Annotated in this window: 50 protein-coding genes (2 of these 50 cut by a window edge); 13 read left to right on the top strand and 37 right to left on the bottom strand. The window is 71.1% G+C overall.

Annotated features, from left to right (window positions below):
• The 5 genes from OG959_RS33025 to OG959_RS33005 all read right to left on the bottom strand — a co-directional run.
• A protein-coding gene (locus tag OG959_RS33025) for a peptidase C14 (RefSeq protein ID WP_326664379.1) crosses the window boundary here: on the bottom strand, positions 1-1972 show its 5' portion. The gene continues 191 nt to the left of window position 1, outside the view; only the first 1972 of its 2163 coding nucleotides appear in the window; its start codon is at positions 1970-1972; its stop codon lies beyond the left edge, outside the window.
• Positions 1973-2036: 64 nt separating this feature from the next.
• The gene (locus OG959_RS33020) at positions 2037-2876 is read right to left on the bottom strand and encodes an SDR family NAD(P)-dependent oxidoreductase (protein WP_326664377.1); all 840 of its coding nucleotides are present in this window, start codon (positions 2874-2876) and stop codon (positions 2037-2039) included.
• A gap of 163 nt (positions 2877-3039) precedes the next feature.
• Positions 3040-3885 carry an amidohydrolase family protein gene (locus OG959_RS33015; protein WP_326664375.1) on the bottom strand — a complete coding sequence of 282 codons (846 nt, stop codon included), beginning with the start codon at positions 3883-3885 and terminating at the stop codon, positions 3040-3042.
• Entirely contained in the window at positions 3882-5069 is a 1188-nt protein-coding gene (locus tag OG959_RS33010; protein WP_326664373.1) for a mandelate racemase/muconate lactonizing enzyme family protein, read from the bottom strand. Before OG959_RS33010 ends, OG959_RS33015 begins: the two co-directional genes overlap by 4 nt.
• Complete coding sequence (locus OG959_RS33005; RefSeq protein ID WP_326664371.1) at positions 5069-6439, bottom strand: aspartate aminotransferase family protein; 1371 nt, start codon at positions 6437-6439, stop codon at positions 5069-5071. Before OG959_RS33005 ends, OG959_RS33010 begins: the two co-directional genes overlap by 1 nt.
• A gap of 289 nt (positions 6440-6728) precedes the next feature.
• Here OG959_RS33005 and OG959_RS33000 point away from each other — a divergent pair, with 289 nt between their 5' ends.
• The 10 genes from OG959_RS33000 (at position 6729) to OG959_RS32955 (ending at position 18506) form a co-directional block, all read left to right on the top strand.
• Positions 6729-7586 (top strand): IclR family transcriptional regulator, encoded by an 858-nt coding sequence (locus OG959_RS33000; RefSeq protein WP_326664369.1) that lies wholly within the window; start codon positions 6729-6731, stop codon positions 7584-7586.
• A gap of 208 nt (positions 7587-7794) precedes the next feature.
• A complete protein-coding gene (locus OG959_RS32995; protein ID WP_326664367.1) occupies positions 7795-9945 on the top strand; it encodes a peptidase C14 in 2151 nt (716 codons plus the stop codon).
• Positions 9946-9987: 42 nt separating this feature from the next.
• Complete coding sequence (locus OG959_RS32990; protein ID WP_326664365.1) at positions 9988-11244, top strand: Gfo/Idh/MocA family protein; 1257 nt, start codon at positions 9988-9990, stop codon at positions 11242-11244.
• A gap of 41 nt (positions 11245-11285) precedes the next feature.
• Positions 11286-12542 (top strand): ABC transporter substrate-binding protein, encoded by a 1257-nt coding sequence (locus OG959_RS32985; RefSeq protein ID WP_326664364.1) that lies wholly within the window; start codon positions 11286-11288, stop codon positions 12540-12542.
• A 95-nt stretch (positions 12543-12637) separates the two neighbouring features.
• Positions 12638-13543 (top strand): carbohydrate ABC transporter permease, encoded by a 906-nt coding sequence (locus OG959_RS32980; protein WP_219570758.1) that lies wholly within the window; start codon positions 12638-12640, stop codon positions 13541-13543.
• Between the two features lie 2 nt (positions 13544-13545).
• Positions 13546-14493, top strand: coding sequence for a carbohydrate ABC transporter permease (locus OG959_RS32975; RefSeq protein ID WP_442805678.1), 948 nt, complete (start codon positions 13546-13548; stop codon positions 14491-14493).
• A gap of 6 nt (positions 14494-14499) precedes the next feature.
• Positions 14500-15528: an NAD-dependent epimerase/dehydratase family protein gene (locus OG959_RS32970; protein WP_326664361.1), complete on the top strand. Its 1029-nt coding sequence runs from the start codon at positions 14500-14502 to the stop codon at positions 15526-15528.
• Positions 15529-15536: 8 nt separating this feature from the next.
• Positions 15537-16592, top strand: coding sequence for a dihydrodipicolinate synthase family protein (locus OG959_RS32965; RefSeq protein ID WP_326664360.1), 1056 nt, complete (start codon positions 15537-15539; stop codon positions 16590-16592).
• The gene (locus tag OG959_RS32960) at positions 16576-17601 is read left to right on the top strand and encodes a hydroxyacid dehydrogenase (protein WP_326664358.1); all 1026 of its coding nucleotides are present in this window, start codon (positions 16576-16578) and stop codon (positions 17599-17601) included. The genes OG959_RS32965 and OG959_RS32960 overlap by 17 nt, the downstream gene beginning before the upstream one ends.
• Positions 17602-17657: 56 nt before the next feature.
• The gene (locus OG959_RS32955; protein WP_326664356.1) at positions 17658-18506 is read left to right on the top strand and encodes a fumarylacetoacetate hydrolase family protein; all 849 of its coding nucleotides are present in this window, start codon (positions 17658-17660) and stop codon (positions 18504-18506) included.
• A gap of 19 nt (positions 18507-18525) precedes the next feature.
• Here the strand turns inward: OG959_RS32955 and OG959_RS32950 are convergent, their stop codons facing one another.
• The 5 genes from OG959_RS32950 to OG959_RS32930 form a co-directional block, all read right to left on the bottom strand.
• Positions 18526-20226: a flavin monoamine oxidase family protein gene (locus OG959_RS32950; protein ID WP_326664354.1), complete on the bottom strand. Its 1701-nt coding sequence runs from the start codon at positions 20224-20226 to the stop codon at positions 18526-18528.
• Between the two features lie 52 nt (positions 20227-20278).
• The gene (locus tag OG959_RS32945) at positions 20279-21076 is read right to left on the bottom strand and encodes a carbon-nitrogen hydrolase family protein (RefSeq protein ID WP_326664352.1); all 798 of its coding nucleotides are present in this window, start codon (positions 21074-21076) and stop codon (positions 20279-20281) included.
• Positions 21077-21328: 252 nt separating this feature from the next.
• On the bottom strand, positions 21329-21784 hold the full coding sequence (locus tag OG959_RS32940) for an Lrp/AsnC family transcriptional regulator (protein WP_018103925.1): 456 nt from the start codon (positions 21782-21784) through the stop codon (positions 21329-21331).
• Between the two features lie 161 nt (positions 21785-21945).
• Entirely contained in the window at positions 21946-23403 is a 1458-nt protein-coding gene (locus tag OG959_RS32935) for an aldehyde dehydrogenase family protein (RefSeq protein ID WP_326664350.1), read from the bottom strand.
• Between the two features lie 196 nt (positions 23404-23599).
• On the bottom strand, positions 23600-25066 hold the full coding sequence (locus tag OG959_RS32930) for a GuaB1 family IMP dehydrogenase-related protein (RefSeq protein WP_219570752.1): 1467 nt from the start codon (positions 25064-25066) through the stop codon (positions 23600-23602).
• Positions 25067-25373: 307 nt separating this feature from the next.
• On the opposite strand from OG959_RS32930, the gene OG959_RS32925 reads away from it, so the two are divergent.
• Entirely contained in the window at positions 25374-26396 is a 1023-nt protein-coding gene (locus OG959_RS32925) for a terpene synthase family protein (RefSeq protein ID WP_326664347.1), read from the top strand.
• Positions 26397-26469: 73 nt separating this feature from the next.
• Here the strand turns inward: OG959_RS32925 and OG959_RS32920 are convergent, their stop codons facing one another.
• The 4 genes from OG959_RS32920 to fmt all read right to left on the bottom strand — a co-directional run bounded on the left by OG959_RS32920 (position 26470) and on the right by fmt (position 30899).
• Entirely contained in the window at positions 26470-27486 is a 1017-nt protein-coding gene (locus tag OG959_RS32920) for a sugar-binding transcriptional regulator (protein ID WP_326666780.1), read from the bottom strand.
• Between the two features lie 164 nt (positions 27487-27650).
• Positions 27651-28334 (bottom strand): ribulose-phosphate 3-epimerase, encoded by a 684-nt coding sequence (gene rpe, locus OG959_RS32915; RefSeq protein WP_326664345.1) that lies wholly within the window; start codon positions 28332-28334, stop codon positions 27651-27653.
• Between the two features lie 121 nt (positions 28335-28455).
• On the bottom strand, positions 28456-29889 hold the full coding sequence (locus OG959_RS32910) for an RsmB/NOP family class I SAM-dependent RNA methyltransferase (RefSeq protein WP_326664343.1): 1434 nt from the start codon (positions 29887-29889) through the stop codon (positions 28456-28458).
• Positions 29890-29966: 77 nt separating this feature from the next.
• A complete protein-coding gene (gene fmt / locus OG959_RS32905) occupies positions 29967-30899 on the bottom strand; it encodes a methionyl-tRNA formyltransferase (protein ID WP_326664341.1) in 933 nt (310 codons plus the stop codon).
• 242 nt (positions 30900-31141) lie between these two features.
• Between fmt and OG959_RS32900 the strand changes: the two genes are divergently transcribed.
• Positions 31142-31687: a hypothetical protein gene (locus OG959_RS32900; protein ID WP_326664339.1), complete on the top strand. Its 546-nt coding sequence runs from the start codon at positions 31142-31144 to the stop codon at positions 31685-31687.
• A 557-nt stretch (positions 31688-32244) separates the two neighbouring features.
• On the opposite strand, the gene OG959_RS32895 is transcribed toward OG959_RS32900, so the two are convergent.
• From OG959_RS32895 to pyrR, 14 genes are all read right to left on the bottom strand, one after another.
• Entirely contained in the window at positions 32245-34398 is a 2154-nt protein-coding gene (locus OG959_RS32895) for a primosomal protein N' (protein WP_326664337.1), read from the bottom strand.
• A gap of 149 nt (positions 34399-34547) precedes the next feature.
• Positions 34548-35756, bottom strand: coding sequence for a methionine adenosyltransferase (gene metK / locus OG959_RS32890; RefSeq protein ID WP_148016323.1), 1209 nt, complete (start codon positions 35754-35756; stop codon positions 34548-34550).
• A gap of 241 nt (positions 35757-35997) precedes the next feature.
• On the bottom strand, positions 35998-37200 hold the full coding sequence (gene coaBC / locus OG959_RS32885; protein WP_326664335.1) for a bifunctional phosphopantothenoylcysteine decarboxylase/phosphopantothenate--cysteine ligase CoaBC: 1203 nt from the start codon (positions 37198-37200) through the stop codon (positions 35998-36000).
• A 146-nt stretch (positions 37201-37346) separates the two neighbouring features.
• Positions 37347-37619 carry a DNA-directed RNA polymerase subunit omega gene (rpoZ, locus tag OG959_RS32880; protein ID WP_003970369.1) on the bottom strand — a complete coding sequence of 91 codons (273 nt, stop codon included), beginning with the start codon at positions 37617-37619 and terminating at the stop codon, positions 37347-37349.
• Between the two features lie 92 nt (positions 37620-37711).
• Positions 37712-38329 (bottom strand): guanylate kinase, encoded by a 618-nt coding sequence (gene gmk, locus OG959_RS32875; protein ID WP_148016321.1) that lies wholly within the window; start codon positions 38327-38329, stop codon positions 37712-37714.
• Between the two features lie 38 nt (positions 38330-38367).
• On the bottom strand, positions 38368-38691 hold the full coding sequence (locus OG959_RS32870) for an integration host factor (RefSeq protein ID WP_018524251.1): 324 nt from the start codon (positions 38689-38691) through the stop codon (positions 38368-38370).
• Positions 38692-38936: 245 nt separating this feature from the next.
• Complete coding sequence (gene pyrF, locus OG959_RS32865; protein WP_326664332.1) at positions 38937-39776, bottom strand: orotidine-5'-phosphate decarboxylase; 840 nt, start codon at positions 39774-39776, stop codon at positions 38937-38939.
• A complete protein-coding gene (locus tag OG959_RS32860) occupies positions 39773-40882 on the bottom strand; it encodes a quinone-dependent dihydroorotate dehydrogenase (protein ID WP_326664330.1) in 1110 nt (369 codons plus the stop codon). Before OG959_RS32860 ends, pyrF begins: the two co-directional genes overlap by 4 nt.
• A 55-nt stretch (positions 40883-40937) precedes the next feature.
• Positions 40938-44246, bottom strand: a complete 3309-nt coding sequence (gene carB / locus OG959_RS32855) for a carbamoyl-phosphate synthase large subunit (protein WP_326664328.1) — start codon at positions 44244-44246, stop codon at positions 40938-40940.
• Positions 44239-45381 carry a glutamine-hydrolyzing carbamoyl-phosphate synthase small subunit gene (gene carA, locus OG959_RS32850; protein WP_326664326.1) on the bottom strand — a complete coding sequence of 381 codons (1143 nt, stop codon included), beginning with the start codon at positions 45379-45381 and terminating at the stop codon, positions 44239-44241. Before carA ends, carB begins: the two co-directional genes overlap by 8 nt.
• A complete protein-coding gene (locus OG959_RS32845; protein WP_326664324.1) occupies positions 45378-45980 on the bottom strand; it encodes a PH-like domain-containing protein in 603 nt (200 codons plus the stop codon). Before OG959_RS32845 ends, carA begins: the two co-directional genes overlap by 4 nt.
• Positions 45977-47263 (bottom strand): dihydroorotase, encoded by a 1287-nt coding sequence (locus OG959_RS32840; protein WP_326664322.1) that lies wholly within the window; start codon positions 47261-47263, stop codon positions 45977-45979. The genes OG959_RS32845 and OG959_RS32840 overlap by 4 nt, the downstream gene beginning before the upstream one ends.
• A gap of 2 nt (positions 47264-47265) precedes the next feature.
• Complete coding sequence (locus OG959_RS32835; RefSeq protein WP_326664320.1) at positions 47266-48246, bottom strand: aspartate carbamoyltransferase catalytic subunit; 981 nt, start codon at positions 48244-48246, stop codon at positions 47266-47268.
• An 87-nt stretch (positions 48247-48333) separates the two neighbouring features.
• A complete protein-coding gene (pyrR, locus tag OG959_RS32830; RefSeq protein ID WP_148016313.1) occupies positions 48334-48918 on the bottom strand; it encodes a bifunctional pyr operon transcriptional regulator/uracil phosphoribosyltransferase PyrR in 585 nt (194 codons plus the stop codon).
• Between the two features lie 221 nt (positions 48919-49139).
• Between pyrR and bldD the strand changes: the two genes are divergently transcribed.
• Complete coding sequence (gene bldD / locus OG959_RS32825; protein WP_018103903.1) at positions 49140-49640, top strand: transcriptional regulator BldD; 501 nt, start codon at positions 49140-49142, stop codon at positions 49638-49640.
• 167 nt (positions 49641-49807) lie between these two features.
• On the opposite strand, the gene nusB is transcribed toward bldD, so the two are convergent.
• The 9 genes from nusB to mltG form a co-directional block, all read right to left on the bottom strand.
• Positions 49808-50239 (bottom strand): transcription antitermination factor NusB, encoded by a 432-nt coding sequence (gene nusB / locus OG959_RS32820; RefSeq protein WP_024490948.1) that lies wholly within the window; start codon positions 50237-50239, stop codon positions 49808-49810.
• A 2-nt stretch (positions 50240-50241) separates the two neighbouring features.
• A complete protein-coding gene (efp, locus tag OG959_RS32815; protein ID WP_014157376.1) occupies positions 50242-50808 on the bottom strand; it encodes an elongation factor P in 567 nt (188 codons plus the stop codon).
• A 50-nt stretch (positions 50809-50858) separates the two neighbouring features.
• Positions 50859-51965 carry an aminopeptidase P family protein gene (locus tag OG959_RS32810; RefSeq protein WP_326664316.1) on the bottom strand — a complete coding sequence of 369 codons (1107 nt, stop codon included), beginning with the start codon at positions 51963-51965 and terminating at the stop codon, positions 50859-50861.
• Positions 51966-52088: 123 nt separating this feature from the next.
• The gene (locus tag OG959_RS32805; RefSeq protein WP_326664314.1) at positions 52089-52997 is read right to left on the bottom strand and encodes a Pro-rich N-terminal domain-containing protein; all 909 of its coding nucleotides are present in this window, start codon (positions 52995-52997) and stop codon (positions 52089-52091) included.
• Positions 52998-53134: 137 nt separating this feature from the next.
• Positions 53135-53575, bottom strand: a complete 441-nt coding sequence (gene aroQ, locus OG959_RS32800; RefSeq protein WP_136327435.1) for a type II 3-dehydroquinate dehydratase — start codon at positions 53573-53575, stop codon at positions 53135-53137.
• Positions 53572-55170 carry a 3-dehydroquinate synthase gene (gene aroB / locus OG959_RS32795; RefSeq protein ID WP_326666779.1) on the bottom strand — a complete coding sequence of 533 codons (1599 nt, stop codon included), beginning with the start codon at positions 55168-55170 and terminating at the stop codon, positions 53572-53574. Before aroB ends, aroQ begins: the two co-directional genes overlap by 4 nt.
• Before the next feature lie 53 nt (positions 55171-55223).
• A complete protein-coding gene (gene aroC, locus OG959_RS32790) occupies positions 55224-56408 on the bottom strand; it encodes a chorismate synthase (RefSeq protein WP_326664310.1) in 1185 nt (394 codons plus the stop codon).
• 146 nt (positions 56409-56554) lie between these two features.
• Entirely contained in the window at positions 56555-57391 is an 837-nt protein-coding gene (locus tag OG959_RS32785; protein ID WP_326664308.1) for a shikimate dehydrogenase, read from the bottom strand.
• On the bottom strand, positions 57378-57432 hold the 3' portion of the coding sequence (mltG, locus tag OG959_RS32780; protein ID WP_326664306.1) for an endolytic transglycosylase MltG. It continues 1676 nt past the right edge of the window; 55 of the gene's 1731 nt are visible here — the last part of the coding sequence; its start codon lies off the right edge, out of view; it ends in the stop codon at positions 57378-57380. Before mltG ends, OG959_RS32785 begins: the two co-directional genes overlap by 14 nt.

Genomic DNA, 57432 nt, shown 5'->3' with positions numbered 1-57432 from the left:
GGGCGGTGCCGGCCCCGGTGGCCCTGCTGCTGAGGCCGGTGATGTCCCAGGTCGTCCCACCGGGGCCGGCCGCGCGGCCGAGCAGCGCGTCCGCCTTGTTGCTGCCGGTGAACCTGGCCCCACCGGTCACGGTGATCCGCTGGTCGCGCACGCCGCTGAGTTCGATGCCGGTGTTCTCGTACGTACCGCCGTCGATGCGCAGGTCCGCGGAACCGACCGAGAGCGGGGCCGCGTCCTCGGCTCCGGTGAGGGTGCAGTCGGTGAAGTGGACGGGGCCCGCACCGCGCAGCACCGCTCCGTCGACGCCCTTGAACGTGCAGCGTACGAAGTGGACCGCCGCGGTGACGGGGGTCTGCACGAGGACGGCACCGGCGGGCGGTTCGAAGGTGCAGTCGCTGATGGTGGTCGGCCTGCCGGAGCGGGCGGAGCGCTGGGCGACCGCGAAGGTCTTCGCGGTGCAGCCGCGCACCTGGGCACCGTCGGCGTTCACGGTGAGGGTGCCGGCCTGGTCGAAGGTGGGGCGCGCGATCACCGTGACGTCCTCCAGGGTCAGATCGGTGATCTTCGTGTTGGCGGTGAACCAGGAGCACACGTGTCTGCGTACGGTGATCCGCTTGGCGGATATCCCCCACTGCGCGCCGGAGTTGGCGATGTCCATCAGTCCGGAGTTGCCGTCGAAGAGCAGGTCGTGCTCGTACTGGCCGTGGGTGGTGAAGGGGTTCCCGCCCGCGTCGTCGCCGTCGCCGTGGCAGTTCACGACGGTGCAGTAGGCGGAGGCGGTGAGGTCGTTGAGGTGGCGCACATTGCTGGTCGTGCAGTCGGCGACCCGCCCGTACAGGCAGTAGATCTGCTGGGTGAGGTAGCCCGCGCCGCCGTACTCGACGGTGGGCGGGTTCTTCAGGGAACAGTCCTCGGTACGGAAGCGGGTGCACCAGCGGCGCATGACGACCGGCCAGAAGGTACCGGTGGCATGGATGCCGGAGACGTCGCAGCCCACGGCGTACTCGAAGCTGACGGGGTGGGAGCCGGTGTACTCGTCGGGTCCCGCGCCCTCGAAGAGCATGTTGCGGATGTGGGTGTTGCGGACGGGCTCGACGCGGGTCCAGGTGAGGGTGCGGCCCTCGGCGAGTTCCCAGCCGTTGAGGTAGCCGATCCGGATGTGGCCCGCGTCGGTGATCTCGGTGATCTCGACCAGCTTCTGCAGTTCGCGCTCGTCACCGCCGCCGCCCGCGACCGGGTCGACCCGCACCGCCCACCACTGGCCGACGGCGAACGCCGTGGCGTCGGGGACCGGGAAGGTGTCGGTCAGTTCGATGACCTTGCCGGAGAGCGGGTGTGTGACGGTGGTGTCGGTGACGGTGCCGCGGAAGGAGAGGACGGCTCCGAAGGGGTTGTCGTGGGTGTTCTTCTCGATGTCTGTGGTGTGGAGGTGGTGGCCGCCGAAGTCGAGTTCGATGTTCGAGCGGTCGAAGAGGTGGCGTCGGGTGAACAGGAGGTCGGTGTGGGCTTCGATGCGGTGGACGCTGTGGTCGTTGACCATGGCGTCGAGGGTGTTGTCCGCGGGGGTTTTGGCGTCGAAGTGGCCGAAGGTGCGGAAGTCGAGTGTGCCGGTGTGGAGTTGGTGCCAGCGTCCGGTCTTCGCCGATGGGGTGGGGGCGATGACGGTGCCGCCGTTGTGTGGGGCGGTGGAGGTGCGGTCCCAGCGCAGGGCCATGGTTCCGCCGTCGCCGGGGGTGTGGTAGCCGGCGAGGATGACCTGGGTGCCGTCGGTGAGGGGTTTGGTGTTCAGGGCGCGCAGTGCGGTGACCGTGTCCAGGCGCAGGACATCGCCGGTGTGGGCGGGTGCGGCCTGTGCGGGGCCGGTGGCCACGGCCGAACCGGCCACGACCAGACCGGCCAGACCCGAAGCCCGCAGAAGACTCCGGCGGGACGACGCAGGGGATGAAGCAGCGGGCGAGGCATGGACGGACATGACGGAGGTGCTCCTCGCGTTGTCGATGCGTGCTCGGTGAGAACCGGTTGCGGGCCGGTCGCGGTCAGATCGTGTTGCGGTACGGCGGCATGAAGCGCATCCGCGGCATCTGGTCCGCCAGCACTCCCCCGTCGACGACCAGGCGCGCGCCCGTGAGATACGCGCCGGCGTCCGAGGCGAGCAGCAACAACGCGCCCACGCATTCGTCGGGCTGCGCGTACCTGCCGAGCGGGATGCGCTCGCGGTACGCGGACTCGAAGGCCTCCCGGTCGAAGGGGAACTCGCCGTCGATGGGGGTCTCGACCATGCCCGGGGCCAGGGTGTTGGCGGTGATGCCGTGCGGGGCGAGCTCGACGGCCAGTGTCTCCGTGAGCAGTTGGGCGGCGGCCTTGGAGGCGTTGTAGTGGGCCAGGCCGGCCTCTGCCACCAGGGCGTTCTTCGAGGTGATGGTGATGATGCGGCCGGGGACGGCGTCGGCCGTCATGTGCTCGGCGATCCGCTGGCTGAGGAAGAAGACGGCGTCCACGTTGACCCGCATGATGCGCGACCAGCCGGCCGGGGTGATCTCGTTGAAGCGTTCCAGGGCCGCCGTGCCCGCGTTGTTGACCAGGATGTGCAGCGGCCCGGCCTCGGCACGCACGGTGTCGGCGAAGCCGGCCAGCGCCTCGGTGTCCGCGAGGTCCTGCCCGTACACACGGCAGCGTCGGCCGAGCGCCTCGACCGCCGCGGCGGTCTCGGCGACGCCCTCGGCCCCGGGCAGGTCGACCAGCACCAGGTCCGCGCCCGCCTCGGCGAGGCCGACGGCGAAGGACCGGCCCAGGCCCCGGGCGGCCCCGGTGACGACAGCGGTGCGGCCGCTCAGGTCGAAGCGGTCGGTGCCACGGGGCGGGACGGCTGCGGTCATCGCGGGATTCCTTCGGGCGAGGGCGGACGGGGAGAAGCGAGGGGTGGGCCGCCGCGCGGGACACAACAGGGTGGGGAGCGCGGCGGCCCGTCTGCGGACCGGCACCGGGTACCGGGGGGGGTGGCCCCTGGCGCCGGCCCGCAGGCTTTGGTGAACGGCCAGGTCAGCCGTTCAGGCCCAGCAGATCGAGGGAGGGCCGGTGGATGATCTCCTCGATCGCGTCCGCGTCGAGCGGCGGCAGTCCGGGGATGCCGGGGATGCGGGCGATCTCCCGGAGCCCTTTCACGGAGTCGTCGACCGTCGTGAACGGGTAGTCGCTGCCGAACAGCACCTTGTGGAAGACCCCGTAGTCCTGGACCAGCCGGAGGCTGTGCCAGAGCTGGAAGGGCCGGTAGTGCAGGGCGCTCAGGTCGGCGTACACATGCGGGTGCTTGCGGATGACCGCGATGCACTCGCCCTCGAACGGGTGGCCGAGGTGGGCGAGGACCATCCGCAGTTCCGGGTGGCGGATGGCGACGGCGTCCAGGTGCCGGGGCATCGCCCACTCCAGCGGCGCGCTGGAGACGAACGTCGTGCCGGTGTGCACCAGGAGCGGCAGCCCGTGCCGTTCGGCGTACGTGTACAGCTCGTCGTACTCCTCGGCTGCCGGGTCGAAGCCCGCGTACATCGGCATCAGTTTGATGCCGCGCAGACCCAGCTCCTGGTGGCCGTAGCGCAGTTCCTCCTGCCAGCCGGGCTGGGTGGGGTCGAGCGCCAGGTAGCCGATCAGCCGGTCGGGGTGTTCTCCGACGTACGCGGCCACGGCGGCGTCGTCGACCCAGAGCCCGCTGCGGCGCGCCTTGCCGCCGACGACGATCGTCCGGGTGGACTCGGGTGCGGTGGCCGCGTACTCCTCCCACTTCACCGTGAGGTCGACCTCGCCCGCGTGGGCGCGGGCGGAGTCGGAGCTGAACGGGTCGGTGAAGTCGTGGCTGTGCCGGAAGAGATGGGAGTGGACGTCGGTGATCATGTGCGGTTCCGCTTCTCCCAGCCGTCCGCGAACATGTTCCAGAAGCGGTGGCTGGGCGGGTGTTCCTCGAAGACCTCGTCGACGAGTTCGACGCCGAGCCCCGGGGCGGTCGGCAGACCGATGCGGCCGTCCTCCATCGGGAGGGTGCCCTTGAGGGCGTCGAAGACGAACGGCTCCAGGAGCCCGTCGAAGGTTTCGAGGATCTTGAAGTTGGGGATTCCGAGCGCCGCGTGCACCGAGACGGTGGTGCAGAGCGGGGAGTTGGAGTTGTGCGGGGCCACGAGCATGCCGTGGGTGTCCGCGATCGCGGCCAGCTTCCGTACCTCGGTGAAGCCGCCGGCCATGGAGAGGTCGGGCTGGATGATGTCGACGGCGTTCGTGGCGAAGAGCTGCTTGTACTCGTAGCGGTTGTGGAAGTGCTCACCGCCGGAGATGGGGAAGGCGGCGCGCTGCCGCAGTTCCGCGTACCGCTCGATGTGGGTCCAGGGCATCGGCTCCTCGAACCAGCCGATGTCGAACGGCTCCAGTTCCCGTACGAGACGGGCGGCGGTCGGCATGGCGAAGCGGGCGTGGCCCTCGATGAAGAGGTCGGTGTCGGGGCCGATCGCCTCGCGGACCGCGGCGACGAGGTCGATGGAGCGGCGCAGTTCGGCGCGCTCCAGTTCGTGCAGGCCGGGGCCGAAGGGGTCGAACTTGAGGGCGGAGTAGCCCTTGGCCACGGTCTCCTTGGCCTTGGCGGCGAAGATCTCGGGCTCTCGTTCGCCGGTGTACCAGCCGTTGGCGTAGACCCGGACGTCGTCGCGGCAGGCGCCGCCGGTCAGCCGGTAGGCGGGGACGCCGAGCGCCTTGCCCATCAGGTCGTACATCGCCTGGTCGAGGCCGGACAGGGCGATGCCGCCCATGTCGCCGCCGCGCAGGAAGTCGCCCTGGTAGACGCGGAGCCAGAGCTCCTCGATGTCGAAGGGGTCGGCGCCGATCAGATGGCGCTGGGCAAGTGCCTCGGTGAGGGCGCAGACCTCGCTGACCCGGTACGGGTGGGTGATCTCGCCGATGCCGGTCAGGCCCTCGTCGGTGTGGACCCGGACGTAGCCGAAGTCGCGCCAGGAGGTGCCGAGCATCAGGGTCTCGACGCGGGTGATCCGTCCGGCGGGGCCGGCGGGGCGGGTGAGGTTGACGGTCAGCATCAGCGGGTCGCTCCGCCCATGGTCGAGGTGTTCTCCAGGTCGCGGGCACCGCCGTCGGCGAGGACGGCCTTGACCGCGGCCTCGGTGCCCTCGATCAGACGGTCCACGTCGGCGTCGGTGTGCGCGTAGCTGATGTGGCTGCGCTTGAGGTTGAGCGGGAGCTCGAACAGACCGTGGTCCAGGAGTTTGCGGCGGTAGCCCACGAACATCGACGCGTCGTTGTTCAGCAGGTCCGCGTACGTACGGGGGGTCTCGCCCGGCATGAAGTAGCTGACGAAGACGGAGCCGTAGCCGGTGACGACGGCGGGCACGCCCAGGCGCTCGTAGAGGCCGGTCAGTTCGGTGCGGACGCGGTCGCCGAGCCGGAAGACGTGGTCGTGGACCGGTTCCTCGCGGAGCTTGCGCAGCGTGGCGAGGGCGGCGGCGACGACGGACGGGTGACCGTTGTACGTGCCGGCGAAGAAGGCGGGGGCGCCGGGGCGCGTGGAGAAGAGATCCATCAGGTCGGCCCGGCCGCCGATCGCACCGACGGGGGCGCCGTTGGCGATGGCCTTGCCGAGGGTGGTGAGGTCGGGGGTGACGCCGGAGATCTGCTGCCAGCCGCCGATGCTGTGGCGGAAGCCGGTGATGACCTCGTCGAAGATCAGGACGCTGCCCGCCTTCGTGGTCTCCTCGCGCAGGGTGGTGAGGAACTCCTGGTACGGGAGCAGAGCGCCGACGTTGTGCGGGACGGGCTCGACGATGACGGCGGCGATGTCGGAGCCGTGCTCGGCGAAGGTGCGGCGGACGGCCTCGCTGTCGTTGAACGGCAGGACGAGCGTGGCTTCGAGTACCTCGGGCAGGATGCCGGTCGAGATCGGGTCGTGGCCGCCGACCTTCGAGGGCTCGGAGATGACGTTGAGGCTGACCGCGTCGTGCCAGCCGTGGTAGCAGCCCTGGAACTTGACGACGAGGCGGCGGCCGGTGGCGGCGCGGGAGACGCGCAGCGCGTGGAACGTGGCCTCACTGCCGGTGCTGGTGAGCAGGACCTTCTCGATCGACGGGATCAGCTCGGCGAGCTGTTCGGCGAGGAGGACCTCGCCCTCGGTGACGCCGACGCCCATGTGACCGAGCGTCGCGTCGGCCTCGGCGGTGGCGCGGGCGACGTCGGGGTCGTTGTGGCCGAGCAGCGGGGGGCCGAACGCCGAGTGGAAGTCGGTGTACTCGCGTCCGTCGGCGGTACGGAACCGTGCGCCGTGGGTGCCGGTGACCACCAGGTCCGTCAGTCCGGGAACGCTGCGCTGACCGCTGTTCACGCCGCCGGGCACGACCTGGCGGGCGCGCTCGGCGAGTCGGGCTCCGGATTCGTTGCCTGCCGGGCCTGAACTCATGGTGCTTGCTCCTTGCGTCGAGAGTCGTCGGTTGTCGCGGGCCCTGCCCGGCCCGTGAGTCCCTGGCGCCATCCGCCCGGCAGTCGCCGCAGGAAGAGGGTGATCCGTGGTGCTCGGTGGTGCGTCTCGCTTTTTCAGAACGCTGTTCTGTAGAGCAGAACAGTGCCTGGATATTACGTCCGCCCCGAAAACCGGTCAACCCCCTTCCGGCCCACGAAGGCCCGAAAGGAGCGGATTTCGTGAATCGGAGGTGCTCTCCGCACGCTCGGATCCACTACCCTGTTCTGCTATGACGAACAGTGCTGCCCCAGAAGAGCCGAAGTACTGGGTCAAGAGCGTGGCCAGGGCAGCGGACATCCTCGAAGCGCTCGCCGCTCCCTCGCAGGGGAACGGTCTGAGCGTCACCGAGGTCGGCCAGGCCTGCTCCATCTCCAAGAGCGCCGCCTTCGGCATGCTCCAGACCCTGCGCGCCTACGGACTCGTCTCGGACGACGGCGAGGGCATGAACCGCCGCTACCGGCTGGGCATGAGCCTGGCCCGGCTCGGCGACCGCGCCAGGTCCCAGGTCTCCCTGCGCGGCGTCGCCCACCCCGTTCTGCGCGATCTCACCCGGGCCACCGGCATGGCGTCCCGGCTCGCCGTGCCCGAGGACGGCCACGCGGTCGTGGTGGACCAGGTCGAGCTCGACCAGCGCGTCCGGCTCGATCTGCGGATGGGCCAGCGCGAACTGCCGCACTGCACGGGCCTGGGCAAGGCACTGCTCTCCGCGATGCCGCAGAGCGAGGCCGCCTCGGTCATCGAACGGTTCGGGCTGCCCCGGCGCACCTCCCGCACCATCACCGATCCGGCGACGTTCCTGTCCCACCTGCGCGACATCGCCCGGGTCGGCTACGCCCTCGACGACGAGGAGGACGCCGAGGGCATCATCTGCATCGGTGCGCCGGTCTTCGACGACCGGTCGGTGTGCGCCGGGGCCGTCTCCATCACCGGCCTCAAGCTGGGCCTGCCGGCCTGGCGCTACCAGGAACTGGGCGGCCAGGTCCGCGATGCGGCCCGCCGGATCAGTGTCTCGCTGGGCTGGGTCGAGGACCCGGAGCCCGACGCCCCGGACACCGACACGTCGCATTCCGACGGATTCGGGTCTTGACCGATCGGCTTCACCCGCCGTAGGTTCCCTGCCAACCGAGGTGACTTCCCACCGTCACCGACGTTTTACCCCTTCCGGTCCGCTTCCGGCGCCTGCCCACCGCGCCGTGAACACCCGAGGACCGAACCCTTTTCAGCCATCCGCCTCATGGCAGTCCACCGCAGGAACGCTCCCTCACTCGTCGCACTTCTCGGAAGGCGAAGTCCGCATGAGCGTTCCGCACCACAACACCCCTGCGTCCTCCCGCCGGAGTCTTCTGCGGGCTTCGGGTCTGGCCGGTCTGGTCGTGGCCGGGTCGGCCGTGACCACCGGCCCCGCACAGGCCGCACCCGCCCACACCGGCAACGTCCTGCGCCTGGACACGGTCGGCGCACTGCGCGCCCTGAACACCAAACCCCTCACCGACGGCACCCAGGTCATCGTCGCCGGATACCACACCCCCGGCGACGGCGGCACCATGGCCCTGCGCTGGAACCGCACCTCCACCGCCCCGCACAACGGCGGCACCGTCATCGCCCCCACCACGCCAACGAAGACCGGCCGCTGGCACCAGCTCCACACCGGAACCCTCGACTTCCGCACCTTCGGCCACCTCGACGCCAAGACCCCCGCGGACCACGCCCTCGACGCCATGGTCAACGACCACAGCATCCACCGCATCGAAGCCCACACCGACCTCCTGTTCACCCAACGCCACCTCTTCGACCGCTCGAACATCGAACTCGACTTCGGCGGCCACCACATCCGCACCGAAGGCATCGAGAAGAACACCCACGACAACCCCTTCGGCGCCGTCCTCTCCTTCCGCGGCACCCTCACCGACACCACCGTCAAGCACAGCCTGAGCGCGGCGATGCCGGACCTCTCGGACCTCTTCGAGGTCGGCGACGCGTCGGAGTTCGCCGTGGGCCAGTGGTGGGCCGTGGAGATCAACGCCCTGGCGGGGAAGTACGAGAAGGAGATCCAGCGCCTGGTCCAGGTCACCGATGTCGTCGATCCGGCGCACATCCGGGTCAACTACCAGATCGGCTGGGACCTGGCGGCCGGGCGCACGCTGACGTGGACCCGGGTCGAGCCCGTCGACCGTGCCCACGTCCGCAACATGGTCTTCGAGGGCTGGGGCGAGGACGAGATGACCGGCTCGCACCCGGTCGCGTACGAGTACGCGGTGCGCTGCGACGTCTCGGGCATCGAGGCCGTCGGCACGTTCTGGCCGGTGGTGATGCGCCGCTGGTGCACGTACTACCGCACCGAGCAGTGCTCGCTCACCAACCCGAAGTCCGTCACCTACGGCGGCGCGGGCTACCTCACCCAGCAGATCTACTGCCTGTACGGGCACGTGGAGGACTGTCACACCTCCAACGCCCGTCACCTCAACGACTTCACGGCCTCCGCCTACTGCTACGTCACCAACTGTCACGGCGACGGTGACGACGAGGGCCCGTTCGTGACGCACGGCCAGTTCGAGCACGACCTCGTCTACACCGGCAACTCCGGCCTGATGACGTTCGCCAACTCCGGCGCGGCGTGGGGCGGCAGGGCCAAGCGCATCACCGTACGCCGACATGCCTGCTCCTGGTTCGTCGCCCGCGTCAAGATCACCGATCTGACGCTGGAGGACGTCCTGGTCATCGGCAAGGAGTCCCTGGCCGGCTCCGGAATGCTCTGGGTCAACGCGGACGGTGTGCAGATGCGTGGCTGTACGGCCACGGGTCCGCTGATCGTCTCCCGGGCCTCGGACCTCTCCGCCCGTCCCAATGTGATCGCGGACTCCTCGTTCGCGTTCGCGGCGGGGGCGGAGGTCACCCAGGCCAATGTCACCGTCCCGCTCACCCTCCAGCGCTCCACGCTGAAGGGCGTGGACGGCGCGGTGTTCAACGGCACCGGGCCGCTCGTCCTCGACCAGTGCACCCTGACCGGATCGAAGGACACCGCCCCCGTCTCGCTCGCCCACGCCGACATCAGCGTGCTCGGCGGCGAACTGCGCGACACCGGGCTCAAGCTGACCTCGGCGAAGGACCAGCGCCTGCGCATCGACGGCACGCGGCTGTCCGGCACCAACAAGGACGGCGCCCTGCTGGCCCGTACCGGCTCCGGGCGCATCGTCGACTGGCAACTCAGCGGCCTCGACTCGACCGTGCCCCGGGGCACCGCCCATGTGCTGGTCACCGACGGCGTCAACCGCTACCGGGCCACCGGCTCCACCTTCACCGGCGGCCGGCTCGAACTGCGGCCCGCGGGATTCGGCGGAGACAGCCATCTGCTGCACACCGGCTGCGTCGAGGACGGCACCGAGCGCACCGCGCTGCCCGACGAGGGCGACCGCGTCGCCCACACCGCGGCCACGCTCCGCTTCTGACCACTTCTCCCATCGAGCACCACCGAGCACCAGGGATTCCCCGTGTCCACGCATACCCCGATCACCGGCCGGCCCGTACGGGTCGCCCTCGTCGGCGCCGGCAACCGCGGTCTGACGTACGCCGAGTGGATCAAGGCACACCCCGAGCGCGCCGAGCTCGTCGCCGTCGCCGATCCGCGCCCCGCCGCACGCGCCGCCGCCGGTGCGCCCGTCGGGTTCGACGACTGGCGGCCGCTCGTCGAGAACCGGATCGCGGACGCCGTGATCGTCGCCACCCAGGACCGCTTCCACGTGGAGCCGGTGCTGGCCCTGGCCGAGGCCGGTTACGCGATCCTCGCCGAGAAGCCCCTCGCCCCGACCGAGGAGGAGACCCGCCGGATCGTCGAGGGGGTCGAACGGGCCGGGGTGCTGTTCGCGGTGTGCCACGTCATGCGGTACACCCCGTACACCGACCTGGTGAAGGAGGCCGTGGACTCCGGTGTGCTCGGGCAACTGGTCTCGATCGACCATCTGGAGCCGGTCGGCTGGTGGCACTACGCCCACAGCTACGTGCGCGGTCCGTGGCGCAGCGAGAAGGACTCGTCCCCGATGCTGCTCGCCAAGTCCTGTCACGACCTGGACTGGATCACGTACGTCATGGGCGGCCGGATCGAGCAGGTCACCGGATTCGGCGGGCTGAAGCACTTCCGGCCCGAGAACGCCCCGGCCGGGTCCGCCGACCGCTGCCTGGACTGTGCGGTCGAGCACGACTGCCCGTACAGCGCGCTGAAGCTGTACATGCCCACGCTGCGCGAGAAGGGCGCGGTCTGGCCGGTCACCCATGTCACCGAGGCGACCGACGAGGCCGGGCTCGTCCAGGCGCTGCGCGAGGGCCCGTACGGGGTCTGCGCGTACCGGAGCGACAACGACGTGGTCGATCACCAGGTCCTCGCGATGCAGCTGACGGGCGGGGTGACCGCGACCTTCCAGATGGTGGCGTTCACCGAGCAGACGCACCGGCAGACGCGGATCTTCGGTTCGCACGGCTGGCTCATCGGTGACGGTGAGCGGGTCACCGTGCAGGACTTCCGGACCGGCGGGTCCACCGTCCACGAACTCGGCACGTCCGGTTCGAACGCCGCCGACGGGCACGGCGGCGGGGACGCCGCGCTCGTCGAGGCGTTCGTCACCGCCGTCGCCACCGGGGATGCCGGGGCCGTCCGCTCCGGCCCCGCCACCTCGCTCGGCAGTCATCTCGCGGCATTCGCCGCCGAACGTGCCCGGCACACCGGCACCGTCCAGACGGTCCCGGCGCAGTGACTCCTTCTCTTTCCGCCCTCACGTCCTCGGAGGACCCCCTCATGTCCCGTCTTCTCACCCGCCGTTCCAGAGTCCGCGCCCTGGCCGCCCCCGTGCTGGCGACCGCGCTCGCCGCCGGTGTGCTGGCCGGCTGTTCCGGCAGCGGCGACGACGGCAACACCGTCACCATGTGGACCTATCCGGTCATCTTCGACGAGGCCAAGAACAAGGCGTACTGGGACGGCCTGATCAAGGCCTTCGAGAAGGAGCACGCGGGCGTCACGGTGAAGGTCGAGACCTTCCCGTGGGCCAACCGCGACACCGCGCTGGCCACGGCCATCGCCTCGGGCAAGGGCCCGGACGCGGTCTATCTGATCCCGGACCAGCTCCCGAAGTACGCCAAGAGCATCGTGCCGGCCGACGACTACATGCCGGCCGACGCCAAGTCCGACTACACCGACTTCGCGCTGAAGTCCGTCACGGTCGGGGGCAAGGCGCTCGCCACCCCGATCCTGACCAGTGCCAACCCGCTGATCTGCGACAAGCGCGTTTTCGCCGCCATAGGCGAGAAGAGCTATCCGACGAGCTGGGCGGACCTGGAGGCGCTGGCCCCGAAGCTGAAGGAGAAGGGCTACTACGCCACGAGCTACAGCGGCGACACCCAGCAGACGCTGAACATGACGTTCTACCCGCTGCTGTGGCAGGCGGGCGGCGACGTCTTCTCCGAGGACGGCAAGAACGTCACCTTCAACGACGCGGCCGGCGTCAAGGCGCTCACGTATCTGAAGAAGCTGGTCGACGGCGGCTACACCGACAAGGACCTGGTCACGACCACGCCCAAGCTGGAGCAGACCCCGACCGCCAAGGGCAAGGTCGCCTGCACCTGGCAGAACACCACGGCGGACGTCGAGCCGTTCTGGGGCAAGGAGAACATCGTCGTCCAGCCGCCGCTGAAGGAGACCGCCTCGGTCGGCTACGGCACCGTGGGCGCGCTCTCGATGCTCAAGGGCGCCGACAGGAAGAACACCGGGGACTGGCTGAACTTCGTCGCCGAGTCGAAGAACGCGGCCGGTCTCCAGAAGGCCGCGGGCTACTTCCCGGCCCGTGAGTCCGGCGGTGATCTGTACCCCGGCGACGCGCTCCAGACCGCGGTCGGCGCCACGCTGCCGAGCATGGACGTGGGCCCGCTGCAGGACAAGGCCCGTGAGGTCCAGGGCGTGCTCGCGCCGGAGATCCAGGCGGCGCTGCTCGGCAAGAAGAGCCCGAAGGACGCGCTGGACGCCGCGCAGAAGGCCGCTCAGGCGATGCTCGGCCGCTGATCCACGGTCGCGGGGCCGGTCTCCGGCCCCGCGACCCCATGGGGGCACATCGCCCCCGACCCCCCGCAATTCCCCCGTACCGCAAGGAGATCCCCGTGGCAGTCGTCGCGGAACCCACCCGCCGGGGCCGTCGCAGCGGGCCGCAGGCGCGCCGCGAGGCCCGGATCGGCCTGCTCTTCGTCCTCCCGTGTTTCCTGCTGTTCCTGGCCTTCCGGTTCGGTCCGGGTGTCGCCGGTGTGCTGATGAGCTTCACCGACTACTCCCTCACCGGCGGCGGCAGCTTCATCGGGCTCGACAACTTCACCCGCCTGTGGGCGGACCCGCTGTTCTGGCAGGCGCTGAAGGTCACCGTCCTCTACACCGTGCTCGCCGTGCCGGGCACGCTCATCGCGTCGGTGTCCCTGGCGCTGATCACGCGGCGCGCGTTCCGCGGCGCGAAGTTCTTCCGCTCGGTGTTCTTCCTGCCGGTCGTCACCTCGCTGGTGCTGGCCGCGACCGTCTTCGTGTGGATCTTCTCGACCGGCGGCCCGTGGTCCACCCTGATGGGCTGGTTCGGGATGTCCGAGGGCTCCTGGCTCTCCGACGACGTGCTGGTGCTGCCCGCGCTCGCGATCGTCGGCGTCTGGTCCCGCTTCGGGTACGGGATGCTCATCCTGCTCGCCCGGATGCAGGACATCCCGCGGGAGCTGGAGGAGGCCGCCCTCACCGACGGGGCCGGTCCCTGGCAGCGGTTCCGGTACATCGTTCTTCCGCAGCTCAAGCCCGCCCTGTTCTTCCTCGCGGTGATCGAGACGACGGCCTCGTTCCAGGTCTTCGACGCCGTCTACACGATGACGGGCGGCGGCCCCGCCAACGCCAGCTACACGCTCGTCTTCCAGCTCTACGACGCGGGCTTCAAGTACTTCGACCTGGGTTACGCCTCCGCCATCGGGGTCGCGCTCTTCGTGCTGACCGTGGTGGTCGCGGTGATCCAGCGGCTCGTGATCGGGAAGGACCAGTGACCATGACAGCGGCACCCACCAAGACGAAGGCCCCGCCGGCGAGCCGGCCTCCGACACCGCCGGACCGGGCCGCGCGCCGGGCCGAACGCAGGCTGCGGAGGCTCTCCGAACAGGACACCGTCCCGTACGGCATGCGCCCCACCCGCACCGGCCGCATCGCACGCGGCGTGCTGCTGACCGTGGCCGCACTCGTCACGGTCTTCCCGTTCTACGCGATGGTCGTGCTCTCCCTGAAGCCCTCGGCGGCGGTCGACTTCCCCGGAAGTCTGCTGCCGTGGCCGCTGACCGGCGAGGCGTACGACACCGTCATGGGCGCCCAGGACGTGCCGCGCTGGCTGCTGAACACCCTGATCTACTCGGTCGTCTCGGTCGTCGGCGTGCTGCTGCTCGCCTCGCTGGCCGGATACGCCTTCGCCAAGAAGCGCTTCCCGGGCCGGGAGACGATGTTCTGGTCGTTCCTGTCGATGGTGATGGTCCCGTACCACGTCACGATGATTCCGACCTTCGCGATGATCGCGAAGCTGGGCGGCGTCGACACGTACTGGGGACTGATCGTGCCGACCCTGGCCAACGCGCAGGCGGTGTTCCTGATGCGGCAGTTCATCCAGGGGCTGCCGGACGAGCTCTTCGAGGCGGCCCGGCTCGACGGCTGCGGCGAATGGCAGATCTTCTACCGGATCGTGCTGCCGCTGCTGAAGCCGATCCTCGCCACGCTCGGTGTCTTCGTCTTCCTGTGGCACTGGAACGACTTCCTGTGGCCGCTGGTCATCGGCCAGTCCACCGACATGCGCACCCTCACGGTCGGCATCGCCTCGCTCCAGCAGCAGAACGTGCCGCTCAACGTGGTGCTCTCCGGCTCCGTCATCGCGTTCGTGCCCATCTTCGCCGCGTACATGGTGGGCCAGCGCTACTTCACCGAGGGCGTCACCGCGTCCGGAATCAAGGGATAGCCACACATGTTCACCGATGAGGCCGCACTCGAAGAGCGGCTCGCCACCCCCTCCCCCGCACTCGTCGCCGATCTCGGCCGGCTCGAAGGCGATCTGCTGGTGCTCGGCGCCGGCGGCAAGATGGGCCCCAGCCTGTGCCGGCTGGCCCGCCGGGCGCTGGACGCCGCGGGCCGCACGGACGTGGCCGTGTACGCGGTCTCCCGCTGGTCGGACAAGGCGGCGGCCGAGAAGCTGGAGGCGGCCGGGGTCCGTACCGTCGCCTTCGATCTGATGGACCCGGCCGCCGACCTGACCGCACTGCCCGACGCCGGGAACGTCGTCTTCATGGTCGGCGCCAAGTTCGGCTCCGCCGGGGCGCCTTCGCACGCCTGGGCGGTCAACGCCGCGATGCCGGACCGGGTGGCCCGGCGCTGGGCGGGTGCGCGGATCGCCGCGTTCTCCACCGGCAACGTCTATCCGCTGGTCCCCGTCTCCTCCGGCGGCTGCACCGAGACCGACCCGGTCGGCCCGGTCGGCGAGTACGCCATGTCGTGCCTGGGCCGGGAGCGCATCTTCGACCACGCGGCGCTGACCCGTGGCACCAAGGTCGCCAACATCCGCCTCAACTACGCGGTGGACCTGCGCTACGGCGTCCTCGCCGACATCGCGTACCGCGTCCGGGCAGGCGAGCCGATCGATGTGACGACCGGTCACGCCAACGTGGTCTGGCAGGGGTACGCCAACGAGGTGGCCCTGCGTTCGCTGCTGCACGCCACCGACGGCGAGGCGTTCACCCTCAACCTCACCGGCCCGGAGACCGCGTCGGTACGCCGGATCGCCCAGTGGTTCGGCGAGGAGTTCGACCGGGAGCCGGTCCTCGCCGGCCAGGAGGCACCCACCGCGCTGCTCTCCGACGCGAGCCGCTGCCACGCTCTGTTCGGCTACCCGGACGTCGCGCTGCGCACCCTCGTCGAATGGCAGGCCGACTGGCTGCGCCGCGGGCTGCCCCTGTCCGGCAAGCCCACCAAGTTCCAGGTACGTGACGGAAGGTTCTGATCCACTCCATGTCCACTCCCTCCCTCCTGTCCACGCCCGCGCTGGAGTTGCTCGCCCACGGCGCGGCGATCCCCGCTCATCCGCTCGCGCTGCACGAGGACGGCACGTTCGACGAGCGCCGGCAGCGCGCCCTGACGCGGTACTACCTCGCCTCCGGCGCGGGCGGAGCGGCCGTCGCCGTGCACACCACCCAGTTCGAGATCCGCGAGCGGGAGGTGGGCCTCTTCCGTCCCGTGCTGGAGCTCGCCGCCGAGACGATCGACGCCGAGGCCGGCCGGCCGTTCGTGAAGGTCGCCGGTGCCTGCGGGTACACCGCGCAGGCGGTGGCCGAGGCCGAGACGGCCGCCGAGCTCGGCTACGACGCGGTGCTGCTCAGTCCGGCCGTGCCCGGCGCCGACGAGAAGGGGCTGCTGGAGCGGGCGCGGGCGGTCGGCGAGGTGCTGCCGGTGATCGGCTTCTACCTCCAGGAGGCCGTCGGCGGGCGGTACCTGTCGCCCGCCTTCTGGTCCGCGTTCACCGATCTTCCGCACACGGCCGCGGTGAAGATCGCCCCGTTCGACCGCTACCGCACCGCCGATGTCGTCCGGGCGGTCGCCGCCGCTGACCGGGCCGACGAGGTCGCCCTGTACACAGGCAACGACGACGACATCATCGGCGATCTGCTCACCCCGTACGAGACGGCCGCCGGCACTCCGCGCTGGTTCGCGGGCGGACTGCTCGGCCAGTGGGCGGTGTGGACGGGCTCCGCGGTGACGCTGCTCGACGACGTCCGCCGGGCCCGCGCCGGGGACCACGAGGCGATGGTCCGCTGCCTGGCCCGCCGCTCCGAACTGACCGATGCCAACAGCGCGGTCTTCGATGTGCGGGGCGCCTTCCGCGGCTGCATCGCCGGGGTGCACGAAGTACTGCGCCGCCAGGGGCTGCTGGCGAACATCCGCTGCCTCGACCCGGCCGAGACGCTCTCCCCCGGACAGGCCGACGAGATCACCCGGGTGACCGCGGCCTACCCTTGGCTGACCGATGACGCCTTCGTTGCGGAGCACCTCGATGCCTGGCTCTCCTGAACCCGCCGACCGCTCCTCACGGGTCGTCGTCGCCGTACCGCCGGGCCTGCGCGCCCAGTTCTTCACCCCCGAGGTGTGGCAGGAACTGGAGCGGGCGGCCGAACTCGTCGTGATCGACGACCACTCCGACCGGGCGGCGGTCGCGGCCGCGCTGCCCGGCGCCCGTGCGCTGATCACCTCATGGCGGGCCCCCAAGGTGGACGCGGAACTTCTGGCGCACGCGGACCGGCTGGAGCTGGTGGCGCACACCGGTTCGGCGGTCGCGCCCTACGTCACCGAGGACGTCTTCCGGCGCTCCGTCCTGGTCACCCAGGCCGGCGACGAGATGGCACGCCCGGTCGCCGAAGTGGCGCTCGCCTTCACGCTGTCGCTGCTCCACCGGATCCAGCGCTTCGACCACGCGCTGCGCGGCGGGCTGGAGTGGGCGGCGGCGAGCGAGGCCCCGCCGCGCCACGAGATCCACGGCAGCGACATCGGCGTGATCGGCGCTTCCCGGACGGGGCGCGCGTACATCGGGCTGGTGCGGGCGATGGGGGCGCGGGTCGGCGTCACCGACCCGTACCTGTCGGAGGCGGACGCCCGGGAGCTCGGGGTGACGTCCGTTCCACTGGAGACGCTGCTGACCCGGAGCCGGATCGTGGCCGTGCACGCCCCGGTCACCGAGGAGACCCACCACATGATCGGCGCCGCGCAGCTGGCGCTGATGCCGGACGGGGCGGGCCTCGTGAACACCGCCCGGTCGTGGCTGGTCGACGAGGACGCGCTCCTCGCCGAACTGACCACGGGCCGGCTGGACGCGGCGATCGACGTCTTCGACTCCGAACCGCTGCCCGCCGGCCACCCCTTCCGCGCACTGCCGAACGTGCTGCTCACCCCGCACCAGGCGGCGGGCAGCGTCGAGTGCCGGCAGCGGCTGGGCACCAGCGCCGCCAACGAGGTGCTGCGGCTGCTCGCCGGGCGCCCCCCGGTCCACGCCGTCACCGCCGACGCCCTCGCCCGCCTGCACTGAGCCCCCTCCGTCCTTTCCGTCCCCCACCCCCGTACCCGTCAGGAGATCTCACCGCCATGCGACTGATGCGCATCGGCGAGCCGGGCCATGAGCGCCCGGTCGCCGTCTGCCCCGAGGGCCGCCACTACGACCTGTCCGGCATCACGGACGACATCGACGGGGCCTTCCTTGCCGCGCTGGCCGACGATCCGTACCTGATCCCCGCCGAGCCGAAGCTCCCCGAGACCGACATCACCGGGCAGCGCGTCGGCGCCCCGGTGGCCCGGCCGTCCGCGCTCCTGTGCATCGGGCAGAACTACGCGGCCCATGCCGCGGAGTCCGGTTCCGAGCCGCCGGAGCAGCCGATCCTGTTCTACAAGTCGCCGAACACGGTGGTGGGTCCGTACGACGACGTCCTCATCCCGCGCGGCTCGAAGAAGACCGACTGGGAGGTGGAGCTCGCTGTGGTGATCGGCCGCCGCGCCTCCTACCTGGACTCCCCCGCCGACGCCGCCGCCCACATCGCCGGTTACGCGGTGAGCAACGACGTCTCCGAGCGCGCCTTCCAGCTGGAGGAGTCGGGCGGCCAGTGGTCGAAGGGCAAGAGCTGCGCCACCTTCAATCCGCTGGGCCCGGTGCTGGTGACCCCGGACGAGGCGGGCGATCCGCAGCAGTTGCGGCTGCGCAGCTTCGTCAACGCCCAGCCCCGGCAGGACTCCTCCACCGCGGACATGATCTTCAGCGTGGCGCATCTGGTGCACCACCTGTCGCAGTACCTGGTGCTGGAGCCCGGTGACATCATCAACACCGGTACCCCGCAGGGCGTCGCCCTGTCCGGACGCTTCCCGTATCTGGCCGAGGGCGATGTGATGGAGGTCGAGATCTCGGGCCTGGGCCGCCAGCGCAGCCTCTGCCGCCCCGCCTGACCGGGGCCGTGACCGGCCCTCAGTCCTCCGGGAGTTCGACCGGGGCGATCTCGTCGAAGAGGTCGCCCGGGCCGGGGTTGGTGGCGTCGGTGGCACCGCCGAACTGGGTCATCACGCCCCAGACGGCGTTCAGCGCGGTCTGCACGGCGCCCTCCGCCCAGCCGGCCGTCCAGGAGATGTCGTCGCCCGCCAGGAACAGGCCCCGCTTGTCGGCGGGCAGCCGGTCCTGCATGAAGTGGGTGAACAGCCGCCGCTGATAGCGGTAGTGGCCGGGCAGGTTGGCCTTGAACGCGCCCATGAAGTACGGCTCGTTCTCCCAGGACACCGTGACCGGATTGCCGGTGATGTGCCCCCGGATGTCCACGTTCGGATAGATCTCGCCGAGCGACTTCAGCATGACGTCCATGCGCTCCGTCGCGGACAGCGGCAGCCACTTCAGGCTGTCGTCGCACCAGGTGTACGAGAGACAGATGCTGGCCGGCCGGTCCGGGCCGTCGTCGAGGAGGTACGTGCCCCGCGTCATCCGGTCGGTCAGCGTCATCGACATGGCGTCGCGCCCGGTGGTCTCGTCCTTGTCCAGCCAGAACGGCCGGTCGACGGGGACGAACAGCTTGGACGACTCCATGTAGTGGGTGCGCTCCATCGCCGTCCAGTGGTCGATCGGGAAGAGCGCGTCGTCGCAGGCGATCTTGGAGAGCAGCAGCCAGGACTGGCCGGTGAAGACGGCTGCCCGGAAGGTGCGGATGTCTCCGGAGGCGTCGGTGACGGTGATCCGGTTGCCGGCCGTGCGGTGCAGCCGGGTCACGGCGCCGCGCGGCTCGCCGCCGTGCAGCGAGGCGAGCGAGGTGCCGAGCGGCCAGTGGACGATCTTCTGCGGTTCACGTTCCCACAGGCGCAGCGGGAGCTGCTGGCTGCCGCCGACGATGGAGCGGTGGTGATCGTCCGCCTCGGTGTAGACGACGCGGAGGATCTCCAGGATGGAGTTGGGGAAGTCGGTGTCCCAGCCGCCGGTGCCGAAGCCGACCTGGCCGAAGATCTCGCGGTGGCGGAAGGACTTGAAGGCGTCGGAGTCGCAGAGGAAGCCGTAGAAGGTCTGGTTGTCGAGCTTCTCGACGAGTCGCGCCCAGATCTCCCGGATCCGCTCCACGTCGCGCTCGCGCATCGCCCGGTTCATGTCGGAGAAGTCGGCGCCCTCCTCAAGACAGGCGTTCCAGGCGTCCATCACGTCGCGGTAGACCTGCGGGAGGTCGTCGATGGTGGTGGCGTAGTGCGACTCGCCCTTCAGGTCGACGACGGTCGACGGGGTGACCGGGGAGAGCGGGTTGGGGAACGGTTTCGTCTCCAGGCCGACCAGGTCGATGTAGTGCTGGAGGGCCGTCGAGGACGGCGGGAAGCGCATCGCGCCCATCTCGGCGGTCAGCGGTTCGCCGTCCGTCGTGCAGCCGTCGAACTCGACGGTGCGCAGCCGGCCGCCGATGCGGTCCGCCTCGTAGACGATGGGCCTGAGCCCCATCTTCATCAGCTCGAAGGCGGTGACGATGCCGGAGAGCCCGCCGCCGATGACGGCGACCTCGCTGCCGTGCTCGGTCGCCGGTATCTGCCCGAGTCCCGCGGGATGGGCGAGGAAGTCGTCGTACGCGTAGGGGAAGTCCGGCCCGAACATGGTGATCGGCGGAGCTGCGTCGGTGTGCGGGACGGCCGGGGGCACCGTGGACGTCATGGGGTACGGACTCCTTGCGGGAAACAGGTGAGTGGGGGCGGGGCGGCGTGTCTCAGACGAGGGAGCCGTACAGACCGGGGCGGCGGTCGCGGAGATAGGGGTTGCCGGCCCGGGAGGTGGTCAGGAGGCCGGGGTCGACGTCGCCGATGACGAGTTCCTCGCCCCGTCCGGCGCGGGCGCGAACCGTGCCGTCGGGGCCGGCGAGGGCGCTCAGTCCGACGAACTCGAAGGGGCCTTCGGTGCCGGTCCGGTTGGCGTAGGCGATGTAGAGCTGGTTCTCGAAGGCGCGGACCGGGACGACGGAATCCGCGACGAAGGGGAAGGGGTGCATCAGCGCGGTCGGGACCAGCAGGAGATCGGTGCCGGCGAGCGCGTGGGCGCGTACGTTCTCCGGGAACTCCACGTCGTAGCAGATCAGGAGGCCGATACGGAGGCCGTCGAGCTCGGCCTGGACGACGGGCCGGTCACCGGGGGTGAACCACTCCTCCTCGAAGTCGCCGAAGAGGTGGGTCTTGCGGTAGTGGGCGAGCGCGGTCCCGTCGGGCCCGATGAGCTGCGTGGCGTTGTACAGGGTGTCGCCGTCGCGCTCCGGGTACCCGTAGTGGACGGCGATCCCCTGCCGTGCGGCGATCTCGGCGACGGCCCGGGCGGCGGGTCCGTCGGCGGCTTCGGCCAGGCGGGGCACGTCGTCCCCGATCGCGTACCCGGTCAGGAACATCTCGGGGCAGACGAGCAGTCGCGCACCGCCGGCGGCTGCACGGGTGGCGGCACTCTCCAGTACCTCGATGTTCCGGGCCACCGAGCCCGGGATCCCGGAGCTCTGGAGCAGGGCGGTGCGCAGCGGCGGCATGGCTGACCTCGGACGATACGGGCGGGGCGGGGACGTAATGACGGTACGTTCCGCGATTCACCCCGGACAAGGCGCGAGTGTTGCGCACCGACCGTCGATCTGTTGCGTCCGACCGGCCGGGCACAGCGATTCATTGCACCAGGCGGCAGATCCAGCCCGTCCGACGTCTGAGGACGGAGTCCTTGCCGGAGTACCCGGCCGCCCGTCCGTCACCGGTCGGCGCCAGGACCGGCTGCGCGGACAGCCGCACCGCTACCCCGGCGACCCCGACGAATACCGCCGCAGCAGCGGTGAAAGCACCAGGACGGACTTCGTCCGCTCGACGTACGGCTCGCCCGCGATCCGCTCCAGGACCTGCTCGAAGTGGCGCATGTCCGCGGCGAAGACCTGGACGAGCGCATCGGCGTCGCCCGTCACCGTGGACGCCGAGGCGACCTCGGGATAGCGGGCGAGCCCCTGCTTGATGGACTCGGGTGAGGTGTTGCGGCTGCAGTAGATCTCGATGTAACCCTCGGTCTCCCAGCCGAGCGCCGCCGGATCCACCCGGACCGTGAACCCCGTGATCGCCCCCTCGGCGCGCAGCCGGTCCACCCGGCGTTTCACGGCGGGTGCGGACAGCCCGATGATCGAGCCGATGTCGGCGTAGGAGCGGCGGGCATCTTCGGCGAGGGCGTGGACGATGCGTTCGTCGAGGTCGTTCAGTCGCACGTCGTACGGGTCACTTCTCTGCGAGGGCGAGGGCCCTGGTCGGGGTCGGGCACGGCTGCTGCCGGGGGCGGTCGTGCCGCCCCCGGCAGTAGACCATGGGCCCGCCCCGCGGGGCGCGCTCAGCGCAGATGGCGCCGGGTCGCAGAAGGATCAGTGAGGCATCAGAAGGGGAACTGCGAGCGGCCGTGCTGCACGGAGATCCACTTCTGCGTGGTGAAGGCCTCCAGCATCGAGTCGCCGTTCAGCCGCCCGAGCCCGGAGTTCTTCTCGCCGCCGAAGGGGACGATGGGCTCGTCGTGGACGGTGCCGTCGTTGATGTGGATCATGCCGGTACGGATGCGCTGCCCGACCCGGACCCCGCGCTCGATGTTGGCGGTGTGAACGGCGCCGCTCAACCCGTACGGGGTGTCGTTGGCGATCCGGACCGCCTCGTCCTCGCCGTCGAACGGCACGAGGAGGGCGACCGGGCCGAAGATCTCCTGGGACAGCACGGGGGAATCGGGCGCCAGGCCGGTGAGGACGGAGGGGCTGACGACGTTCCCTTCGGCCCCTCCGTGCAGCAGCGCGGTCGCGCCGGCCTCGACGGTCTGGTCCACGAGGGTGGAGATGGCCTCGGCCTGGGTCGAGTTGATCAGCGGGCCGATCTGGGTCGCCGGGTCGGCCGGGTCACCGACCCGCAGCGAGGCGACCTTCGCGACGAACTTCTCGGTGAACTCCTGCTCCACCGCACGGTCGACGAGGATCCGGTTGGCGGCCATGCAGACCTGCCCCTGGTGCACGTACCGGCTGAACACCGCCGCGTCGACGGCGTAGTCCACATCGGCGTCGTCGAGCACGATCAGCGCGCTGTTGCCGCCGAGTTCGAGCACCGAGCGCTTGAGGTTCGCCGCGCACACCGTCGCGACGTGCCGTCCGACCTTGTCGGAGCCGGTGAAGGAGATGACCTGCGGTATCGGGTGCTCCAGCAGCGCGTCGCCGATCTCCGCGATGTCGGTGACGACGACGTTCAGCAGTCCGGCCGGCAGTCCGGCGTCCTCGAACACCTTGGCCACCAGCGTGCCGCCGCAGACCGGGGTGTTCTGGTGCGGCTTGAGCACCACGGCGTTGCCCAGCGCGAGGGCCGGGGCCACGGACTTCAGGGAGAGCAGGAAGGGGAAGTTGAAGGGGCTGATGACCCCGACCACGCCGACCGGCACCCGATAGACGCGGTTCTCCTTGCCCGGGGTCGGCGAGGGCAGGATCTGCCCGGTGGACCGCAGTGCGAGCTGGATCGCCTCGCGCAGGAACTCCTTGGCCAGGTGCAGCTCGAAGGCCGCCTTCAGCCGGGTGCCGCCGAGCTCGGCGACGATCGCGTCACCGATCTCGTCCTCGCGCTCCTCGACGATCCTCAGGGCCTTCTCCAGCACCGCTCGCCTGGCGTACGGGTTGGTGTCCGCCCACGCCTGCTGAGCGGTCTCGGCCGCGCGGTAGGCCTGGTCCACCTCGTCGGCCGTGGCGACCGTGATGGAGGCGAGCTTCTCCCCGTCGAACGGGTTGAAGTCGATGATGTCCCAGGAACCCTTGCCCGGCCTCCACTCGCCGTCGATGTACTGATGGGCCAGGTCAGTGAAGAAGGACATGAGATCCCTTACCGCAGAGTGGCGGGCAGCTGAGTGGGATTCATATTACTTATTTTTCAACAGAGTTGGTATGCATCCCGGCCCTCCCGGCAGCACCGCTTCCGGCCATGCCCCGGCCTCCGGACGCCCCGGAGACAGCCGTGCCCCTTCCGGCGTGAACAGCCGGAAGGGGCACGGTCGGTGCGAGGGAGCGGGATCAGCCCCAGCTGGCGTGCAGCGGCTTGCCCTCCGCGTAACCGGCGGCACTCTGCACACCCACGACCGCCTTCTCGGCGAACTCCGCGAGGGAGCCCGCACCGGCGTACGTGCAGGAGGAGCGGACGCCCGCGATGATCGAGTCGACCAGGTCCTCGACTCCGGGACGGGACGGGTCCAGGAACATCCGCGAGGTGGAGATGCCCTCCTCGAAGAGGGCCTTGCGGGCCCGGTCGTACGCCGACTCGTCGGACGTACGGTTCTTCACGGCGCGCGCGGACGCCATACCGAAGGACTCCTTGTAGAAGCGCCCGTCCGCGGACTGCTGGAGGTCGCCGGGCGACTCGTGCGTCCCGGCGAACCAGGAGCCGATCATCACGTTGGACGCGCCGGCGGCGAGCGCCATGGCCACATCGCGCGGGTGACGGACGCCGCCGTCGGCCCAGACGTGCTTGCCGTACTTCTTCGCCTCGGCGGCGCACTCCAGGACGGCGGAGAACTGGGGCCTGCCCACACCCGTCATCATCCGGGTGGTGCACATCGCGCCGGGTCCGACACCGACCTTGATGATGTCCGCGCCGGCCTCGATGAGGTCGCGCACACCCTCGGCGGCGACGATGTTGCCGGCGACGATCGGCACCTGCGGATCCAGCGCCCGGACCGCTCGCACCGCGCTGATCATGGACTCCTGGTGACCGTGCGCGGTGTCGACGACAAGGGTGTCGGCGCCGGCGTCGAGGAGCTGCTTGGCCTTGCCCGCCACATCGCCGTTGATGCCGACGGCGGCCGCGATCCGCAGCTTGCCCGCCGCGTCGGTGGCCGGCGTGTAGAGCGTGGCGCGCAGTGCGGCCTTACGGGTGAGGATGCCGACGAGCCGGCCGTCCGCGTCGACCGCGGGGGCGAGCTTGCGGTTGGCGCCGTCGAGCTTGTTGAACGCGTCGCGCGGGTCGATGTCCGCGTCCAGCAGCACGAGGTCCTTCGACATGACCTCGGAAAGCTGGGTGAAGCGGTCGACGCCGGTCAGGTCGTGGTCGGTGACGACGCCGACGGGACGCCCGTCACCGTCGACGACGACGCCGGCTCCGTGGGCCCGCTTGGGCAGCAGGGACAGCGCGTCGGCGACCGTCTGGCCGGGGGCCAGCACGATGGGGGTGTCGAGCACGAGGTGGCGCGTTTTCACCCAGCTGATGACCTCGGTGACGACCTCGATCGGGATGTCCTGCGGAATGACGACGAGCCCACCGCGACGGGCGATGGTTTCGGCCATCCGGCGGCCCGCGATGGCCGTCATGTTCGCGACGACGAGCGGGATGGTGGTGCCGGTTCCGTCGGGCGAGGAGAGGTCGACCCCCTGGCGGGATCCGACCGCCGACCTGCCCGGAACCATGAAGACGTCGTCGTACGTGAGGTCGTACGGGACGGAGGGGGACTCTGTGTATCGACCGGTGCCGGGCTCAAGAAAACGCATAACACTCATTTTTTCATACGAAATGGCGCAGGTCGCTTCCACGAAGACACAGCAAACGACTCCCGCCTTCGTATGTTCCTCCAAGGAACAGGATCGGGAGTCCCGGGCAAGTGGAACCTGCCTTGCCCGCAGACCCTACCCGAGGGGTGCCGGAATCATTCGTGATCACCTTCCCTGGACCTGGTGACTCGGGGTCAGGTAGCTTCAAACGCGCAGGTCCCGCGGGTCACCAGGCACCCCGGAGCATCAAGGCGGCGCGGCCACAACTCCCGCCACACGTACGACCGGAGAGGATCACGACCCGCCCGTGGAGAGCGAACTGCCGGACATCTACTGCCCGTTCCCCCAGCGGACGAACCCGCACGTCGGACACGTACGGGAGCACCTCGACAGCTGGACCCGCAACACCGGCCTGGTGCACCGGGATTCGGCCAGGGACCGCTTCGAGCAGGCGGACTTCGGGGCCTTCGTCGGCATGGTCTACCCGACCGCCGACAGCAAGAACCTGGACCTCGTCGCCGACTGGTTCGTGTGGCTGTTTCTCGTCGACGACCAACTGGACGACGGACACCTGGGCCGGAGCCCCGACCGCGTACGGGACGTGGTCGCGCTGATGCAGTCCGTGGTCGAGGGCACCGGCACGGGCACCCTGGCGAACGAGCGGCTGCCGGCCGCGGTCGTCGCCCTCACGGACCTGTGGGAACGCACGACGCCGGCCGCCCCGGCCCACTGGCGGCGGCGCTTCGCCCGGCACCTGATCACCTACCTCACGACGGCCACCACCTGGGAGGCGGGCAACCGTGCGGACGGGGTGGTCCCGGCCGAGGCGACGTACATCGAGAAGCGCCGCCACACGGGCGCGATACACGTCTGCATGGACCTGATAGAGATCGTGGCCGGCATCGAGGCACCCGAGTCGATCCACAACGACCCGCGCTTCATCACCGCGCTCGAAGCCTCGTGCAACGTCGTGTGCTGGGCCAACGACGTGTATTCGTACGAGAAGGAGCAGGTTCTCGGCGAGATCCACAACCTCGTGCACCTCGTCCGGCACCACCGCGGTTTCGGCAAGCAGCAGGCGCTGGAACACGTCTGCACGGAGATCGCCACGGAGACCGAGCGCTTCCTGAGCGCGGAGGCCGAGCTGCTGGCCGCCCATCCGCAGCTCGCCCCGATGCTGGAGCCGTATCTGGACGGGATGCGGAGCTGGATGCGCGGGAACCTCGACTGGTCCCGGCAGACACCGCGTTACAACCCGGCCGACGTCAGCCAGTACAAGGAGCCGGAGCAGTATCTGGAGGCGACGGTACTGGGCGTCGGGCAGGACTGACCCGGACACGACGGAACACGCGGGAGGGGCGGGCGGTGTCATCACCGCCCGCCCCTCCCGCCGTGTTCGGGGCTCACTCCCCGTCGGGGTCGGCACGCTCCAGCGCGGGCCGGCGCGGCGCGGCCGAGTCCGTCAGCAGGTAGTCGGCCGCCGCGGTGTCGGTGACCAGGCTGGTGACGAGACCGGACCGCAGGACCGCCCCGATCGCCGCGGCCTTGCGCTGGCCGCCGGCGATAGCCACCACCTCCGGGATCCGTCGCAGCCGGTCCGCTTCGACCGTGATGCAGCGCTCGCCGAGGTCGCGGCCGACGCGGCGCCCGTCCGAGTCGAAGAGATGCGCCGACATCTCGGCGGCGACGCCGAGCGAGGCGTAGTGCTCGCGCTCCTCGTCGGAGAGCATGTCGTGGACCGTGGAGATCCCGGGCTCCCAGGAACCGATGGAGACGGCCGCGACCGTCACCTTGTCGAAGTACTCGAAGGCGCGCGCGATGCCCGTCTGGTGGCGCAGCGCGGCGGCCGTCGCCGGGTCGGGGAGCAGCATCGGCGCGTAGATGGGGTGGGCCTCGCCGCCGGACACCTGGGCGGCACGCCGCACGGCCTCGACCGAGCCGCGCTCGGCCGTTCCCGCGTCGTAGACCCCGGTGAGCTGCACGACCGTGCAGGGCGGCAGCCGGTCGAGGGCCGCCGCCATGTGGATGGTGGACCGCCCCCAGGCGAGCCCGAGGACATCACCCTCGTTCACCAGTTCGCCGAGCAGGTCGGCCGCGACCTCGCCCAGGTTCTCCGGGTCGGCGGCGTCGTCCTGCTCCTCCGCCGGGGACTCGACCACGACCGCGTGGCGCAGCCCGTAGCGGGCGCGGAGCGCGTCGGAGCGCTCGGCGTCCAGCTCCGCGGGGACCCGGATCTCGATCCGTACGAGGTCACGTTCCAGGGCCGTCTCCAGGACCCGGGCCACCTTGAAGCGGCTGACGCCGAACTCCTCGGCGATCTGGATCTTGGATTTGCCCTCGAGGTAGAAGCGGCGGGCCATGGCCGCCGCCTGCACCAGCTCCGCGGGCCCCATCCGCAGGGCGGACCGGCCCGCCGACATTGCAGACACCGCGTTCTCCTCACTGCTGTTCACGCTCTCGATACGCCGTTCATCCTGTCAGATACGGCGACCCTTGATCGGTCCCGTCGGACCGCGTTCATCTGCACTTGGCCCGGCCGACGTGCGATCGGGGGCCGGAGGGGGTGCCTGCGCCGTCATCGGCGTCAGTGGCCGCACGCCCACCCCGCCGAGGCGATGGCCCCGTCGGCCTTGGCGCGCAGGGCCCGGACGGCATCGGCCGGGTCCTTCGCCCCGTACACGGCGGAACCCGCGACGAAGACGTCCGCCCCGGCCTCCGCGCACCGCTCGATCGTGGACTCGGAGACGCCGCCGTCGACCTGGAGCCAGAGTTCGAGTCCGTGCCTGGAGATCAGCTCACGGGTGCGGCGGATCTTCGGCAGCATGATGTCGAGGAAGGACTGGCCCCCGAAGCCCGGCTCCACCGTCATGATCAGCAGCATGTCGAGCTCGGGGAGCAGGTCCTCGTACGGCTCGATGGGCGTCGCCGGCTTGAGCGCCATGGACGCGCGGGCACCCTTGGCCCGGATCTCCCGCGCCAGCCGCACGGGCGCCGCCGCCGCCTCCACGTGGAAGGTGACCGACCCCGCGCCCGCCTCGACGTACTGCGGGGCCCAGCGGTCCGCGTCCTCGATCATCAGATGGCAGTCCAGCGGCGTGCTGGTGGCCCTGCTGAGCGATTCCACGATCGGGACACCGAGCGTCAGATTGGGCACGAAGTGGTTGTCCATGACATCGACATGGAGCCAGTCGGCACCTTCGACGGCCTGCGCCTCCTCGGCGAGACGTGCGAAGTCGGCGGAAAGAATACTGGGGTTGATCTGGGCCATGGGGCCAAGCCTGCCATGCTCCGGGGCACTTCCCCGCTTCGGTGCGCTCCAAAGCCTCACGGGATCATTACAGTTCGCGCATTCCCGGCCTTTTCGCCCCCGGTCCGGACCTCCGCGGTGATCAGCCGGTACGCCGCAGGAGAGCCAGGTACATCGCGTCCGTGCCGTGCAGATGGGGCCAGAGCTGGACGTCGGGTCCGTCGCCCAGGGCAGGCACTCCGGGCATCAGCGGGCGGGCGTCCACCCACTCGGCCTCGACGGGCGCGCCGCCGCGCCCCTTGAGTACGTCCTCGACGACCACCCGGGTCTCCGCGAGGTGCGGCGAGCACGTCGCGTATCCGACGACGCCGCCGATCCTGACGGCCTTCAGGGCCTCGCGCAGCAGACCGCGCTGGAGCGGCGCGAAGCTCTCCAGGTCTTCCTTGCGACGGCGCCAGCGGGCCTCCGGGCGGCGGCGCAGCGCGCCGAGGCCCGAGCACGGGACGTCCATCAGGATCCGGTCGAAGGTGTCGGGCAGCCACGGCGGTCGGGTGCCGTCGGCGGTGATCACCTGGTACGGGCCGGGGTTGCCGGCCAGTGAGCGCTCGACGAGGCGGGCCCGGTGCGGCTGCTTCTCGGCGGCGAGCAGGGCGGCGCCGCGGCCGGCGGCCAGGGCGGCCAGCAGCGCGGCCTTGCCGCCGGGGCCGGCGCAGCCGTCGAGCCAGCGGGTGTCGCTGCCCTCCAGCGGAGCGTTGGCGAGGGCGGCGGCGACGAGCTGGCTGCCCTCGTCCTGGACACCGGCCCGGCCCTCCTGCACGGCGGTCAGGGCGCCGGGCTCGCCGCCCTCGGCCATCCGCACGGCGTAGGGGGACCAGCGGCCCGGGAGGCCGTTCTCCTCGCCGAGGGCGTCGAGGAGCTCATCGGTGGTGGAGCGTCCGGGGCGGGCGACCAGGGTGACCTCGGGCCGCTCGTTGTCGGCTTCGAGGAGGTCCTCGATGCCCGCGCGGCCGCCGCCCAGCGCGTCCCAGAGGGCCGAGACGACCCAGCGCGGATGCGAGTGCACGATCGCCAGGTGGTCCTCGGCGTCGTCCTCGTAGGAGGGGGCGACCCGCTCCACCCAGCCGTCGAGGTCGTCCGCCGACACCTTGCGCAGGACGGCGTTGACGAACTTGGCGCGTCCCTCGCCGAGCACCACCCGGGCCAGCTCCACGCTGGCGGAGACCGCGGCGTGCGTGGGGATGCGGGTGCCGAGCAGCTGGTGCACGCCCATGTTCAGGACGTCCAGGACCGGCGGGTCGACCTCGACGAGCGGCCGGTCGATGCAGGCGGCGACGATCGCGTCGTAGGTGCCCTGGCGGCGCAGCGTCCCGTAGACCAGCTCGGTCGCCAGCGCCGCGTCCCGGCTGTCGAAGTCTCCCTTGGCCCGGGCCTTCTTCAGCAGCGGGGGCAGGACGAGGTTGGCGTACGCGTCGCGTTCGTCGACGGCCCTGAGGGCTTCGAAGGCGAGGAACCGGACCGGGTCCTTCTGCGGACGGCGGTGCGGCTTGGCGGGACGGCGACGCGGCTGGTCGTTCACGTGAAAGGTGCTCCGCTGATGGTGAGAGGGCGAACCGTCCCAGCCTACGTCCCCGGTCCGCCCGTCCGCGCAGCCCCTCAGATGCCGACGAGCTCGCCGGGGACGATGCGCACCCCGCGCGCCCAGTCCGCGGCGCGCATCGGCTTCTTGCCCTGCGGCTGGACCCAGAGCAGCTCGATCGCGTGCGATCCGGTGCCCACGTACACGTTGTTCTTGGCCGCGGACAGCTCGCCGGGCGCCAGATCGGCCCGGTCCACGACGGGCACGGCCTGGATCAGCTTGAGGCGCTCCCCGCGGAAGAGGGTCCATGCGCCGGGGGCCGGGGTGCAGCCGCGAACCACCCGGTCGACGCGCAGAGCGGGCGCCGACCACTGGACCTGGGCGTCCTCGACGGTGATCTTCGGTGCGAGGGTGATGCCGTCGGCGGGCTGCGGCACGGCGTGCAGGGTGCCGTCCTCGATGCCGTCCATCGTGGCGGCGAGCAGCCCGGCACCGGCGAAGGCCAGCCGGGTCAGCAGATCGCCGCTGGTGTCCGTGGGCCGCACCTCCTCGGTGAGGACGCCGTAGACCGGTCCGGAGTCGAGCCCCTCCTCGATGAGGAACGTGGAGGCCCCCGTCACCTCGTCGCCCGCCATGACGGAGTGCTGGACGGGTGCGGCGCCGCGCCAGGCCGGCAGCAGCGAGAAGTGGAGGTTGACCCAGCCGCGGGCCGGGATGTCGAGTGCGGCCTTGGGCAGCAGCGCCCCGTAGGCGACGACGGGGCAGCAGTCCGGTGCGATCTCCCTCAGCCGCGCCTGGAAGTCCTCGTCCCGCGGCCTGGCCGGCTTGAGCACCTCGATACCGGCCTCCTCCGCCCGCTCGGCGACCGGACTGGCCACCATGCGGCGGCCCCGGCCCGCCGGTGCGTCGGGCCTGGTCACGACGGCGGCCACCTCATGGCGACCGGAGGCGATCAGGGCGTCCAGTGCGGGTACGGCTACCTCGGGGGTGCCTGCGAAGACGAGCTTCATGGGTGGCTGACTGCCTCTCAGGCCGAAACATTTACGGTGACGAGCAACGCACAAGTCTATGGGCCCGGAAGCCGGGTGGGCGCTGGGGGGCGTACGCACGGTTGCGCGCCCCTTGCGTATGCATATGCGCCCCCGGAGCGTGACCAGATCCCCCGGTGAGGCGTTGGTCAAGAGAGATTGACCGAAGCGAGCCGCCCTGGTGCGGCCCGATCCCTTTCAACGCCGGTTCGAGAGGCTTCTTCATGGCCGACCACGCAACCCACGACGCCCAAGCGCGGGCCAGCCTGCATCTACTGGTGCGGGACATCGAGCGGGTTCGGCGGCAGGTGGACGCACTGCGCACACTCACCGCTCAGCTGGGCAATGTCTACCGCCCACGCCGCTCCGGCCCTTCCGCGGGCTTCGTCGTCTACGGCAGGGCCCCGGCCCCCACCGTCAGGCTGGCCCAGGAACTGCGGGACAGCGTCGAGACCCTGGTCACGGCGGCTGTGGACTTCGACCGTTCGCTGGGATTCTCCTGGGACGCGGTGGGCTCCGCGCTCGGAGTCACCAAGCAGGCGGTGCACCGCCGCTACGGTGCGCGCCGCGCCGCGCCCCAGCCGGTGGCGCCCGACGGCGCGGCCGAGGGCGTGGTGCAGCGTCCCGTGCCGGTGGCGCCCGGGTCCCCCGCCCCCGCGCTGCCCTCCGTCCCGGCCGCGCGCTCGATGCCGCCGCAGCCGTCGGCCGAGCGCCCGCCGATGCGCGAGGATCTACGCCCGGGTGCCTTCCCGGGCCCGCGCAACGGCTGACCCTCCCGGGCGCGGGGTTCCGCGGGACGCGGGTGCGGGTGCTCCGCGGGGTGCGGGTGCGGGTGCTCCGCGGAGTGCGGGTGCTCCGCGGGGTGCGGGGTTCCGTCCTCAATCGCCGGACGGGCTTGAGATGCGCGGGTCGCCCGTGGGGTGCGCCCTGTTCGGTGGGTGGGGGTGGGGGCCCTCCGGGGAGATCTCCTCGGAACTGGCGTGTTCACCCGGGTACGTGATCGACCCGGGTCGTACGCCATTTCCTGCGGGGACTCCCCTGCACGCCCCCACCCGGCATCAGTCGCGCGCGACAGCCGGTCCGGGGCCGTGCAGGGGAGTCCCCGCAGGACGAGGCACATTGACCCGGGTCCTTCGCGTACCCGCGGAACGTGCGTCGTCCGAGGAGATCTCCCCGGAGGGGCCTCGGACCCCCACCACCGGCACGGGCGCGGCCGCACCCAGCGGGGCGACCCGCACCACCCCAGCCCGTCCGGCGATTGAGGACGGAACCCCGCGCCCCGGAAAGGGCAAACAACACGCTGCCGCCCGCCCAAGGGCCCGCGGCGTCAGCCGATGTCCGGCGGGTCCACCCGAATCCGCACCGGGCCGCCCGCGGCGCCGCCCCCACGCGACAGCCGCGCGGCCTGCGCCGCCTTCAGCGCGGCCGCCAACGCCGCGCCGCTGCCCGGCGGCACCCTGATCAGGGCCCTCTCCCAGGTCTCGCCGACGGGCGCGTCGGAGGGCCTGCGGGGCCGCCCGGGCTGACCGCCCGGGACCGGCACGGGACCGAGCAGCTCGGCGTCGCCCGGCAGCTCCGCGGCGGCGAGGAAGGCGGCGAGTGCCTCGGCCGTGCCGGTCACCGACGCCATCCGGGACACCGGCGGAAAGCCCAGCTCGGCCCGCTCCGCCAGCTCGCGCCGGGCGTGTCCGACCGGGTCCCAGCGGACCAGGGCCTGCACGGGCCGCAGCGTCGGCTCGGCGACGATCACCACGGTGCCGCCCTCCGGCTGGCCCCGGACCAGCGCGGCGGCGGCCGTCCAGCGGCGCAGGGCCTCCTCGCCGGCCCGCAGGTCGGGGCGGCCGACCATCGCCCAGCCGTCCAGCAGCAGCGCCGCCGCGTACCCGCCCTCGGCGACCGGCTCGGCGCCCGGGGTGCTGACCACCAGCGCGGGCTGGTCGGGCACCGAGTCCAGGATGTGATCGCGACCGGAGGTCCGGACCGGCACGGCGGGAAAGGCCCGGCCGAGCTCCTCCGCCGTGCGGCGGGCGCCGACGATCTGTGCCCGCAGCCTGTGGGCACCGCAGGCGACGCAGTGCCAGGACGTCTCGGCCCGTCCGCACCAGGCGCAGTTCAGATCCTGCTGGTCGGGCGCCTCCAGCGGCCCCGCGCAGTGCCGGCACCGCGCGGGCTCCCGGCAGCGCTCGCAGGCCAGCCGGGGTGCGTAGCCGCGGCGCGGCACCTGGACCAGCACCGGTCCCGTGCGCAGTCCGTCGCGCACGGTCTGCCAGGCGAGGCTCGGCAGCCGGGCGGCCCGGGCCGCGCCGTCCCGTGCGAGTTCGCCGTCGCCGACGGTGCGGACCAGCGGCGCCGCAATCCGCAACTGGTCCCGGTCCGCGCGCAGCGGCAGCGCCCAGCCGGTCTCGACCAGTTGGGCCGCCTCCACGGTGCAGCTCGTGCCGCCGAGCAGAAAGGCGCACCGGCCGTGCGCTGCGCGCAGCTCCAGTACCTCGCGGACGTGCGGGAAAGGGGCGTTGTCATCGCTGTGGCTGGAGTCCCCGTCGTCCCAGATCGCGACCAGGCCGAGATCGGCGACGGGCGCGAACATCGCGGCCCGGGTCCCGACGACCGCACGGACGGATCCGCGGCTCACCGCGAGCCACTCCCGGTAGCGCTTCTCGGGCCCCGAGCCGGCGGTCAGCGTGGCGTGGCGGCCCTCGCCCAGCAGCCCGGTCAGGGCCGCGTCGACACGGCCCGCGGTCCGCCCGTCGGGGACGACGACCAGGGCGCCGCGCCCCGAGGCGAGGGTCGCGGCGACGGCGGCGGCGATCTCCTGCGGCCAGTGCGGTCCCGGGAGCGCGGTCCACACGGCCCTGGGCACTCCCCCGTCGGCCAGCGCGGACAGGAAGGCGGGGCCCTGCGCGTACCGCTGCCAGGTGCCGGGCGCCGGTGGCGGTGGCGGGGGCAGGGGCTCGGGCGACGGCTTCGCCTCGGCCCGGGCGTTCCTCGGCGGCACCGCGAGCTGGAGGACGTCCGCGAGGCTGCCCGCGTAGCGGTCGGCGACGGCCCGCGCGAGTCCGAGCAGCTCCGGGCCGAGGACCGGTTCGGGTGAGACGACGGAGGCGAGCGCGGCCAGCGCCCCGCTGTAGTCGGACTCGGCCAGCCGCTCGACCAGGAATCCGTCGATGAGCCCGCCGCCCTCGCGCCGCCCTCCCCGGACGTTGCGCCCGCCGGCCCCGAATCGCACCCGCACCCGCACACCGGGCCGCGCCTGCGCGTCGAGCTCCTCGGGCACGGCGTAGTCGAAGTACTGGTCGAGGTGGAGCGCCCCCTTGTTGACCAGCACGCGGGCGACGGGAAGCTCCTTGGCGAGCGCGGCCCCGCGCCAGGTCCGCGGTTTGGCGCGCGGCACATCGGCCCTGCGCACGGTCTCCCGGATCAGCGCAAGCTGCTCCGGTGCCCCGGCGTCGGGCTCGTCGGACCGCTTGTCGTCGCTGCTCACAGCCAAATTCCTACCAGACACGACTGACAGCCGAGGCCGTCGGCCATGCGTCCCCGGTGGCCGGGCCGGTCCTCCCGGGACACGGAACGCGCCGGAGCCCGGACACCGTGACGGCATCCGGGCTCCGGCGTACGTACGAGCCGGCGGACCTACAGGCCCGCGGCCTTGCGCAGCGCGTCCACGCGGTCGGTGCGCTCCCAGGTGAAGTCGGGGAGCTCCCGGCCGAAGTGACCGTACGCGGCGGTCTGGGCGTAGATCGGGCGCAGCAGGTCGAGGTCGCGGATGATCGCGGCCGGGCGGAGGTCGAAGACCTCGCCGATGGCGTGCTCGATCTTCTCGGTCTCGACAGCGGCGGTGCCGAAGGTCTCGACGAAGAGGCCCACCGGCTCGGCCTTGCCGATCGCGTACGCGACCTGCACCTCGCACCGGGCCGCGAGGCCCGCCGCGACGACGTTCTTGGCGACCCAGCGCATCGCGTACGCGGCGGAGCGGTCGACCTTCGACGGGTCCTTGCCCGAGAAGGCACCGCCGCCGTGACGGGCCATGCCGCCGTAGGTGTCGATGATGATCTTGCGGCCGGTCAGCCCGGCGTCGCCCATCGGGCCGCCGATCTCGAAACGGCCGGTCGGGTTGACCAGCAGGCGGTAGCCCTCGGTGTCGAGCTTGATGCCGTCCTCGATCAGCTGGTTCAGGACGTGCTCGACGACGAACTCGCGGATGTCGGGAGCGAGCAGCGAGTCGAGGTCGATGTCGCTCGCGTGCTGCGAGGAGACGACGACCGTGTCGAGACGGACGGCCTTGTCGCCGTCGTACTCGATGGTGACCTGGGTCTTGCCGTCGGGACGCAGGTACGGGATGGTCCCGTTCTTGCGGACCTCGGACAGCCGGCGCGACAGCCGGTGCGCGACGTGGATCGGCAGCGGCATCAGTTCGGGCGTCTCGTCGCAGGCGTAGCCGAACATGAGGCCCTGGTCGCCGGCGCCCTGCTTGTCGAGTTCGTCCTCGTCGCCTTCGACACGCTTCTCGTACGCGGTGTCGACGCCCTGCGCGATGTCGGGAGACTGCGCGCCGATGGACACCGAGACACCGCAGGAGGCGCCGTCGAAGCCCTTCTTCGAGGAGTCGTAGCCGATCTCCAGGATCTTGTCGCGCACCAGCTGGGCGATCGGGGCGTAGGCCTTGGTCGTGACCTCACCCGCAACATGCACCAGACCTGTGGTGATCAAGGTCTCGACGGCGACACGCGACGTCGGGTCCTCACGGAGGAGTGCATCGAGAATGGTGTCGCTGATCTGGTCAGCGATCTTGTCGGGGTGACCCTCGGTGACGGACTCCGAGGTGAAGAGACGGCGGGACACATCGCTCCCTGGGGTTGCAGCGGCTGCTGGCTGATCATTTGGCGGACGGCCCGGGAGCTGCGCCCGGTACGAACCTCGACCAGTTTATCGGTCGGCTCCGGCTGTCGGACAACGTGTCTCGCCCTTTGGCGGATCTGTGACATGCGGCACCGGTGCCCGGAAGTCCCCCAAGGGCCGCCCCGGGCCCCGTTCGTGCCCGTGCGGCAAGGGTTCGGGGGCCGGCTCCGGCGACGCTCGAAATTCACTCGAAACGCGCCGACACGAGGTCCCAGACCGTGTCGGCAAGCGCTTCCTTCGGTCCGTACGGCACCGGGGTCTCGCTCCCGTCGGCCGCGAGCACGACCGCCTCGTTCTCCTCCGAGCCGAACGTCTTGCGCTCCCCCACCTCGTTGACGACCAGCAGGTCGCAGCCCTTGCGAAGGAGCTTCTCCCGGCCGTTGGCGAGGACGTTGTCGGTCTCGGCGGCGAATCCGACGACGATCTGTCCCGGCGCGGCGCGGTCGGCCGCCACCTCGGCGAGGATGTCGGGATTGCGCACGAGGGTGAGGGGGGCCGGTTCCTGGCCGTCCTTCTTCTTGATCTTCCCCGTCACGTACTCGGCCGGACGGAAATCGGCGACGGCCGCCGCCATCACCACGACGTCGGCGTCGGCCGCCGCCTTCAGTACGGCCTCGCGCAGCTGCACCGCGGTGCCCACGCGGACGATGTCGGCGCCGGACGGATCGGGCAGTCCGGTGTTGGCCTCGACGAGCGTGACCCGGGCGCCGCGGGCGACGGCGGTGCGGGCGAGCGCGTAGCCCTGCTTGCCGGAGGAGCGGTTGCCGAGGTAGCGGACCGGGTCGAGCGGCTCACGGGTGCCTCCCGCGCTGATCACCACGTGCCGGCCGGTGAGGTCGGGGGCGACGGGGCCGCGGGCCAGGACACGGCGGCAGACCTCGAAGATCTCCGCCGGGTCCGGCAGCCGGCCCTTGCCGGTGTCGACTCCGGTGAGGCGCCCGACGGCGGGCTCGATGACGACGGCGCCCCGGCGCCGCAGGGTGGCGACGTTCTCCTGAGTGGCCGGGTGCTCCCACATCTCGGTGTGCATGGCGGGCGCGAAGACGACCGGACAGCGGGCGGTGAGCAGCGTGTTGGTGAGCAGGTCGTCGGCGAGGCCGTGGGCCGCCCTGGCGAGCACGTCGGCGGTGGCGGGTGCGACGACGACGAGGTCGGCGTGCTGTCCGATCCGCACGTGCGGGACCTCGTGGACGTCGTTCCAGACCTCGGTGGAGACCGGGTGGCCGGAGAGCGCCGACCAGGTGGCGGCGCCGACGAAGTGGAGCGACGACTCGGTCGGGACGACCCGTACGTCGTGTCCCGACTCGGTCAGCCGGCGCAGCAGCTCGCACGCCTTGTACGCGGCGATGCCGCCGCTGACCCCCAGGACGACCTTCGGCTTGTCCACTGCGTCTCCCCGCACTCGGATACGTACGCGCTCCGTACATCCCCCATGCTGCCTCACCGCCGCCCGCGCGGGTCCGTCGCCCCGGGACACACCACAGGCCCGGCGGTCGCGGCCGCCGGGCCTGTGGTGAAGGTGCGTTCTCCTGCTTACTGCGCGGGGCCCTCGATGGCCTCGGAGGTGAGCAGGCCCGCGTTGATCTCGCGGAGCGCGATCGAGAGCGGCTTCTCGTGGACGTGGGTGTCGACGAGCGGACCGACGTACTCGAGGAGTCCCTCACCGAGCTGCGAGTAGTACGCGTTGATCTGGCGCGCGCGCTTGGCGGCGTAGATCACGAGGCTGTACTTCGAGTCGGTTGCTTCGAGGAGCTCATCAATCGGCGGGTTGATGATGCCCTCGGGCGTGGTGATGGAAGAGGACACTCTCTGCCTTCCGAAGGGGGTGAAGATCAAAGAAATCTTTGACAGTCAGGGGCTTTGTGGCCGGTGCCCCCGTGTCGGTGCGGTCATGGTGCTCATTCGCCGCCGGCACGGTGGCCGGAAGCCTCCAGCATCAAGGCTAGCAGCTCACGTGCCACATCCTCGACGGAGGTGTTGACAAGCGTCGTATCGAACTCGGATTCGGCGGCCAGTTCGACCTTCGCCGCGCCGAGACGACGCTCGATCACCTCGGGTGCCTCGGTGCCCCGGCCGGTGAGCCGGCGCACCAGTTCGTCCCAGCTCGGCGGCGCGAGGAAGACCAGCTGGGCGTCCGCCATGGACTGGCGGACCAGCCGGGCACCCTGGAGGTCGATCTCCAGCAGCACCGGCTCACCCGCCTCCAGGCGCTCCTGCACGGCGCGCCGGGGCGTGCCGTAGCGGTTGCCGGCGAACTCGGCCCACTCCAGCAGCTCGCCGTTGGCGATGAGCTTGTCGAACTCCTCGTTGTCCACGAAGAAGTAGTGGACGCCGTTGCGTTCGCCGGGGCGGGGCTTGCGGGTCGTCGCCGACACCGAGAGCCACACCTCGGGGTGAACCTTGCGCATATGCGCGACGACCGTGCTCTTGCCGACCCCCGAGGGGCCGGAGAGCACGGTCAGCCGCGGACGTACGTCCGGGGGTACGGGGGACGTCCCCCGGGATGTTGCAACCATGGAGCGATTATCCCGGTTCTCAGGAGTGCCTGAGACCGTCAGGCGGCGCTGCCGCCGAACTCACGCTCCAGGGATGCGATCTGGTTGGAGCCGAGACCCCGGACCCGGCGGCTCTCGGAGATGCCGAGCCGCTCCATGATCTGCTTGGCGCGGACCTTGCCCACGCCGGGCAGGGACTCCAGCAGGGCGGAGACCTTCATCTTGCCGATGACGTCGTTCTCCTGGCCCGACTTGATGACCTCGTGGAGGGAGGCGCCGGAGTGCTTGAGTCGATTCTTGACCTCGGCCCGCTCCCGGCGAGCCGCGGCGGCCTTTTCGAGCGCGGCTGCGCGCTGTTCAGGGGTAAGGGGCGGAAGAGCCACGCCTACGTCACCTCGGATGTCGATCTGTCGGATACGGACCGGTGAGGCGACTGGATCGCCCCTCACCTGGTGAGCCGCGAACAACCTGTGCTCGTTGGCTCTCGACGGAGACTAGCGGCCAGGGCCGCCGGAGTCAGCGAGAACGAACGAAAAGTCCTGGTCAGCCTCAGCCGACCAGGACATTCCTGGCATAAGTACCGAGATTTTTGGTCAGGATTCCGTCAACAGGCTGTTACGTGACAGTGTCAGCCGTCCGAGACGGCCGCGCGGACCTCGTCCACGAACCGTTCGGCGGCTTCGCGCAGCCCTGACACGTCCGGGCCGTGGCGCAGCACGCCCCGGCTCACGCTGGGCACCACGTTGCCGACCGCGTCACCGAAGACACCCGGCAGATCCGCGGGCGTGGCGCCCTGGGCGCCGATGCCGGGCGCGAGCAGCGGGCCGTTGATCGCGAGATCCGCCCGCGCGTCCCCGAGCGTCGCACCGACCACCGCGCCGACCGAGCCGAGCGGGGTGACGCCCCGGTTCTCGGCGGCCATGTGGTCGAGCATCACCTGGGCGAGCGAACGGCCGTCGGCCGCGGTGGCGCGCTGCACCTCGGCGCCCTCCGGGTTGGAGGTGAGGGCGAGCACGAAGACGCCCGAGCCGGAGACGGCGGCCGCGTCGAGCGCCGGCCGCAGCGAGCCGAAGCCGAGGTACGGCGAGACGGTCACCGCGTCGGAGTACAGCGGCGAGTCCTTGTCCAGGTAGGTCGCGGCGTAGGCGCCCATGGTGGAGCCGATGTCGCCGCGCTTGGCGTCCATCAGGACCAGGGCGCCGGCCGCCCTGGCCTCCTCGACGGCCTTCTCCAGCACGGCGACGCCACGCGAGCCGAACCGCTCGAAGAACGCGGACTGCGGCTTGAGCACGGCGACCCGGTCGGCCAGTGCCTCGACGACCGTACGGGTGAAGCGCTCCAGGCCCGCGACGTCGTCGCCCAGCCCCCAGGAGCTCAGCAGGGACGCGTGCGGGTCGATGCCGACGCAGAGCTGTCCTCGGGTGTCCATGGCGTGGCGCAGACGTGCGCCGAAGGGTTCCTGGGTCATTTCGCGGCCTTCCTGGTCTCCGCGCCGACCGCGTCGGCGAGGGTGGCGTACGGGGAGGCGGCCAGGCGCGCGGCCAGGCCCTTGTGGATCGCGCGGGCGTAGAACGGGCCCTCGTAGATGAAGGCGCTGTAGCCCTGGACGAGCGTGGCGCCGGCGAGGATGCGCTGCCAGGCGTCCTCGGCGTTCTCGATGCCTCCGACTCCGACCAGGGCGATCCGGGTCCCCACACGCGCGTACAGGCGCCCCAGGACCTCCAGGGAGCGCTCCTTGAGGGGCGCGCCGGACAGTCCGCCGGTCTCCTTGACCAGGGCGGCCGGGGACTTCAGGCCCAGGCCCTCGCGGGCGATGGTGGTGTTGGTGGCGATGATGCCGTCCAGGCCCAGCTCGACGGCGAGGTCGGCGACGGCGTCGACGTCCTCGTCCGCGAGATCGGGGGCGATCTTGACGAGCAGCGGGACCCGGCGGTCGGTGACGGTACGGTCGGCGGCCTCGCGGACGGCGGTCAGCAGCGGGCGAAGCGACTCGGTGGCCTGGAGGTTGCGCAGTCCGGGCGTGTTGGGCGAGGAGACGTTGACGACGAGGTAGTCCGCGTGTGCGGCGAGGCGCTCGGTGGACTTCACGTAGTCGGCGGCGGCGTCCGCCTCGGGGACGACCTTGGTCTTGCCGATGTTGACGCCGACGGTGGTCCGGAAGACCGGGTTGCGGGCGGCCAGCCGCTCGGCCACGGCGGCCGAGCCCTCGTTGTTGAAGCCCATGCGGTTGATCAGCGCACGGTCGGCGACGAGGCGGAAGAGCCGCTTCTTGGGGTTGCCGGGCTGCGGCTCGCCGGTCACGGTGCCGATCTCGACATGGTCGAAGCCGAGCATCGCCATGCCGTCGATCGCGATGGCGTTCTTGTCGAAGCCCGCGGCGAGGCCGAAGGGGCCGTGCATGCGCAGACCGAGGGCCTCCGTGCGCAGCTCCTTGTGGCGGGGGGCGAGCGCGGCGGCGACGAAGGTGCGCAGGACGGGGACGCGGGCGGCCAGGCGAATCCAGCGGAAGGCGGCGTAGTGGGCGCGCTCCGGGTCCATGCGCTTGAAGACCAGCTGGAAGAAGAGTTTGTACATCACGGTGTCCTCATGAAGAGGGGGACACCGTTTCCGGTGTCCCCCTGCTGGGCTTCTAGTCGCGGGCCGCGGTCAGATGTTCCGCGTGTTCCTGGAGCGATCGGACGCCCACGTCGCCGTGGTTGAGTGCGTCGATCCCCTGGACCGCCGCGGCGAGCGCCTGGACCGTGGTGAGGCACGGCACGGACCGGGCGACGGCCGCGGTGCGGATCTCGTAGCCGTCGAGCCGGCCACCGGTTCCGTACGGCGTGTTGACGATGAGGTCGACCTCGCCGTCGTGGATGAGCTGGACGATGGTCTTCTCGCCGTTCGGGCCTTCGCCCTCGGACTGCTTGCGCACGACGGTGGCGTTGATGCCGTTGCGCTTGAGCACCTCGGCGGTGCCGGAGGTGGCCATCAGCTCGAAGCCGTGGGCGACGAGCTCGCGGGCGGGGAAGATCATCGTGCGCTTGTCGCGGTTGGCGACCGAGATGAACGCGCGGCCCTTGGTGGGCAGCGGACCGTAGGCGCCTGCCTGCGACTTGGCGTACGCCGTGCCGAAGACGGAGTCGATGCCCATGACCTCACCGGTGGAGCGCATCTCCGGGCCCAGCACCGTGTCGACGCCACGCCCGTGGACGTCGCGGAAGCGCGACCACGGCATGACGGCCTCCTTGACGGAGATCGGCGCGTCGAGCGGCAGGGTGCCGCCGTCGCCGTGCTTGGGCAGCAGGCCCTCCTCGCGCAGCTCCGCGACGGTCGCGCCCAGCGAGATGCGGGCGGCGGCCTTCGCGAGCGGCACCGCGGTCGCCTTCGAGGTGAAGGGGACGGTGCGGGAGGCGCGCGGGTTGGCTTCGAGGACGTAGAGGATGTCGCCGGAGAGCGCGAACTGGATGTTGATCAGTCCGCGCACGCCGACGCCCTTGGCGATGCCCTCGGTGGAGGCGCGCAGCCGCTTGATGTCGTAGCCGCCGAGCGTGATCGGGGGCAGGGCGCAGGCGGAGTCCCCGGAGTGGATACCGGCCTCCTCGATGTGCTCCATGACGCCGCCGAGGTAGAGCTCGGTGCCGTCGTAGAGCGCGTCGACGTCGATCTCGATCGCGTCGTCGAGGAAGCGGTCGACCAGGACCGGCCGGGTGGGGCTGATCTCGGTGGACTCGGCGATGTACGAGGAGAGCCGGGTCTCGTCGTACACGATCTCCATGCCGCGGCCGCCGAGCACGTACGAGGGGCGTACGAGGACGGGGTAGCCGATCTCGTCGGCGATGGCCTTGGCCTCGGCGAACGTGGTGGCGGTGCCGTGCTTCGGGGCCGGGAGACCGGCCTCGGCGAGCACGCGGCCGAAGGCGCCGCGGTCCTCGGCGGCGTGGATCGCCTCCGGGGAGGTGCCGACGACGGGCACGCCGTTGTCCTTCAGCGCCTGCGACAGGCCCAGCGGGGTCTGGCCGCCGAGCTGGACGATGACACCCGCGATCGGGCCCGCGAGGGACTCGGCGTGCACGATCTCCAGCACGTCCTCGAGCGTCAGCGGCTCGAAGTACAGGCGGTCGGAGGTGTCGTAGTCGGTGGAGACCGTCTCCGGGTTGCAGTTGACCATCACGGTCTCGTAGCCGGCGTCGCTCAGCGCGAAGGAGGCGTGGACGCAGGAGTAGTCGAACTCGATGCCCTGGCCGATGCGGTTGGGACCGGAGCCGAGGATGATCACCGCGGGCTTGGTGCGGGCCGCGACCTCGCTCTCCTCGTCGTAGGAGGAGTAGAAGTACGGCGTCTTCGCGGCGAACTCGGCGGCGCAGGTGTCGACCGTCTTGTAGACCGGGCGGATACCGAGCGCGTGCCGCACCTCGCGGACGACGTCCTCGCGCAGCCCGCGGATCTCGGCGATCTGGACGTCGGAGAAACCGTGCCGCTTGGCGTCGGCCAGCAGTTCGGGGACGAGCTTGTCGGCGGCGGCCAGCTCGTCGGCGATCTCCTTGATCAGGAAGAGCTGGTCGACGAACCAGGGGTCGATCTTCGTGGCGTCGAAGACCTCTTCCTGGGTGGCGCCGGCCCGGATCGCCTGCATGACGGTGTTGATCCGGCCGTCGGTCGGGCGGACCGCCTCGGCCAGCAGCTCCGCCTTGTCGCCGGGCTCGCCGGTGAAGGCGAACTGCGAGCCCTTCTTCTCCAGGGAGCGCAGCGCCTTCTGCAGCGCCTCGGTGAAGTTCCGGCCGATCGCCATGGCCTCGCCCACCGACTTCATGGTGGTGGTGAGGGTGGAGTCGGCGGAGGGGAACTTCTCGAAGGCGAAGCGCGGGGCCTTGACCACGACGTAGTCGAGGGTCGGCTCGAAGGAGGCCGGCGTCTTCTCGGTGATGTCGTTGGGGATCTCGTCGAGCGTGTAGCCGACGGCCAGCTTGGCGGCGATCTTGGCGATCGGGAAGCCGGTGGCCTTGGAGGCGAGCGCCGAGGAGCGGGAGACGCGCGGGTTCATCTCGATCACGATGACGCGGCCGTCGGCCGGGTCGATGGCGAACTGGATGTTGCAGCCGCCGGTGTCGACGCCGACCTCGCGGATGATCGCGATGCCGATGTCGCGCAGCCGCTGGTACTCACGGTCGGTGAGGGTCATCGCCGGGGCGACGGTGATCGAGTCACCCGTGTGGACGCCCATCGGGTCGAAGTTCTCGATGGAGCAGACGACCACGACGTTGTCGTTCTTGTCGCGCATCAGCTCCAGCTCGTACTCCTTCCAGCCGAGGATGGACTCCTCCAGGAGCACCTCGGTGGTCGGGGAGAGCGTGAGGCCCTGTCCGGCGATGCGGCGCAGCTCCTCCTCGTCGTGGGCGAAGCCGGAGCCGGCGCCGCCCATGGTGAAGGAGGGGCGGACGACGACGGGGTAGCCGCCGAGGGTGTCGACGCCCTTCATGATGTCGTCCATCGAGTGGCAGATGACGGACCGGGCGGACTCGCCGTAGCCGATCTTCGCCTTGACGGCCTCGACGACGCCCTTGAAGAGCTCGCGGTCCTCGCCCTTGTTGATGGCCTCTACGTTGGCGCCGATGAGCTCGACGCCGTACTTCTCCAGGACACCGTTCTCGTGCATGGAGATCGCGGTGTTGAGCGCGGTCTGGCCGCCCAGGGTCGGGAGCAGCGCGTCGGGGCGCTCCTTGGCGATGATCTTCTCGACGAACTCGGGGGTGATCGGCTCGACGTACGTGGCGTCGGCGATCTCCGGGTCGGTCATGATCGTCGCCGGGTTGGAGTTCACCAGGATGACGCGCAGGCCCTCGGCCTTGAGGACGCGGCAGGCCTGGGTGCCGGAGTAGTCGAACTCGGCGGCCTGACCGATGACGATCGGACCGGAGCCGATGACCAGGACGGACTGGATATCGGAGCGCTTAGGCACGCTGGTCCTCCATCAGGGATACGAAGCGGTCGAAGAGGTACGCGGCGTCGTGCGGGCCGGCGGCTGCTTCGGGGTGGTACTGGACGCTGAAGGCCGGCCGGTCGAGGAGCTGGAGGCCCTCGACGACCTGGTCGTTCAGGCAGACGTGGGAGACCTCGGCGCGCCCGTAGGCGGTGTCGGAGACCTTGTCGAGCGGGGCGTCGACGGCGAACCCGTGGTTGTGCGCGGTGACCTCGACCTTGCCGGTCGAGCGGTCCTGCACGGGCTGGTTGATGCCGCGGTGGCCGTACTTCAGCTTGTACGTGCCGAAGCCGAGCGCGCGGCCCAGGATCTGGTTGCCGAAGCAGATGCCAAAGAGCGGGGTCTTCCGCTCCAGGACGCCCTGCATGACGGAGACCGGGTGGTCGGCGGTGGAGGGGTCGCCGGGGCCGTTGGAGAAGAAGACGCCGTCGGGCTGCACCGCGTACACCTCCTCCAGCGTGGCGGTGGCGGGCAGGACGTGTACCTCGATGCCGCGTTCGGCCATCCGGTGCGGGGTCATGCCCTTGATGCCGAGGTCGATCGCGGCGACGGTGAACTTCTTGGTGCCGATCGCGGGGACGACGTAGGTCTCCTTGGTGGCGACCTCGGCGGAGAGGTCGGCGCCGTTCATCTCGGGAGCCTGGCGCACCCGGGCGAGGAGCGTGCCCTCGTCGGCGATGGCGTTCCCGGAGAAGATGCCGACGCGCATCGCGCCGCGCTCACGCAGGTGTCGGGTGAGGGCGCGGGTGTCGATGCCGCTGATGCCGACGACGCCCTGGCTCACGAGCTCCTCGTCCAGGGACCGGCGGGAGCGCCAGTTGGAGGGCACCCGGGCGGGGTCGCGGACGACGTAGCCGGCTACCCAGATCTGCTTCGACTCGGGGTCCTCGTCGTTCACACCGGTGTTCCCGACGTGCGGGGCGGTCATCACGACGACCTGGCGGTGGTACGAGGGGTCGGTCAGCGTCTCCTGGTAGCCGGTCATGCCGGTGGAGAACACCGCCTCACCGAAGGTCTCCCCCACAGCCCCGTAGGCGCGGCCGCGGAAGGCGCGGCCGTCCTCCAGGACGAGTACGGCGGGAGCTTTGGCGGCTCCCCGGGTGGAGATCGTCATCGTGCGGTGCCTTCCGTAGTGCTGGTGAGATGAGTGCGGCCAAGGCCGTTGACGGCTTCGACCCAGGCGGCGTGCTCGGCCGAGTGGTCGGAGCGGAATCCGGAGTCGATCAGCTGGTCGCCGAGCGCCCAGGTGATGACCAGCAGACCGCCCTCGGGCAGGACCTTGCCCGCGAGGGCCTTGTCGGTCCTGGCTTCGCGCAGGTCGGCGGCGGGGACGAAGAAGTCCGTCGCGCCGGGCCGTACGACGTCGAGGCCCTGCTCGGTGAGGGTGAGCTCGACGCGGCTGCGGGTGCCGAGGCCGTGGGCGACGATGCGGTCGAGCCACTGCCCGGCCGTGGTCGAGGCGTGGTAGCGCCCGGTCAGCGTGAGCAGCTTCTCGCCGTCCGCGAAGCCGTCCGGGGTGGTCGCGAGGTCGGAGAGACCGGACTGGAGGCTGCCGCGCCACTTCCATCCCTGGCGCATGAGCCAGTAGACGAAGGCGATGAGGACGATGAGTCCGATCACCCAGCTGATGCGGGCGGACCAGTCGGTGACCTCCGCCGACTTCTGCTCGGCGGCCAGTCGGTACAGCTGGTGGTTGGGGCTGAGTGTTGTCACGCGAGTTTCCCGTCGACGACCGTGGCACGGCCCCGCAGGAAGGTGTGGGTCACTCGGCCCGGCAGCTCGCGCCCCTCGTAGGGGGTGTTGCGGCTGCGGGAGGCGAATCCCGCGGGGTCCACGACTCCACGGTATGCCGGATCGACCAGGGTGAGGTTGGCGGGCTCGCCCTCCGAGACGGGCCGGCCGTGTCCGTCGAGGCGGCCGATGGCGGCGGGGCGGAAGGACATGCGGTCGGCGACGCCGGCCCAGTCGATCAGACCGGTGTCCACCATCGTCTGCTGGACGACTGAGAGCGCGGTCTCCAGGCCCACCATGCCCATGGCGGCGGCGGCCCACTCGCAGTCCTTGTCCTCGTGGGGGTGCGGGGCGTGGTCGGTGGCGACGCAGTCGATGGTGCCGTCGGCGAGAGCCTCGCGCAGGGCCATGACGTCGGCCTCGGTGCGCAGCGGCGGGTTCACCTTGTAGACCGGGTTGTAGGACCGGACGAGCTCGTCGGTGAGGAGCAGGTGGTGCGGAGTGACCTCGGCGGTGACGTTCCAGCCCTTGGACTTGGCCCAGCGGACGATCTCCACGGAGCCGGCGGTCGACAGGTGGCAGATGTGGACGCGGGAGTCGACGTGGGCGGCCAGCAGCACGTCGCGGGCGATGATCGACTCCTCGGCGACGGCGGGCCAGCCGCCGAGACCGAGCTCGGCCGAGACGATGCCCTCGTTCATCTGGGCACCCTCGGTGAGCCGGGGCTCCTGGGCGTGCTGGGCGACGACTCCGTCGAACGCCTTCACGTACTCCAGGGCGCGGCGCATGATCACGGCGTCGTCGACGCACTTGCCGTCGTCGGAGAAGACCTTCACTCCGGCGGCCGAATCGTGCATGGCGCCGAGTTCGGCGAGCTGCTTGCCCTCCAGGCCGACGGTGACGGCGCCGATGGGCTGCACGTCGCAGTAGCCGGACTCCTTGCCGAGCCGCCAGACCTGCTCGACGACTCCGGCGGTGTCGGCGACCGGGAAGGTGTTGGCCATGGCGTGGACGGCGGTGAAGCCGCCGACCGCGGCGGCCTTGGTGCCGGTCAGGACGGTCTCGGAGTCCTCGCGGCCGGGCTCGCGCAGGTGGGTGTGGAGGTCGACGAGGCCGGGCAGCAGGATCTGGCCCGCCGCGTCGATGACGGTGGCGTCGCCGGCGTCGAGCCCGGTGCCGACCGCGGCGATGGTCTCGCCGTCGATGAGGACGTCCTGGGGTTCGCCGCCGAGGACCTTCGCGCCGCGGATAAGGATCTTGCTCATGGTTACTTGTTCTCCTCGGTACGGGCGGTGGGAGCGGCGGGCTCGGAGCCGCCGAGCAGCAGGTAGAGCACGGCCATGCGGATCGAGACGCCGTTGGCGACCTGCTCGACGACCGTGCACCGGTCGGAGTCGGCCACCTCCGCGGTGATCTCCATGCCGCGGACCATCGGGCCGGGGTGCATGACGATGGCGTGCTCGGGCATCTTCGCCATCCGCTCGCCGTCCAGGCCGTAGCGGCGGGAGTACTCGCGCTCGGTCGGGAAGTACGCGGCGTTCATCCGCTCACGCTGCACACGAAGCATCATCACAGCGTCCGACTTCGGCAGCACCTCGTCGAGGCTGTAGCTGATGTCGCAGGGCCACTGCTCGACGCCGACGGGGACCAGGGTGGGCGGGGCCACCAGGGTGACGTGGGCGCCGAGGGTGGTCAGCAGGTGGACGTTGGAGCGGGCGACGCGGCTGTGCAGGATGTCGCCGACGATCGTGATCCGGCGGCCGTCGAGGTCCTTGCCGAGCCCGGTGTCGGGCCCGACCAGCCTGCGGCGCATGGTGAAGGCGTCCAGGAGCGCCTGGGTGGGGTGCTCGTGCGTCCCGTCGCCCGCGTTGACGACCGCGCCGTCGATCCAGCCCGAGGTGGCCAGGCGGTACGGGGCCCCGGAGGCGCCGTGCCGGATGACGACGGCGTCGGCGCCCATCGCCTCCAGGGTCAGGGCGGTGTCCTTGAGGGACTCGCCCTTGGAGACCGAGGAGCCCTTGGCGGAGAAGTTGATGACATCGGCGGACAGCCGCTTGGCGGCTGCCTCGAAGGAGATGCGGGTACGCGTCGAGTCCTCGAAGAAGAGGTTGACGACGGTACGGCCGCGCAGGGTCGGGAGCTTCTTGATCGGCCGGTCCGCGACCCTGGCCATCTCCTCGGCGGTGTCGAGGATCAGGACGGCGTCGTCGCGGGTGAGGTCGGCGGCCGAGATGAGGTGGCGCTTCATCTGGGTGTTCTCCGGGTGGCTGGAGGGTTCAGGCGTGCGGGCGTGCGGAAGCCGCCGTACGGCAGGTGGGCCGTACGGGAAGGGCAGCTATCGCTCGACCGCCGGGGCGGCCTGCTCGACCCCGAGCAGCACGGCGTCGCGGCCGTCCTCCTCGGCGAGCTGGACCTTGACCGTCTCCCGCAGCGACGTGGGGAGGTTCTTGCCGACGTAGTCGGCACGGATCGGGAGTTCGCGGTGTCCGCGGTCCACGAGGACCGCGAGCTGCACCGCACGGGGCCGGCCGATGTCGCCGAGCGCGTCGAGGGCGGCGCGGATCGTGCGGCCGGAGAAGAGGACGTCGTCGACGAGGACCACCAGACGGCCCTCGATGCCCTCGCCGGGGATCTCGGTGCGGGCCAGGGCGCGCGCGGGGCGCATCCGCAGGTCGTCGCGGTACATGGTGATGTCGAGCGAGCCGACCGGCATCTTCCGGCCGGTGATCTCTTCGAGCTTGTCGGCGAGCCGGCGGGCGAGGAAGACGCCCCGGGTCGGGATGCCGAGGAGCACCACGTCGTCGGCGCCCTTGGCGCGTTCGACGATCTCGTGGGCGATGCGGGTCAGTACTCGGGCGATGTCGGGAGCCTCGAGAACGGGGCGTGCCGCATTGCCGGTGGCGTCGTGCTGTGCGTCCATAAGAAACGGACCTCCTTCTCCGCCTCTCGGGACGGATCTTAAAGGACGTCGAAATTGCGTCATCCACGTTACCAGGGCCTGAGCAGGGCCCTTGTCCCACCCCCGGGAGGTGCCGGTCCGGACCATTCAGCTTGACGCACCCAAGTAACGCTGCGTAACCTCACAGTGAGTTACCAGCCACGCGGCGGAGCCGCACAATGTTCCAGCGTCCGGGGAGCCTTATGTCCAGCGAATACGCAAAACAGCTCGGGGCCAAGCTCCGTGCCATCCGCACCCAGCAGGGCCTCTCCCTCCACGGCGTGGAGGAGAAGTCCCAGGGCCGCTGGAAGGCCGTCGTCGTCGGCTCGTACGAGCGCGGCGACCGTGCCGTGACCGTGCAGCGCCTGGCCGAGCTGGCGGACTTCTACGGGGTCCCCGTGCAGGAGCTCCTGCCCGGCACGACGCCCGGCGGGGCCGCCGAGCCGCCGCCGAAGCTCGTGCTCCAGCTCGAGCGCCTCGCCCACGTCCCGCCGGAGAAGGCCGGACCCCTGCAGCGCTACGCGGCGACGATCCAGAGCCAGCGCGGCGACTACAACGGCAAGGTGCTCTCGATCCGCCAGGACGACCTGCGCACGCTGGCCGTGATCTACGACCAGTCGCCGTCCGTGCTCACGGAACAGCTGATCAGCTGGGGCGTCCTGGACGCCGACGCGCGCCGCGCGGTCGCTCACGACGAGGGCTGACCACCCCAGCAGAAACGTACCGCCGGGTCGGCGGGGCCCTTTCCGGGCGCCCCGCCGGACCCGGCGTTTCCGTTTTCCGGGCAGTGCGCACGGGGCGGCCCCGGACATGCCGAAGGGCCCACGGTCTCGCGACCGTGGGCCCTTCGTCGGCAGAACGCCGCCGGGGGCTACTGCTCCCGGCGCAGGTTCGGCTTGAGGTCCTTGAAACGGGCCAGCAGGCCGTTCACGAAGGACGGGGAGTCATCGGTGGAGAACTCCTTGGCGATCTGCACCGCCTCGTCGATCACCACCGCGTCGGGTGTCGCGTCCACCCAGATCAGCTCGTACGCACCGAGCCGCAGGATGTTCCGGTCGACGACCGGCATGCGGTCGATCTCCCAGTCCACGGCGTAGGTGACGATGAGGTCGTCGATCCGGTCCGCGTACTGCGCGTACCCCTCGACGAGCTCCATCGTGTACTCGGTGACCGGCGGCTGACGGGTGTCGGACCGCGAGTGCCGGACCCAGTCCGCGAGGACCGTCTGCACGGACTCACCGCGCTGGTCGGCCTCGAAGAGGATCTGGAAGGCTCGCTTGCGGGCCGTATTCCGGGCAGCCACGGTTAGCTGTTCACCCGGCCGAGGTAATCGCCCGAGCGGGTGTCGACCTTGATCTTCTCACCGGTGGTGATGAAGAGCGGAACACCGATCTCGTAGCCGGTCTCCAGCGTGGCGGGCTTGGTGCCACCGGTGGACCGGTCGCCCTGGACGCCCGGGTCCGTGTGCTGGATGGTCAGCTCGACGGCGGCCGGCAGCTCGACGTAGAGCACCTCGCCCTCGTGCTGGGCGACGGAGGCGGTGAAGCCCTCGATCAGGAAGTTGGCGGCGTCGCCGACGGACTTGCGGTCGACCATCAGCTGGTCGTACGTGTCCATGTCCATGAAGACGAAGTACTCGCCGTCCATGTACGAGAACTGCATGTCGCGCCGGTCAATGGTGGCCGTCTCGACCTTCACGCCGGCGTTGAACGTCTTGTCGACGACCTTGCCGGACAGCACGTTCTTGAGCTTGGTGCGCACGAAGGCCGGGCCCTTGCCGGGCTTGACGTGCTGGAACTCGACGACGGACCAGAGCTGGCCTCCGTCGAGCTTGAGCACCAGGCCGTTCTTGAGGTCGTTCGTGGAAGCCACGGTTGCGGAATCTCCTGGACTGAAGCTGGTGGAACGGCCAAGGATGCGCGCTAGAGCGCGAGCAGCTCCTTGGTCGTAATGGTGAGTAGCTCGGGTCCGCCGTCCGCCTCGGGGCGCACGACGAGCGTGTCATCGATCCGGACTCCGCCCCGGCCCGGGAGGTGGACCCCCGGTTCGACGGTGACCGGCACACAAGCGTCCAGTTTACCCATGGCAGCGGGTGCCAGCTGCGGGTCCTCGTCGATTTCGAGCCCCACCCCGTGCCCGGTCCAGGGTGCGAGGCCCTCACCATGCCCCGCGGAGTCCAGTACATGGCGGGCCGCACGGTCGACGTCACGGTAGGCGGCGCCGGGCACGAGAGCCTCGCGTCCGGCCCGCTGAGCGGCGAAAACCAGGTCGTAGAGCTCGATCTGCCAGTCGGCCGGAGCCGTTCCGATGACGAAGGTGCGGCCGATCTCGACCCGGTAGCCGCGGTAGTTGGCGCCGAGGCAGACGGAGAGAAAATCTCCTTCCTCGACCCGTCGGTCAGAGGGGCGGTGACGGCCCCGGCCGGAGTTGGGGCCGGTGGCGACGGATGTCGCGAAGGCGGGCCCGTCGGCGCCGTGATCCACCAGCCGGCGTTCCAGTTCGAGCGCGAGATGCCGCTCCGTGCGGCCGACGAGGATCGATTCGAGAAGTTCGCCCAGCGCCTGGTCGGTGATCTCGGCGGCGATCCGCAGGCAGCCGATCTCCTCCTCGTCCTTGACGATGCGCAGCTGCTCGACGCTGGCGCCGAGGTCGGCCAGCCGGAGCTTCGGGGCGACCGAGGCCATGGCCCGGTGCCGGGCGACCGTCAGGTCGTGCTCCTCGACGGCCAGGGACTCCGCCCCGCCCGCGGTGGCCAGATCCGCGGCGGCGACCACGGGATCACCGCCGGTCACCGACAGGAGGTCGACACGCAGCTGTTCGTCGGTGCGCCCGTCGGCCGGATCACCGGTCGGGGGGCGGGGGCAGAGCAGGACGTCCTCGTCGGGGCCGAGCAGCAGCACGGCCCCCGGGGGCGCTCCGCCCGCCAGGTAGCGGACATTGGCGGGGCGGGAGACCAGGGCGGCCGCGGATCCGACTGCGGCGCACCGGTCGCGGAGCAGCCCGCGGCGGACGGCGTACACCTCTGACATGCATCGAGCGTACGAGCGCGGGCCCGGGCCCGCGCGGTCAGCGCATCCGACCGGGGGGCGCCCGGCCCTCAGCCCCCGGTCCTCAGCCCTCGGCACCCGGCCGTCGCCCGGCGGGCCACCGGCTCACCAGGACGGAGGGCTCGCGAGGGAGCGGGCGAGTATGTCGTCCAGGACGCGCGCCGTCGTCTCCACGTCGTACGTGGAGTTGTCGATGATCGGCAGACCGGAGCCGTACCAGCCGGCCATCCGGCCGTGGATCCGGGCGACCTCCTCGTCGGAGAGACGGCGGTTGCCGCTGCGGGCGGCGTTGCGCTCCAGGACGACCTCCAGGCCCGGCAGCAGGACGACAGGGAGCAGACCGGGGCCGACGTGGCGCTTCCAGCCTCCGAGGCCGACGACGGGGCGGTCCGGGAAGACCGCGTCGTCGAGGATGCAGGAGATGCCGTTGGCGAGGAAGTTGCGGGCCGCGAAGCCGCAGGTGCGGCGGGCCAGCCGGTACTGGGCCTCGGACTGGTCGTTCCACCCGGCCTGCGGGTCGGCGAAGCCGGAGCAGACCCACTCACGGACGTCGTCGAGGCTGACGTGGGCGGTGGGGACGCGGCGGCGGGCGGCCCAGAGCTTGGCCACCGTGGTCTTCCCGGCGCCTGCCGGGCCGATCAGGAGGACGGCGAGGGTCGCGGTGCCGGTGCCGGGCCCGGCGGGCGGCACGGGCAGCGGTACGGGTCCGCCGGGCGGCAGCTGGACGTGCCCGGTGGTCTCCCTGGAGACAGGGGCCGGCGCGTGGTGCGGGGCGGGTCCGGTCCAGCCCTGGCCGCCCGGCCCCTGCGGAGCGGGTGGCGCCGGGGGCGGTGGACCCGGGTGACCGGCCGGGGGCTGGACGGGCGGGCCGGCCGGGGGCTGGACCGGCGGGCGGGCCGGGCCGGGGACCGGCGGGCCCTGGTGGCCGGGGTGCTGGGCCTGGTGCGACCAGCCGACGGGCCCGTTCCCGGGTCCCTGGGGCGGCGGCAGCGGGGCCCCCACTGCGTGCTGCATCCGGTGGCACTCCGTCTCGTACAGGCAACTGGCGCTGGTGGAACGGCAACCGTACCTTCCCCGGCCGCCATGGAGGCAACGGCCGGGGAGGGTCCACAGTGCCCGTCGGCCAGTCGGCCTTCCGGTGCTGCGGTGCGTCAGTCCGTCAGCTCGTCCGCCAGCGCGCGCAGGGCGAGCCGGTAGGAGCCGATACCGAATCCGGCCACGGTCCCGGTGGCCACGGGCGCGACCACGGAGTGGTGGCGGAATTCCTCCCGCGCGTACGGGTTCGAGATGTGCACCTCGATCAGCGGGGCGGTGCGCTGGGCCGCCGCGTCCCGCATCCCGTACGAATAGTGGGTGAAGGCGCCCGGGTTGAGAACGACCGGAATTGAACCGTCCGCTGCCTCGTGGAGCCAGCGGATCAGCTCCCCCTCGTCGTTCGTCTCGCGGACGTCGACGTCGAAGCCGAGCTCCTTGCCGAGGGTGCGGCAGGTGTCGACGAGGCCGGCGTACGAAGTGGCTCCATAGACGTCGGGCTCCCGGGAGCCGAGCCGGCCGAGGTTGGGCCCGTTGAGGACGAACACCCGGCGGGTCACGCCGAGACCTCACCGTAGGCCGCGAGCAGCACGGCCGGGTCGGGACCCTCCAGCACGGACGGCTTGCCGAGGCCGTCCAGGACGATGAAGCGCAGCAGGTTGCCGCGGGACTTCTTGTCGACCTTCATGTTCTCCAGCAGCTTGGGCCACTGGTCGCCGCGGTAGGTGAGCGGCAGTCCGACGGACTCCAGGACGGTGCGGTGCCGGTCGGCGGTGGCGTCGTCCAGGCGTCCGGCGAGGCGGCCGAGTTCGGCGGCGAAGACCATGCCGACCGAGACGGCCGCGCCGTGGCGCCACTTGTAGCGTTCGTTCTTCTCGATCGCGTGGGCCAGCGTGTGCCCGTAGTTGAGGATCTCGCGGAGCCCGGACTCCTTGAGGTCGCTGGACACGACCTCGGCCTTGACCCGGATGGCCCGCTCGATCAGCTCGGAGGTGTGCGGCCCCTGCGGCGAACGCGCGCCCTGCGGGTCCGCCTCGACGAGGTCGAGGATCACCGGGTCGGCGATGAAGCCGGCCTTGATGATCTCCGCCATGCCGGAGACGTAGTCGTTGACCGGCAGCGAGTCCAGCGCGGCCAGGTCGCAGAGCACGCCGGCCGGCGGGTGGAAGGCGCCGACGAGGTTCTTGCCCTCGGCGGTGTTGATGCCGGTCTTCCCTCCGACGGCCGCGTCGACCATGCCGAGCACGGTCGTGGGTACGGCGATCCAGCGCACCCCGCGCAGCCAGGAGGCGGCGACGAAGCCCGCGACGTCCGTGGTCGCGCCGCCGCCGATGCCGACGATGACATCGGTACGGGTGAAGCCGGTCTGGCCGAGCGCCTTCCAGCAGTAGGCGGCGACCTCGACGGTCTTGGCCTCCTCGGCGTTGGGCAGCTGGATCGCGATGGCCTCGTAGCCCTGGTCCGCGAGGTCCTGGCGGACCGCCTCGCCGGTCTCGGCGAGCGCCTCCGGGTGCAGGACCGCGACGCGCTGGGCGCGCTCACCGATGAGCGTGGGCAGCTCCGCGAGGAGTTGCCGGCCGATCAGCACCTCGTACGGGTCGGTGCCGGCGCTGCCGGCGATCTGGATACGGGTGGGGGCCTGGTCGGTCATCGTTCGGTTCTCCCGGCCGGACGGCGCGTCCGGCAGCTCCAGTGCGTCGAGGACCGCCTGGGCGACCTCTTCCGGTGTGCGCTCGTCGGTCGCGACGACCGCGCGGGCCACCTCCGTGTAGAGGTGGCGGCGGGCCTCCATGAGTTCGCGCCACTGCCGGCGCGGGTTCACGGCGAGCAGCGGGCGCGCGGTGTTGAGCCCGACCCGCTTCACCGCCTCGTCGACGTCCATCGAGAGGTAGACGACGGCGTGGTCGGCGAGCAGGGCGCGCGTCGCCTCGTCGAGGACGGCGCCCCCGCCGAGCGAGAGGACTCCCCCGTGTTCGGCGACCGCGGCCCGGACGGCCTGCCGCTCCAGCTCGCGGAAGTGCTCCTCGCCCTCGTCGTAGAAGATCTCCGAGATGGGCTTGCCGGCCTTCGCGACGACATCGGCGTCGGTGTCCCGGTAGCCGGTGCCCAGCCGGTCGGCGAGCAGCTCGCCGACCGTGGACTTGCCGACGCCCATCGGCCCGACCAGGACGATCAGCGGACCGCTCGCCGGGTCGCTCACCGGAGCGCTCATCGGATCTGGAGGTGGTCGAGGTACGACTGGACGTTGCGGTGCGTCTCGGCGACGCTGTCGCCGCCGAACTTCTCCGCGACCGCGTCGGCGAGGACGAGGGCGACCATCGCCTCGGCGACGATGCCGGCGGCCGGAACGGCACAGACATCGGAGCGCTGGTGGTGGGCCTTGGCCGGCTCACCGGTCTGCACGTCGACGGTGGCGAGCGCGCGCGGCACGGTCGCGATCGGCTTCATCGCGGCCCGGACACGCAGCAGCTCGCCGGTGGTCAGTCCGCCCTCGGTTCCGCCGGAACGGCCGGAGGCCCGCCTGATCCCGTCCTCGGTCACCAGGATCTCGTCGTGCGCCTGCGAACCCGGCACCCGGGCGAGGTCGAAGCCGTCCCCGACCTCGACTCCCTTGATGGCCTGGATGCCCATGAGCGCGGCGGCGAGGCGGGCGTCGAGGCGCCGGTCCCAGTGCACGTGCGAGCCGAGACCGACCGGCACTCCGTACGCCAGCACCTCGACCACACCGCCGAGCGTGTCACCGTCCTTGTGGGCCTGGTCGATCTCGGCGATCATCTGCTTGCTCGCGGTGGCGTCGAGGCAGCGCACCGGGTCGGCGTCCAGCTTCTCCACGTCGGAGGGCACCGGGTAGACCCCGTACGGCGCCTTGGCCGCCGCGAGTTCCACCACGTGGCTGACGATCTCGATGCCGGCCGTCTCCTTGAGGTACGACCGGGCGACGGCGCCGAGGGCGACGCGGGCCGCGGTCTCCCGGGCGCTGGCGCGCTCCAGGATCGGCCGGGCCTCGTCGAAGCCGTACTTCTGCATACCCGCGAGGTCGGCGTGACCGGGCCGGGGGCGGGTCAGCGGCGCGTTACGGGCCTGGGCGGCCAGCACCTCGGGGTCGACCGGGTCGGCCGACATGACCTGCTCCCACTTGGGCCACTCGGTGTTGCCCACCATCACGGCGACGGGCGAGCCCATGGTCAGGCCGTGCCGGACCCCGCCGAGGAAGGTCACCTCGTCCTTCTCGAACTTCATCCGGGCGCCACGCCCGTATCCGAGCCGTCGCCTGGCGAGCGCGTCCGCCACCATCTCCGTGGTGACGGGGATGCCGGCGGGAAGACCCTCCAGCGTCGCCACCAGTGCGGGGCCGTGCGACTCTCCGGCGGTCAGCCAGCGCAACCTGCTCAACGGTGCTCCTCATGCTCGCGCCTGTTAACTCCAACGGCGCGACCGGGTGCGCGGCCCTGGCCCGCCGCCCTCGATCCTCCCACGACCGGACCCTCCGGCCCGCCGCCGGTCCAGCAGACGGACGGACGGACGGGCCGGGTGTGGCTTCAGCGGGCGGCCAGGGCCTGTTCGCCGGCCTGGCGCATGGCGGCCAGCGGCGCGGGCGAACGGCCCGTCATCTGCTCGACCTGGAGGACGGCTTGGTGCACCAGGAGGTCGAGACCTCCGATGACTGCACCACCGCAGCGCTCCCAAGTAGAGGCAAGGCCAGTGGGCCAGGGCTCGTACAGCACGTCGAACAGCGTGCCGGGATGCTCCGGTACGGCGTCCATCAGTCCGTCCGTGGCACCGGCCGGGGTGGTCGCGATGATCAGCGGGGCGTGCAGCGCCTGCTCGGCCTCGGCCCAGTCAGCGATGTGCACCTCGACCCCGAGCCGCTCGCCCCAGCCCCGCATCTCGTCACCGCGCTCGCGGCTGCGGACGTAGGCCGTCACCGGTCCCGTACAGATCTGCGAGAGCGCGGCAAGAGCGGACGAGGCGGTGGCTCCGGCGCCGAGGACGGCGGCGGACTCGGCCTTCTCCACGCCGCGCTCGCGCAGGGCGGCGATCATGCCGGGGATATCCGTGTTGTCGCCGGCCCGCCCGCCGTCCTCGGTGAAGACGACCGTGTTCACGGCCTCGACGGAGGCTGCGGTCTCGCTGACGGAGTCCAGCAGCGGGATGATCGCCCGCTTCAGCGGCATCGTGAGGGAGAGCCCGGCCCAGGAGGAGTCCAGCCCCTCGACGAAGCCGGGCAGCGCCGCCTCGTCCACGTCGAACCGGTCGTACGACCAGTCGTCGAGGCCGAGTTCGGCGTACGCGGCCCGGTGCAGGACCGGGGAGAGCGAGTGGGCGATGGGCGAGCCGAGGACGGCTGCCCGGTGGCGCCGGTCAGTCGAGGCCATGCAGTTCCTTGAACTTCTCGTTGAGCTTCTCGTGCTCCGCG

It is taken from the genome of Streptomyces sp. NBC_00385 (assembly GCF_035917155.1).
GTDB classification, from domain to species: domain Bacteria; phylum Actinomycetota; class Actinomycetes; order Streptomycetales; family Streptomycetaceae; genus Streptomyces; species Streptomyces poriferorum.
The sequence above is the reverse complement of the archived record's forward strand: the minus strand, read 5'-3'. Positions and strand labels throughout refer to the sequence as shown.

Coding starts and splice junctions, on each gene's coding strand:
- fmt (WP_326664341.1), bottom strand. CDS start 30,899: ATGAAGCTCGTCTTCGCAGGCACCCCCGAGGTAGCCGTACCCGCACTG.
- OG959_RS32860 (WP_326664330.1), bottom strand. CDS start 40,882: ATGTACAAACTCTTCTTCCAGCTGGTCTTCAAGCGCATGGACCCGGAG.
- OG959_RS33020 (WP_326664377.1), bottom strand. CDS start 2,876: ATGACCGCAGCCGTCCCGCCCCGTGGCACCGACCGCTTCGACCTGAGC.
- OG959_RS32985 (WP_326664364.1), top strand. CDS start 11,286: ATGTCCCGTCTTCTCACCCGCCGTTCCAGAGTCCGCGCCCTGGCCGCC.
- OG959_RS32805 (WP_326664314.1), bottom strand. CDS start 52,997: ATGCAGCACGCAGTGGGGGCCCCGCTGCCGCCGCCCCAGGGACCCGGG.
- OG959_RS32970 (WP_326664361.1), top strand. CDS start 14,500: ATGTTCACCGATGAGGCCGCACTCGAAGAGCGGCTCGCCACCCCCTCC.
- OG959_RS32975 (WP_442805678.1), top strand. CDS start 13,546: ATGACAGCGGCACCCACCAAGACGAAGGCCCCGCCGGCGAGCCGGCCT.
- OG959_RS32995 (WP_326664367.1), top strand. CDS start 7,795: ATGAGCGTTCCGCACCACAACACCCCTGCGTCCTCCCGCCGGAGTCTT.
- OG959_RS33015 (WP_326664375.1), bottom strand. CDS start 3,885: ATGATCACCGACGTCCACTCCCATCTCTTCCGGCACAGCCACGACTTC.
- OG959_RS32945 (WP_326664352.1), bottom strand. CDS start 21,076: ATGCCGCCGCTGCGCACCGCCCTGCTCCAGAGCTCCGGGATCCCGGGC.
- OG959_RS32810 (WP_326664316.1), bottom strand. CDS start 51,965: ATGTCAGAGGTGTACGCCGTCCGCCGCGGGCTGCTCCGCGACCGGTGC.
- rpe (WP_326664345.1), bottom strand. CDS start 28,334: ATGGCCCAGATCAACCCCAGTATTCTTTCCGCCGACTTCGCACGTCTC.
- OG959_RS32840 (WP_326664322.1), bottom strand. CDS start 47,263: ATGAGCAAGATCCTTATCCGCGGCGCGAAGGTCCTCGGCGGCGAACCC.
- gmk (WP_148016321.1), bottom strand. CDS start 38,329: ATGGTTGCAACATCCCGGGGGACGTCCCCCGTACCCCCGGACGTACGT.
- bldD (WP_018103903.1), top strand. CDS start 49,140: ATGTCCAGCGAATACGCAAAACAGCTCGGGGCCAAGCTCCGTGCCATC.
- OG959_RS33005 (WP_326664371.1), bottom strand. CDS start 6,439: ATGAGTTCAGGCCCGGCAGGCAACGAATCCGGAGCCCGACTCGCCGAG.
- OG959_RS33000 (WP_326664369.1), top strand. CDS start 6,729: ATGACGAACAGTGCTGCCCCAGAAGAGCCGAAGTACTGGGTCAAGAGC.
- OG959_RS32835 (WP_326664320.1), bottom strand. CDS start 48,246: ATGAAGCGCCACCTCATCTCGGCCGCCGACCTCACCCGCGACGACGCC.
- pyrF (WP_326664332.1), bottom strand. CDS start 39,776: ATGACCCAGGAACCCTTCGGCGCACGTCTGCGCCACGCCATGGACACC.
- OG959_RS32920 (WP_326666780.1), bottom strand. CDS start 27,486: ATGTCGGCGGGCCGGTCCGCCCTGCGGATGGGGCCCGCGGAGCTGGTG.
- OG959_RS32960 (WP_326664358.1), top strand. CDS start 16,576: ATGCCTGGCTCTCCTGAACCCGCCGACCGCTCCTCACGGGTCGTCGTC.
- OG959_RS32935 (WP_326664350.1), bottom strand. CDS start 23,403: ATGTCCTTCTTCACTGACCTGGCCCATCAGTACATCGACGGCGAGTGG.
- OG959_RS32950 (WP_326664354.1), bottom strand. CDS start 20,226: ATGACGTCCACGGTGCCCCCGGCCGTCCCGCACACCGACGCAGCTCCG.
- aroB (WP_326666779.1), bottom strand. CDS start 55,170: ATGGGCGTCGGCAAGTCCACGGTCGGCGAGCTGCTCGCCGACCGGCTG.
- OG959_RS32965 (WP_326664360.1), top strand. CDS start 15,537: ATGTCCACTCCCTCCCTCCTGTCCACGCCCGCGCTGGAGTTGCTCGCC.
- OG959_RS32955 (WP_326664356.1), top strand. CDS start 17,658: ATGCGACTGATGCGCATCGGCGAGCCGGGCCATGAGCGCCCGGTCGCC.
- OG959_RS32785 (WP_326664308.1), bottom strand. CDS start 57,391: ATGGCCTCGACTGACCGGCGCCACCGGGCAGCCGTCCTCGGCTCGCCC.
- OG959_RS32930 (WP_219570752.1), bottom strand. CDS start 25,066: ATGCGTTTTCTTGAGCCCGGCACCGGTCGATACACAGAGTCCCCCTCC.
- carA (WP_326664326.1), bottom strand. CDS start 45,381: ATGACGATCTCCACCCGGGGAGCCGCCAAAGCTCCCGCCGTACTCGTC.
- OG959_RS33010 (WP_326664373.1), bottom strand. CDS start 5,069: ATGCTGACCGTCAACCTCACCCGCCCCGCCGGCCCCGCCGGACGGATC.
- pyrR (WP_148016313.1), bottom strand. CDS start 48,918: ATGGACGCACAGCACGACGCCACCGGCAATGCGGCACGCCCCGTTCTC.
- OG959_RS32900 (WP_326664339.1), top strand. CDS start 31,142: ATGGCCGACCACGCAACCCACGACGCCCAAGCGCGGGCCAGCCTGCAT.